We start from the raw sequence: 57671 nt of genomic DNA, 5'->3' as shown, positions 1-57671 counted from the left end.
GTGCAACAATACCAGGCCCTTCCTGCTCTCCTTCGTAGACAAGTTCGACTTTCCCTGTGATCGACGGAATCACACCGACAAAATCCGTGACCCGTACCACACCTTCCTTTTCTTGATTGTGTAGCAAGCGACGCTCAATACTCGACACCAAATTTTCATACGAAGAGATGGTCAATCGCGCAGACACCCCGCTATTGACATCCACATATTCACTGGCACGAGCCTCAGCAGCTATCTGCTCGATGAGAAGCTTGGCAATTTCATTGACGTGTATGTATTCATTGCCCACATGCTTGGCCTCTTGCTGTGTGATCTGCAATCCTGTATGTATGGATTTGGGATAGTGGGTGATGATTTGACTACCGATACGATCCTTGAGTGGAGTCACAATGCTCCCTCTGTTGGTGTAGTCTTCAGGGTTGGCAGTAAACACGAACTGTATATCTAAGGGCAACCTTAGTTTGAACCCACGAATCTGTATATCCCCCTCTTGCAGAATATTAAAAAGAGCAACTTGGATTCGGGGTTGTAAATCTGGTATCTCATTGATCACGAAAATCCCGCGATGGGATCGAGGCACTAGCCCATAGTGGATCACTCGATCATCCGAATAGGGCAGTTTGAGAGCTGCTGCTTTGATCGGGTCCACATCTCCGATCAAGTCTGCTATCGACACATCTGGTGTCGCCAGTTTCTCGGTAAAACGCTCCTCTCTATACAACCACTCTACCGGAGTATTGTCTCCATGCTCAGCAATCAAATCTACCGCATATCTCGACAGAGGCCGCAAAGGATCGTCATTGAGCTCACTACCCGCGACGACTGGCACATATTCATCCAATAGATTGACCATCTGACGTGCCATACGAGTCTTGGCCTGCCCCCTCAATCCAAGAAAATTGATATTGTGACGCGAAAGTATTGCACGCTCTACATCAGGGATCACCGTATCCTCATAACCCAATATCCCTTCAAAAACATTCTTTTCCTCTCGAATCGCAGCAATCAAGTTGGTCCTCAGTTCATCCTTGATAGACTCAGATTGATACCCGCTCTTTTTGAGCTCTCCGAGGGTCTTGATCGCCAATTTAGCGTCGGTGCTTAGTGCTTTATATTTGCTTACCATCTATAGTTTTTTCTTCTGTTCTTTTTGAAATCCTCGAATACTATGTTACCCAACCCCTTCAAATCACTGTAATAGGCATTGCCATTATTGGCAGCTGTAAATTCCTTGACAAACTGCTTCAAATAAGGATCCGAAGCAATCATAAAGGTCGTGATGGGAATATTCAATTTGCGACAACTTGCTGCTAAATTGAGCGTCTGCTTGATGATTTTGGGGTCCAGCCCAAAACTATTCTTGTAATACTTGACCCCTACCTTCATACAAGTAGGCTTACCATCTGTGATCATAAATATCTGCTTGTTGTGGTTTTTTCGCTTACGCAAAATATCCATGGCCAATTCCAATCCCGCCACAGTGTTCGTATGATAGGGGCCTACACTTAAGTAAGGCAAATCCTTGATCTCTATCTGCCATGCATCATTCCCAAATACAATCACATCCAAGGTATCCTTCTTGTACTTTTTCAAAATCAGCTCCGACAAGGCCATGGCGACTTTTTTGGCTGGGGTGATCCGGTCCTCTCCATAGAGTATCATCGAATGGCTGATATCTATCATCAGAACAGTAGAGGTTTGAGTCCTGTATTCGTTATCCACGACCTCTAGATCCCCTTCTGTCAACATAAACTCTCCCGTACCGTGATTGATTTGAGCATTGCGAATGCTGTTGGTCATCGAGATATTGTCAGGGGAATCTCCAAATTGGAAATCTCTCAAATCCACTCCTTTTTCATCTCCTTGCCCATTGACAAAAGTTTTGTGATTGCCGCTCCCTGACTTTCGCAACTTCCCAAAGATCTCTTCCAAGGCACTCTTGCGAAAGTCACTTTCCGTCTTGGCCGTAATCTTGAGTTTCCCATTCTCAGGATTTTCACTGAGGTAGCCTTTCTTTTTGAGATCATCGATGAAATCACCGATTCCATAGTTTTTTGTAGAGATATGATATTGTTTATCCAAGTTAGTCAACCAACTCAATGCCTCATTGGGGTCACCAGCCGTGATCAACAATAACTCCTTGTATATGTTCCACAGACTATCATAGGTACCTTCACGTACGGTGTCTTCGGGAACAAAATCTGTAAATCGATATCCTTGCATGAGCAGTGTGCTTTTGGCTTCCTAACAATAAAACTAATATTAATGTTTAGGGTTTTGTCAACTTAATGACTAATTTGACTAAATAATCTTAGCACATTTAGCTCTCAAAATGGGAAGAAGACGTCCTATATTATTCACATTGGTAAACGACATATATATGTTGATCCGAAATTCTACTTTCCGGATCATCCTCGAACCCAAGGCGGGCAAATCCAAGAAGAAAACGGATCATATAGATGATCTCAAGAACTCCGCCAACCAATAATCATACTGCAGTTTCACACTTACCTTTTGGGCATCGTCCCAAATATTAAATCCCAAATCGGCGAACTCACACCAAAAGCTCTGTCTGGCTGCTTGTAGTGATGAATCCCATGATGTACCCACCAGATTTTAAGTGCATTTTTGGGTGGTTGAAAAGCATGCACCATGTAGTGGACCCAAAGGTACGAGGCATACCCCATCAGAAAACCAGGCAAAAAGGCATATGCTATGTCCCCCATAACAAACCGATAGATCAAGAAAAACACGAAGGACATCGCCACACTCACAGGAACAGGCATCGCCAAGCGGTCTTTGTCTCTAGGGTAATCATGATGTACTCCATGCATTGTGTAGACAATCTTCTCTTTGACAGGCGTATCCTCCTTCATATGAAAAACAAAACGATGCATCATATACTCTATAAGAGTAAAAAATAGCAATCCTCCTAAAAATGCAAACGCAACTGTCAGTGGAGTCAGACCTACAACGGCCAGAGCTCGATAGATCAAATAAGAAGATATCGTTGAAAACACGACCAAAGGAAGAGAAATATGTGTGCGAGTCAATTTCTCCAGGATGGGATTTTTAAACATCCGTGTAGTACCGGTAGTCTTAGGTTGATGCTTTTCCATACAAGATCAAATATATCAGCTATTGTTATTTTATTCCAAATTGTTCTACTAAAAATGCTACGACAAGTTATGAATTTAAATCTGTTTGAAAGGTCTTGATTGTTTCTTCGTAAAAATCCTCATACATCGGCAGGATGTTTTTCAAATCAAACTGCTTGGCACGCGCCAATGCCCGGGACTTGAAACCTGGCAAATTCTCATCAGCCAAAACCTTGAGCCCTGCCTCCGCCATCGCATCCACATCCCCCACTTTGCAGATATACCCCGAATCACCGTCTTTGTTGAGTTCAGGCAACCCTCCTGCATCTGTACTGATCAAGGGGACTTCACAAGCCATCGCTTCAAGAGCTGCTAAACCAAAACTCTCCTTTTCGGAAGTCATCAGAAACAAGTCACTCACACTCAACACCTCTTCTACTGCTTCGAGTTTTCCCAAAAAACGCACATCATCACCTTGACAAATCGTCTGCCGGGACAATGCTTCGATATGTGAGCGCTCTGGCCCATCTCCTACCAAGAGTAATTTTGCAGGGATTTTTTCTCTGATCTTGCAGAACACCTTGACCACATCCTCCACTCGTTTGACTTTTCTAAAATTGGATGTGTGTACAATGAGTTTTTCATTGTTTTGACAAATTGCCTTTTTGAAGTGATCCTTTTTTTGCTTTTTGAATCGACTCAAATCAATGAAGTTTGGAATAACCTTGATATCCTTTTGGATATTGAAGTGCTCCAAAGTATCCCTCCTCAAATCGTCAGACACAGAAGTGATGCCATTGGACTGATTGATAGAGAAAGTCACGACAGGTGCCAAGGAGGCGTCCTTACCTACGATCGTTATATCCGTCCCATGCAGTGTCGTAATAAACGGAATATTGACTCCTTCGGACTTCAATATCTCACGAGCCATATAAGCGGCAGATGCATGTGGCACCGCATAGTGCACATGAAAAATATCCAGCTTTTCGTGCTTCGCTACATCCACCATTTTGCTTGCCAAAGCAATCTCATAAGGAGGGTATTGAAACAACGGGTACGGCTTGATATCTACCTCGTGATAAAACAAATTTTGACTAAAAAAATTCAACCTACTAGGCTGAGAATAGGTAATGAAATGAATTTCATGGCCTTCTTGAGCTAATGCCTTTCCTAACTCCGTTGCTACCACTCCAGATCCACCGTACGTGGGATAACAAACTATTCCTATTTTCATATATTGGTTTTGTGCCCGAATCGCGAAGATGCAGCCAATTGAATACTCTACAAAAATCAAATTTGCGCTTACATCTCATGATTCACAACCTTATCCTGAGATAAAATCGCTTCATACATGAGATCATGAATCTTAGTACGTGTATTGTTCTTGATGAGTTTGTAATTTTGTGGATCTGGATAAATTCTGTTGGATAAAAAGATGTAGATCAGACCATTTTCTGGATCAGCCCACACCACAGTCCCAGTGAATCCAGAATGCCCAAAAGCATACTCAGAGGCGTATTTCGAACAATTCCCTACTGCATGGCGGGGTTTATCCCACCCAAAAGCCCGTAAATTGTCGGGATTGATTTTTTCGGTAAAGGTCTCCACAAGTGTGCTATCAAAAAACTGATGTCCTCCATAAGTTCCTGACTGCATCATCATCTGCATGTATTTGGCTAGATCGTTGCTATTCGAAAACAAACCGGCATGCCCACTCACTCCCCCGAGCAAAGCAGCATTACGATCATGCACCTGCCCACGCAGTAGATTGCCTCGAAATGTGTCGTCTTGCTCGGTCGGAGCAATTTGTGCTTCCGCAAAATATCGCAATGGATTGTAATGCGTATAATTCATTGCCAAAGGCTCATAGATCAAGCTATCTGCCAGCTCGTCCAACGAAAGATGCTCTTTCTCCTCCACTACCTCTTTCATAATCATGAACCCCAAGTCACTGTATAAATACCGATATGTGCTGTCAGGGTTTCGTAGACTATTGAATGTAGACGTACCAATCCAAGTACTGATCGAGTCCGCCCAGTTGACCGACGAATACTCGTACTTACGGCGCCTCACACGCTTCTTATACAAAAAATCGGCGCTATCTTTTACGTACTCGGCATTGGCCCAAAAAGGAATATAGGATCGCAATCCTGACTGATGCATCAGTAAATCACCGACACGCAAATTAGATTTGTCGGTTTCTCTAAACCTGTCCGAATAATCTCCTAAGCGCCCCTCCAAAGCCAAATTCCCTTTGGAAACTTCTTGCATCACCATGGGTACAGTAGCTACGGTTTTGGTCACCGAGGCTATATCATAGATATGGTTCCAACCGACAGCTTCTAGACTATCATATGTCAAATAACCAAAACTCTTGTTGTACACAACTGCTCCGTCTTTGACCATCATGATTTGACAACCCGGGAATTGTTCGTCTCGAATAGCCTCCTCCACTAACCGATCTATTTGAGCCAACTTGGTTTCGTCTACTCTGAGCAATTTTGGGTCCAGGTATTTTAATCGATGCAACGAAGGCTTCTGCACTCCAGCCTGTTGACCAGTTGCCGAAAGAAAGGCAGGCAATGCCCCACTCATATCCATTCCTCCAAAAGCCATCTGCACCATAAAACTCATACCCTCGGAAGACACATCTGGACTCCATAGTAGCACGGGCAATTGCTCCAAATATTTGAGATTGGATGGGACTCCTTGGTAAACCACTCCTACTTGATAGTATCGTGACATGTGGATTAAGCGCTCGACATAAGTCTGTACTTCTTCCCTTCGTACTACACCAGTCAAATCCACCAACAAATGACTGCCCCGAGGCAATATTTGCATCAAACTGTCTGGAGAATACGCTAACCAGCTCATTGGCAAATGCTCATTGTAAGTATAGCGATCCATCGTTTGACGAAACACCTCTTCATGACGACTTGTGGAAAAAGAATAAAATAAATTAGATTTCAAATCCTGGATCGGAAACAAATCCCCTAGATCCTTCACCAAAGTAATAGCCTTGACTTTGTAGCGATAGGTCATTTGAGGATTGAGAGGATCAAACGGCGTAGGGTATGCTTTTCGATCAGACTGCAGTACATGCCATTGCTGATAGTATGCTTTGACTGCTTGCTTGAAGTATGATTTTTTGATTATCCCTGACTCTATGAGCTCATCCAATACACTATGGTGATTCGAATAGTTTCCCATTTTGAGTAGTTGAATCCCATTATCCCATTGATTCTTCTTGTTGTCTGACAGACTATGGGTCGCAATATCCTCCATCACCAACCCCTCAAACCCCGTCACTTTGTCAAACTTCTTTCGCAATTTCTTCTTGACCAATGCATCTTTTTCCAGCATTCCCGACTCAAGCCATACCACTTTGCTCCAATCGATCTCGGACTGATGTTTTGTTACAAATTTTGCAGCACTATTACCAAAGGACAAATGAATCCCCTTCTCTTGCATTAACTTCATGTACAGTAACGCCTTCTCTACCTCCGCAGTCTTATACTCGGAAGGGAAATAATCGTACTGAAGGACAGAAACTCCCATACGGTGCAACAAAGCGGCATTGCTCTCCGCTAGCTGATGAATCATCGTCTGGTCTGTCCAGCACACCACCCAATCATCACTCGGTAGCCCCTCCAATTGCCCAAACGGCAAACCAAACACTCCACGTGCCTTGACCACAAAGATCGGATCGACAACAGAGGTTTGATTGATAGACGCAATCCACTGACTCACCTCTCCATACGCTCCATCCTGCAAAAAAACAGTCCCAACACCATAACTCAAGATCAAATCTTCCAAACGCTGACGTTGATACATATCATCAAAATGCAACAAATCAATCGCTACTACAGGCAGTTGAGATTTACTTTTGCTCCAAGAAACATACAAAGAGTCTCTATCCCCGGAAGACTCTTGATCTCTGGCCATCGTCGCAAAATGCATGGGGGCTAATAGGAAAAAGATTAACCCAACTCGCATTAGGAAAAGACGTAATAAACTATATTCTAAGTAAGTTTGCATACGCTCAATTGAAAAAATAAACTACAGGTGTAATCAGGAGGTGGATGGAAGTAATAAAGTGATTTTTCGTGATCTTCACAATCAATCTACTATAATACTTGCAGAAACAGTGCCAACAAATCATCAACGGTAGAACAAGACAATAATTATGAAAATCCCTTCTTTTATTCGAACCTCAAAACATAGTCGATTCAATTTCGAACCGAGATATTATGATCCGGTCAAAGAAGAAATTGAAGGTAAAATGAAAGCTGCACGTGAGCGACTAAAACGTAACGATGCAGACTCCCCTCTTCCAGAATATACCTCTAGCATCTCCGCAGCGTTCCAAAAGCGTGAGCGCAAATCAGGCCAAACTTCTCTGATTCAGATGCTCCTTGCAGCAGGGATGTTTGGATTGGTGGTAGGATGGTTCTTCTACGGGAATGATGTATTCTATGTTTTTCTATTACTCTCGCCATTATATTTCTATTTTCGCCTTAGAAAAAGAAAAGCGCCAAGAGACTAAGAATGCCCGATATCATCCACTTATTGCCCGATGCGATTGCCAACCAAATAGCGGCCGGTGAGGTTGTCCAACGTCCCGCTTCGGTCGTCAAAGAATTGCTCGAAAACAGTATCGATGCAGGCAGCACCAAAATACACTTGATTGTCAATGATGCCGGCAAAAACCTCATACAAGTTGTGGACAATGGCAAAGGCATGAGCGAAACTGACGCTCGCATGAGTTTCGAGCGGCATGCCACTTCCAAAATCCAGAAATCAGAGGATCTTTTCAAAATCCAAACCATGGGTTTCAGAGGTGAAGCGTTGGCTTCCATCGCTGCAGTAGCCCGCGTCGAACTCAAAACCAAAACCGAGTACAACGAGCTCGGCACCTCCATAGTCATCGAAGCATCAGAGGTAAAAAGCCAGTCCCCAGAGTCCGCCAATCAAGGCACGTCACTTTCGGTCAAAAACCTTTTCTACAATGTACCCGCACGACGCAATTTCTTGAAAAGCAATCCCGTCGAAATGCGCCACATCATGGACGAATTTCACAGAGTAGCTTTGTCCAACCCTCATGTCAATTTTATATTGACACAAAACGAGAAGGAAATATACAATTCGCCTAGTGGCAAACTGAGTCAACGCATCGTACAGCTCTTTGGCAAAAACTACCAATCACAGCTCATCGCATGCCAAGAAGAAACCGAATGGCTCAAAGTCAGTGGCTACATCGGCAAACCCGAACACTCCAAAAAGACACGGGGAGAACAGTTTTTCTTTGTCAACAATCGTTTTATCAAAAGTAGCTATCTCAACCATGCCGTACAAGGAGCCTTTGAAGGATTGATCAAAGATGATCAGCACCCGTTCTACACCTTGTTCATAGAGATGGATCCAGCTCGCATCGACATCAACGTACACCCCACCAAAACAGAAATTAAATTTGATGACGAACGTAGTGTATACGGCATCATCAAATCTGCAGTAAAACAAGCATTGGGCACACACAACGTCACTCCCTCCTTGGATTTTGACATGGATGTCAACTTCACAAATTTCGCAGCGCACAGTACCAAATTTGAATCCCAACAAAGCAGTACCAAGGACCGAGGATATGGCAATTTCAAATCGATAGACCAAAAACAGGGTAAATCTACTCGATGGGAACGTTTGTACGAAAGTGCCATCCATGAATCTTCCTTGTCTCCTGCTGAAATTCGTCAGGAAGAAATGGCAGGATTTGACCAGATCCAACCCGAAGAAAAACAAGAGAAAACACAACTCGAAATTTCATCCCAGATGTCTACGGACAACTACAGTTCGGAACCGATACTGATGCATGAGAAGTACATCATGAAGCAAGTCAAATCAGGTATCATGATCCTAGATGCCGTATTGGCTCACGAACGTATCCTATTCGAAAAATACATCAGTACACTCAACGAGCATACAGGCATGTCGCAAAAGTGCTTGTTCCCTGTACATATCGAACTCGGTCCTGCAGATTTCTCTCTGGTGATGGATTTGCAAGCTGAAATCACTGCTCTAGGATTTGAATTTGAGGTATTTGGAGACCACAGCATCGCCATCAATGGCGTACCAGCCGACGTGCAGAATATCAATGAAAAGGAATTGTTTGAAGGACTGATAGAGCAGTTTAAATTCAACAAATCTGAACTCTCGATCAATACACGGGAAAATATCGCCCGATCCATTGCCAAGCGGTCCTCCAACCGCACCAAAATTTCCAAGCAAACCCTCGAACTCAAAAGCCTGATTGATCGTTTGTTTGCCTGCGACCAACCCAACTATGCGCCCAACGGTACTCCTACATTTGTTATCTTAGGGCTTGATAAAATTGTAGAATTCTTTAAATATCAATAGATGTTCAATCTTACACCCATGGTCAAAAACATCCTGATCATCAACATCGGGATCTTTCTCATCGGCTATCTATTTCATTTTGACCTCTCTCATCTATTTGGGGTACATTATCTCTTTTCGGAGGGGTTCTTCATCTTCCAGTACGTCACCTACATGTGGCTCCACGCGTCGTTCATGCATTTGTTTAGCAACATGTTTGCAGTGCTCATCTTTGGCCCTATGCTCGAGCGCGTCTGGGGATCTAAGAAATTCTTGATATTCTACTTGATCACGGGAATCGGAGCAGGTATCCTTTACGGAGTAGCCGATACGATTGAGAAAAATAGCTTAACGCATGCGACAGAAGAATTCATTGACAACCCAGATCCAGATCAGTTTTATATCTACATCCAAAATCACGGTCGTGGATTTAACATGGCACAATTGGGTGATTTTTCGGATCAATACAATCAGCATCCAAATGACCTCTCCTACACAAGTCAGGCGGTCTCTTATGTCAATCAGATCTATCAAGCGGTGACCAACATCCCCATGGTTGGTGCATCTGGAGCAGTGTTTGGTGTTCTCATGGCATTCGGGATGCTCTTCCCTAATACTCAACTCATGCTGCTATTCCCTCCAATCCCAATAAAAGCCAAATACATTGTTCTATTCTACGGTGCGTATGAGCTATATTCGGAGATCAATCGCAGCGGAACAGACAACGTCGCGCACTTGGCTCATTTGAGTGGAATGCTGATTGCATTTGTTCTCCTCAAGTATTGGGCAAGAAACGGCAAAGACTTTTATTAACCTTAGGACCCTATTGATCTATGGACAATTTGTTTGATGATTTTAAGAATGCGTGGCGCAAACCCAACAATGCTCTGCCACAGATCATCATTATCAACATCGTAATATTCCTCGCACTGGCGATACTCTATGTACTCGGCAATGTATCTGGACTAGGCAACGTCTCGACCTTCATCATTGATCAATTCACAATACCGCCGGTATTTTCGGACTTCTTGATGCGGCCTTGGACGATCTTGACCTATGCCTTTGCACATAGTCTGAGTAGCATATTCCATATCCTATTCAACATGCTCGTACTCTATTGGTTTGGCAAATTGATCGTCGAGTACCTTGGCAATCAAAAACTCATCAACCTCTATGTCATGGGAGCTTTGGCAGGGGGGGTCGTATATTTGTTGGTCTACAACCTAGTCCCCTACTACATCGACCGATCCAACTTCGCTGGAATGGTCGGGGCCTCAGCAGCAGTCTATGCGATCACAGTGGCCGCAGCGACCCTATTACCGGACTACACCTTCTTTTTGATGTTTCTAGGGCCTGTCAAAATCAAATACATTGCAGGGTTTTATCTCGTTATCTCGTTCATTGGTACGGTGGGAGGAAATGCAGGAGGAAATATTGCGCATTTGGGTGGTGCACTCATGGGGTATGTATATATACGCCAATTACAATCTGGCAATGACTGGGGACTTTGGATCTCTGCCATCATGCGTTTTGTCAAAAGTTTGTTTGAGAAACAACCTCCAATCAAAGTATCACACAAACGGAGCAAAAAGACCAGATCGAACGATTCTTCTAAAAGCACTCCTCGCCAAAGCACCGCACACAATATAGCAGACCAAGCCGAAATCGACGCGATCCTAGACAAAATCTCACAATCAGGCTATGAAAGCCTCACCAAAGAAGAAAAACAAAAACTCTTCAACGCAAGCAACAAGAGTTAATCCTGAATTATTCAATTCAGGAGTTAAAAGAAAGTAAATAATCAATGTGCGCACAGCATTTTACCAAACCTATGCCATTGGGTTATGTCTATAATTGACGCTCGGTTCCAAAGAAAAACTCAAACATTACTAACTGCTTCAGCTTTTTCTATTCACTCCGAGGATGCTATTGCATCATTCAAGACAATCTGATCATAGTGTATAAAACAAAGAAGGCCATCCTTGTATAAAGGACGGCCTTCTTTGTTTATAAGCGAGCACCAATTAATCCTCTACTTCTTCCTCTTCGAGTTCAGAGACTGGTGTCAGATTGTCTGGAATCTGCTCCTCAGCCTCTGCATCAAACGGATACACCTCTACAACATTGGTTTTTGCAATGGCCGGGATCTCAAAAGGAACCAACATAGAATTGAGGCTTTCACTCACGCGATCAAATGCCTGCTTGACATCCTCAGCATTGACCAAAAAATAGGTATTGACTTTCACTTCCTTGTCACTATCACCATCCACCGTCGAATACGACACTTTGGCTTTGTACCAATAATCTGCATCTTCGAAATGCACGAGATCGCCAATATTTGTTTTACTAATGTTGGTCACCGAAAACTCACCACTCACATCACGCTCCATGGCTTCATAGATACGTGATTCAGCCTCTGTATAAGACATCGCATCTACTAGAAACACATCTGTGGTTTGCTTCATGATGCCTTCATCATTCACCTTGCCATACTTCACCTTGCACGAATACCAAATCTTCATTTTTATCGTTTTATGTTTTTTGAAATTTCTTAAATCACTGGAGCCCAAAAGTAGAACTTCGACTCACTAAATTCCAACTATACTCCAAGCTTCATCCAAGTATTTTTATAGTTTTACATTATATCAAAAAAGCAAGGCAGCTATGCGAATTATTCTAATTGTACTCCTATTCACCACCTTCCATTCATTTGGTCAAGTAGGCGATGTATTTCCAGACATGACCACCGAATCACTCACTCATGAGATCATCGAGATCCCTGAAGGCACCAATGGCAAATACACACTGCTGTGCCTTGCCTACTCCAAAAAGGCTGAAGAGGACCTCGGCAAATGGTTTTCTCCGATCTACAACAATTTCATTCATGAATCCACTAGTCCATTCGTTTTTCACTACGACATCAACACCTACTTCATACCGATGTTTACAGGTGCCAAACGCCCCGCATACAAAAAGGTCATGGCCAAAGTCCAAGAAAGCGTAGATCCACTGATACAGCCTCATGTTTTATTCTATGAAGGTACAATGGTAGAGTACCGAACGAAGTTAGAGTTTGACAGTCCGAAGATTCCATACTTCTATATCCTAGACACACAAGGGAAAGTGATATTTAGCACCAAAGGGAACTATACCGACGAAAAGATGCAAGAAATCATCAATGCCCTGGCTCCCTCCCTTAAGTAGTCACAAGCCTACATAACAAAAAAATTAAACCGACACTTGTCGGTTTTTTTATGCCCAAACGCAGGTAAAAAAGCCCTTTTCACCCTGATAAATATTTTTTTCATTTTTTTTGAACCGTTATGTGCAAAACAAAATTAAAATGCACATATTTGCGTATTAACTAACTATAAATCAAAGAGATGAAATTAATTAAAGCATTATTCGTAGGATTCGCATTGTTGTCATTTGTATCGGCTTGTAGCCAAGAAGAGGATTTGGTCCAGCCAGATTTGGATCTTCAAAATGAATCTATGACCGTGGGAGAGAGAGACTACGGTACAACCCCTCCTACTGCTCCTTAAGTAAGATGATTCAAACGAGCACCAACAATAAAGATGGAATATGTAGCAACATTGGCTTGCATATTCTATCTTTATTGTCATGAAGAAAAAGATAATCACACTGATTATTTTCACAATAGTGGTCACAGCAGTTGTCCTCTGGCACACAACTAATGAATCAGATTTACCCCCAGAACTAGTCATATCCAGTACTAGCATGAAGGACGGGGAATATGATTCGGCCATTCACTACGCACAAAAAATTCTATCATTCTCCACAAGCCCTAACAACAGAGCTTATGCTCAAAGTATCATTGGGTACAGTTGGTTCATGAAAAAAAATTATGATTCAGCTTATCACTACTATACTGAGTCTTTGAAATCAGAAAGAAATGTACAGACTCCACTCAAAGCGAGCTCTTTGAACATGCTGGGCATCATCTTTGAAATCAAAGAAGCACACCCTACGGCTGTTCACTACTTTCAAAAATCAATCTCAGTGTATGAGCCACTAAATGATCCGCATCTTGCCACTGTATACTACAATCTAGCCTATAATCAAAGTCAAACCAATAACATCGATTGTCTCGATTCATACTATAAAGCGTTATCCTATGCCTCGGATTTCAACAACGAAAGAATCAGAGCATTTTGCTTAAATGACTTAGGAAACTTGATGTTGGAGACCAAAAACTATGAGTCCGCCAAGGAATACTACTCATCTGTTTTGCAAGTTGAATACACTCATACCTCCCCCTTTATACTGGCATGTGCTATCCAGGGTCTTGGAGAGACTGCGTTCCACACACATGATTTGGCAACCGCTCAGAAACACGCAGTTGAATCATTAAACATCAAAATAGAAAACGGCTTAGACGAATCACTATTCACCTCATACTTGCTACTTGGTAGAATAGCTCGAGAAACACAAAACCTTGCTGAAGCGGAAACAAACTTCAAAAGAGCAATTGTCTACTACCCCATGAAGGAGCGTAATAAAAAATTCGTGGACGTATTTAAAGAGCTCAGCCAAGTAGAAGAAGCATTGGGCAATGTAAAACTGAGTGAATACTACAACAGGTTGCATTTCGAAGAACTCGAAAACATATTGGCAGATAAGAAAAAAACCTACGGGCTGAGCAAGATAGAAGTCTAACCCAAGTCTGGACCAGAATCTACCTTGCTCCTCTCCCTTAACTAACTCAATTCGTAATGCAAATAATCTTTTTGCTGATGCGCTAAGCTAGCAGCCCCTAGAATAGCAGCTCCTTGACTCCCCAAAGCAGACGGTAAAACTTGTACCTTTCCTTTGTACATATCGAGTAGATTCTCCTCCAAGGCTCTTCGTGTCGGATTAAAAATCAAATCTCCAGCTTGTGCCAAACCACCAAACAAGAAAATAGCTTCTGGGTTCATGATAGCCACCAGGTTTGCCAAATTCTTACCCAGTACTCTTCCTGTCTTTTGAAATGCCTTCTTGGCCAACACATCTCCACTTCGCGCTGCATGCGCTATATCCTTGGAGGTCAAATCATCAAATGACACACTACGCAAAGCACTTGCACAAGGGTGTTTTGCAAGCAAAGAAGTCAACGTACGTTTGATCCCCGTAGCAGACACATAGGTCTCTAAGCACCCTCTTCGTCCACAGTTACACAAACGGCCACCTTTGTCACGAACCATGACATGCCCAAATTCGGCAGCCATACTTTGACTACCTATGACCAACTGTTGGCTACTCACAATCCCACTGCCCAAACCAGTCCCTAAGGTGATCATCACAAAATCCTTTATGTCTTTTGCAGCGCCAAACACCTTCTCACCCATTGCCGTAGCGTTGGCATCATTGCTCAGTACTACCGGCACATGAAAACGATCATTGAGCAACTGCACAACGTCCAATGTGCCCTTCCAGGGTAGGTTTGGCGCATCAGTTATCGTCCCCGTATAGTAGTTTCCGCTAGGAGCCCCCACGCCAATCCCGGTCAATTCCAAGCCAGGATTCTCTACCAAATGCTGTCGCAGAAATGCAGCAATCTTATCAATAAACTCTTCGAAACTATGCGTACCACGCGTATCTACTTTCCCCTCTGTCAACACTTGTCCGTCGGGATCTACGAGACCAAACTGCGTACCTGTCCCTCCTATATCTATCCCTGCCGTTACCTTGATCATTTTAGTTCAGTTTAAGCTTGCTCATAACTTTGAACAACATCACCGTACCAAGCACAGCTACAACAGATAAGATAGTGCCTTGTGTCCAATTGGAGTACACAAACCCTCCAATGGCAAACAATGAAGAATAGATCACTGTACAGCCAATAAAAATCAACAATACTTGTCTCGGCATTTGCCAAGTAATTCCCTCATTCTCGTCACAAGGTTGTCCATCTTGAGCAGCTTCTTCTACTACCTTTTTCCAACCCGGACCACCTGGCCGTGTCAATTTGTAAAAAGACCTCAGGACCTCTTTGTCTTCAGGTGCTGTAAACAAGGCCGTCCCCAACCAAGCAACTGTGACCACCCCTGTAGTGATCAATATTTTCATCGTCATACCGTCCAGCAAGGCAGTCGCCACTGTAGCATCGTCTACAAAAAGCGTCAGTACAACAGCCAGTACGGTCGCTACCACCATCGCGACAATCTCCGTCAAAGCGTTGATTCTCCACCAAAACCACCTGAACAAATAAATCGCTCCCGAACCTGCTCCCGACAACAAGAGGATATTGAACGCATCCGTCGCATTGTCCAAGATGGTCAATGACAAAGTCCCCGCAAAAAACATCAGTACTACTGTAGTCATTCGTCCCATAGCAACCATTTGTTTTTCCGAAGCATCTGGCTTCACAAATCGCTTGTAAAAATCATTGACAAAATACGATGACCCCCAATTGAGATGAGTACCGATCGTCGACATGTATGCAGCGATGATGGATGCCACCACGAGTCCGAGCCACCCAGACCCAAGCTTGGACAACATGACGGGATAGGCAATGTCATCTTTCAAATAGGTCGGATCGATGTTTGGAAACTCTGCTTGGATGGAAGCCATGTCTGGATAAATAATAATCGAAGCAAGCGCCACGATGATCCATGGCCAAGGCCTCAAGGCATAGTGTGCAAAATTGAAGAGCAAAGTTGCTCCTACTGCATTTTTTTCGTCTTTGGCCGAAAGCATACGTTGCGCAATATATCCTCCTCCTCCAGGCTCAGCACCTGGATACCAAACCGCCCACCACTGTACCGCTATAGGAAACAGTAGCAAGGGCACCCAAACCGATGGATCAGTAAAATCAGGAACAACACTGAGTTTGGATTGGACCGCAGGATGTGTAATGAGATTGGTCAAACCACCAACCTCTGGCTGACTCAAAGCCACGTACGCCGCATACACAGCACCAAACATCGCAATCCCGTATTGGAAAAAATCCGCCCAAACGACCCCTTTGATTCCGCCCAGTGCCGAATAAATAACGACGACTATCGAAGCGCCCACTACGACAACCCAAGGATCCAAACCAAGCATGACACCACCAATCTTGATTGCCGCCAAGGTCACCGATCCCATGATGAGGCAATTGAAAAACACACCCAGATAGATCGCTCTAAACCCTCTAAGAAAAGAAGCACGCTTGCCTCCATATCTCAGCTCATAAAACTCTAGATCAGTACTGACGGCAGATTTTCTCCACAATCGAGCATAAATAAAAACTGTCACCATACCTGTGATCAAAAAGGCCCACCAAGCCCAGTTCTTCACCACGCCATTTTCACGAACGAAACCCGTCACAAGGTTTGGCGTATCAGCCGAAAATGTACAGGCAACCATCGAGATCCCCAGTAGCCACCACGGCATCCCTCTACCTCCCAAGAAAAACTCACTTGAGCTCTGCCCTGCCGAACGAGAAGCTTGCCAGCCAATCCCCAACACAATGACAAAGAACACCCCAATGATCACCCAATCTATAGTTTCTAATAACATATTCTTCTTTTCAAATAATTAACATCGAACAAACTCAAACCTACACCAAACTTACCGAGTCTGTTGCTTATTGGAAATGATATCTCACAAAGCCCTCTATGGCCTCATACTCCGGTAATCCGAGTGCATCGTACTCTGCGGCCGTCGCCCGATTTCGATCCTCTGATCTCTGCCAAAATTCGCGATCATCTTCTCCTTGAAACACCACACCATCCTTTTGAGATTGATGTCTCCAAATGGCCACACGTTTCTTCATCAATTCCTCTGGACTAATCGGTACGGCCATTTCGATCTCGTCGATTGGAAACTCATGCCACGCTCCACGATATAGCCACACCCAGCAGTCCTTCATGAATTTTTCTACTTTGAGTTCTTCGAGTGCCGCAAAAATCCCCTTGAGACATACCTCGTGCGTACCATGTGGGTCCGCCAAGTCCCCAGCGGCGTAAATTTGGTGAGGCTTGACCTCCTCGATCAAGTCTTTGATCATTTTGATGTCAGCCTTGCCCAGCGGGCTCTTCTCTACACGACCTGTTTCGTAAAACGGCAAATCCATGTGATGTACTTGACTATCTGGAATCCCGTAGTAGCGACATGCGCTGATTGCTTCTCCTCTCCGAATCAAGCCTTTGATTTTTCGAATATCTTCTGGCAAGACCTCTTTCTTAGCCTTGGATTTGAGCTGTTTAAACAATCCCTCGAATAGTTGGTGATCTGCCTGCTCTCCTGCCGTGTATTCGTACAATTGTTTGGCAAACTCTGCAAACCGATAAGCCTCATGGTCTGCTACCGCGATATTGCCTGAAGTCTGGTACGCCACATGCACTTCATGCCCTTGCTCTACCAATCGCAAAAAGGTTCCTCCCATCGAAATGACATCATCATCTGGATGTGGTGAGAATATAATGACGCGCTTGCGCTCCGGTGTCGCACGCTCAGGTCTATGACTGTCGTCTGCTTTGGGCTTACCTCCAGGCCAGCCTGTGATCGTATGCTGAAAATGATTAAACATCTTGATATTGACTGCATAGCTCCCTCCTTCTCCCAATATCTCGGACATGCCGTGATCATTGTAATCCCGGTCAGTGAGCTTCAATATAGGTTTTTTCACTTTTTGGCTGAGCCATACGACCGCTTTGCGCTTCAATGCTTCTGTCCAATCACAATCTCCCACTATCCACGGTGTCTGGATCCTAGTCAAATCCAGCGCTGCGGACTCGTCCATGACAAATGACACATCGTTGTGCTCTTGTAAGAATGTCGCAGGTACATCCGAGGAGATCTCCCCTTCGACCGTTTTCTTCACTATTTCAGATTTTTTCATCCCCCAGGCCAGGATCACAACTCTTCGGGCCTTCATGATTGTCCCGACCCCCATGGTTACAGCCTTTGTTGGTACCTCGGACATACTGTTGAAAGCAAAGGCATTGTCTTGAATCGTCAAATGATCCAGCGTGATCATTCGTGTCAGTGAGTTGATTTTCGAACCCGGCTCATTGAACCCGATATGACCTGTACGACCTATTCCCAGCAGCTGAAAATCAAGCCCTCCGTAGCTCTCTATTTTCTCTTCGTACTGCGTACAAGCCTCTGACATGTACTCAAAGGGTACTTTCCCATTGGGGATATTGATGTTTTCGGGAAGAATATCGACATGATCAAAAAGGTGATGATGCATGAAATAGATATAACTCTGCACATCCTCCTTGTCTAAACCGTAATACTCATCTAGGTTAAAAGACACGACGTTTTGGAAACTAAGTCCTTCTTGCTGATGCAAGCGAATCAGCTCTTTGTAGACACGGATCGGGGACGAACCAGTCGCCAAACCGAGTACACATTTCTCATTTTTTTCGGTTTTGTAACGAATCAATGCGGCAATCTCATGCGCTACGATCTTGGAAGCCTCGTCTGCGTCAGAAAATATCTCTGTGTGAATCTTTTCAAATTTGGTAGACTCCAACGTGTTCCACTCTTTTTTGCTTACTCGCTTCATTTTTGGTTTCTCTTGTAGTGTGATCATGACTATTCCATCTATCTAATTTAACCCGTTTTACACATTGAAAAATTGATTCTTTGCTAATTTTTCGATTCGCTCCAAATGAAGAAAAACAAGCCAGAAGCATGGCGACAATTCTGACTAAAACTCGACGGACTAAAAACACCTCCGGCTTATCTTCCCTTTCAACTCTAAAATGTATTAACTACTAAATACAATACTAAAACTAGCTCGGCTCATCGATATCGATAAATTATTTAGCTAAAGCGACCCACTTTGAAGCTAAACCGAATAGAATGCAATATAGACGTTTTAAATAAATGTGTCCGCACACACACAATAAACATACATCCATAAATGTGCTGAATCACGAGATACGAAATTTGAGACAGACCCCCTCTCGATCCTTCGTCAAAGTACAAGTACGCATAGTCGTTTCACTTTCTGTGGTCTCGCATAACAAACCGTAGCGCATCGCCCAGACTCTAACTCTGCCTGTGACCAACAAAAAGAGCCGTGTCTCCACGGCTCTTCTACTCAAACTCTATACACAATTTGCACTGTATATCGAAGGGGTATTAGTCTACATCCCACCAAAGCGAAGTACCACCTGTATCCGGTCCTCCAAGCTCTTGGATACCAGAAGCTACTCCGTCAGGGTTGGTAGTCAACTCGGTCGCTGAAAAATTGATCCTTTTGATCTGCTCATCCGTATCAATTGTCCCGTTGCTATAGTTCACCACATTAGGGAATTTTTTGGGATAACCTGTTCTTCTGAATTCTGACCAAGCCTCTTGACCGTCAGGAAATACAGCTATCCACTTCTGCGTGATGATTTTCTCCAACAGTTCTTCGTCCGTCGCAGCAGCATCCCACGCGATAGTCGCTGTACTCAAGTTAGGGTCACCCGCCAAAACGTCGTTGTCCGAATTGTATGTATCTACAAATGGAGCTGGCATACTCGTCGCATCTGTCATGTAAGTATCCGCTCCTCCTGCTCCATGTTGAGCAAAAGATAATGCAATACCTGCTTCGTAGTTGGCTTGAGCAGTTCCTGCATTCGCCCACCCAAGCAATGCTGCCTCGGCCTTCAAGAAGGCCACCTCTGCAGCAGTCATGAGTTGAACTCCGCCTTGAGTAGCGACAGCAGAGTGACCTACGTAAGTATCCTTGGATTCAATCTCGATTCCACTACGCACTCCTTTGTGCTGTCCTGCAATGGTAGCATCCGTAGCAGCAGCGAAATAAACCGCCATTCTAGGATCATTGTACCCAGTCAATATTGACTCCATCTCAGCACTCATGCGTGTATCTCCCCATGCACCACTGAGGGTGTTGAGTGGATGATCTCCTGCAGTAGGCGATAGAGTAAAATTCTCTGAATTATCTTCGATGAAGCCTGCGGTAGATGCCAAAGCTTCTTCTCCGATTGTTTTCGCGTAAGCGGGATCGACATCAGACATTCTGATTGCCAATCTCAACTTCAGTGAATTGGCAAACTTGATCCAACTGGTCACGTTTCCTCCATATACCAAGTCAAATTTTGTAAACCCTGAAAAGTCCTTGTACTGCTCTAGTACCGTGATCGCATCATCGAGATCCGCGACAAACTGCTTGTACACCTCTTCTTGAGAATCATACATGGCAGGGGACTGACCATACTGTGAATAAATGATCGGCCCGAATACATCCGACACTCTGTGCATCGCTTCTACTCGTACGATCTTGCCCCAAGCTACAAACTGAGGAAATTCATCGCCTGCAGTTTCATCCATAGTTGCCAATGGGTACATCACACTTTCGTAGGCCGAAGACCAGATGAATCCATTCCAACCGTCGACTAGACTGTAGGTATTGTTGTTGATGTTGCCAGCAAAAGGCGTAGGTGGAGCCAAATATCCACTGTAGATGTCGGCGTTCAAGTTCTGCTGCAACTGAGTCACCCATGCAGGAGTAATCACATAGATGTTTTGAGTAGCCTGTACGACGCGACCTCCAATATGATTAAAGTCCTGTGTCAGTGCTTCGTTGGAGATACCGTATGGATTGGTATTGATTTCCTCGAATTTATCGGTACAACCTTGCATCGCAACTGTCAGCATAGAGGCAGTTCCTAAGGCAAGCATTGATTTATATATCTTATTTATTTTCATGATTTGAAATTTTATCGTGAACAGTAATTATAGAGTCAAAGACAGGTTGAAACCGATGCTTCTTGTCGAAGGCAACCCGAATACATGAACCCCCTGCAATCCTGTCCCTGTGGACATAGACACGTCTGGATCGAATGGTGCGTCATTCTTGAAGAAAAACAAGTTTCTACCAATCAGTGACACTTTAGCCGTTTTGATTGGCCCCAATTTTTCCATCACTGACGAAGGCAATGAATACCCAATCGACATCTCTCTCAATCGGATGTTGGTCGCACTGTACACGTACTGTTCGGTGATACCTGCTCTACCTCCTACTGTGGTATAGAACTCCTGCGCTGGCAATAGACCTACATATGGTGTACCGTCGGCATAGACTGCATCCATGTCTACTCCACCCGCATCTCTTGCATCAGCAGTCTCCTTAGATACTCCATATAGGTCGTTCATCGCTTCGGTCATAGACATCACTTGTCCTCCGATACGAGCATCGATCAAGAACCCCAACGAGATCCCTCTATAGTTGAAGTTGTTGTTCCATCCCCACATATAATCTGGGTTTGGATTCCCTACATAGTCCAATCCACCTTCTTGGATTTGTGGACGTCCATCCGCATCTACGATGATCGCTCCATCGGCATTTCTCGCGAACTTCTGTCCATATATATCTCCAAACTGTGAGCCTTCGGTCAACATCATCGCGTAATTGTTGACTCCAGGAGCCGTCAACTGCAACTTGCCATCCTCCAACTCGTCAGGCAATTCCTTCACTTCGTTGTTGTTTTTGGTAAAGTTCAAGGTAGACGTCCAGTTGAATTTCTCTGTAGAAACGGGAACGACAGTCAAAGCAGCCTCAATCCCTTTGTTGATAATTTCTCCTCCATTGATGTAGAAAAATCCTCCACCTTGACTAGCAGGTGCCACAATTGGAATTCGCTGGTTCTCAGTCACCGTATTGTAGTATGCAAGATCCAAACTTACTCTCTGATTCAATACAGACACCTCTGCGCCTACCTCAAACGAATTCTGCATTTCTGGATCCAATGTCTGACCTGGCTCCACTCTACTAGTAGGAGTAGTCACCGTACCGTAAGGGATGATCGAGTTGAACGAACCAGACCCAAGGTCATATGCGTTCACCGCGTTACCCACTTGGGCAAAAGATGCTCTCACTTTCAATAGATCCACAGATGGGATATCGACCATTTCTGAAATCACAGCTGTCAACCCTACCGATGGATAGAAAAAATCCGTATCAGGCAAAGTAGAAGACCAATCGTTTCGTCCTGTCACATCTAAGAACAACATGCCGTTGTATCCCAAATTCAAACTACCGAACACTGACTGCAACTGTGAGTGGTACCCACCTTCGTTGAACAATGCTGTCCCCCCTACTGCGATGTTTTGGATATTGAATGTATTGGCATAAAACAAGCCTTCTACACCTTCATTTCTGATGTCATCTCCTCCCTTAGAGTCAAAGAACTGTGACTTCACTTCGCTATCTGTGATACTGGCACCCACTGTAGCAGACACGCTGAATTTCTCAAAAGTCTTGTTGTACATCAACAAAGCGTCTCCATACATCTGGGTTGCTTCTGCGTTTTGCTGTACGTATCTACCGTTGATATCAGACAAGGTAGCTTGGGTAGAGGCATGTACTCTCTGATCGTATCTATCGATCGACTTGTCGATGTTTCCTCGTACTCTAAACTTCAAGTCCTCGGTGATTTTCACCGTCGCTCCGACGTTTCCAATCACTCTATTTCTTGAATCTTCATTTTTGTTTCTATTGATAATCCAATACGGGTTCTGCTGTACGTCAATGTTGTTGACCCAGTTTTGCGTGTTGAAATTTCGGTCCGCGTTGAATACTTCATAGTGCTCCTTGTATTCATCGAAATCCAATCCTCTTGGGAAGAAGTACAAACCCGTCAATGGGTTGAAATACATCCCTGAGTTTGCTCGATTTTTGGTTGTCTGAGTGATCAAACTCACACTACCATCGAGTTTCAATCTATCTTTCCACACGCTCAAGTTCTCCTTAAACGTCACGTTGTGTTTCTTCAACTCGTTGGAAGGAATAATACCTTTAGAATCTGTATTGGCATAAGAAAAATACGTTTGCGCCATTTCGTTACCACCAGAGATGGATACGGTGTTGATCCATGTTTTTCCATTGTCAAAGAAGTCTGTCACGTGATCCTTGGCGTCCACAGCTCCGCCCCAGCTATCCAACGCACCTGGTGAAGTCTGCCCGTAGCTATACTGCATCTCAGGCATCATCAATACTGACTCTGACGTGAAGTTGGACGAAGCAGCTACTGTCACCTTACCCGACTTACCCTTTTTGGTAGTGATCAAGATCACCCCATTGGCCGCTTGACTACCATATAGTGCAGCAGCTGATGCTCCTTTCAATACGTTGATGCTTTCGATATCTTCAGGGTTGATGTTGGCGATACCATCACCTCCATCTCTACCTGCTCCACCTGTACCTGCGGATCCTGCTACGCCGAAGTTCTGTCCCCATACATCACTAGGTTGTGAAGGAGAGTAGTTGTTCATTGGCACGCCATCGATCACATAGAGTACAGAGTTGTTTCTCGTCGACGAGTTACCTCTCAATACGACTCTTGTCGATCCGCCTACACCTGACCCACTTCTGTTGACAAATACACCAGCGGCCTTACCAGTCAATGAGTTCATGAAGTTGGCATCTTTGACTCGAGTCAATTCATCACCTTCCACCTCTTGCGAAGCATAGGTCAAGGACTTCTTGTCCCTAGAGATACCCAAAGCCGTCACGACTACTTCGTCGAGCTGCTCCACATCAGCAGCCATCGCTACGTCCAAAACAGACTTGGTACCGACCAACTGCTCCGAAGACATGTACCCTATAAATGAAAACACCAACACATCTGCATCCGACACCTCTAGGGTATACGCCCCTCCAATGTCTGTCACTGTACCATTCGAAGTTCCCTTCACAAGTACATTCACTCCAGGTAGTGCATCTCCATTAGCGGAGTCTGTCACACTACCAGATACCGTACGAGTCTGAGCCTGCACGAACAGTGTCGTACACAGGGCTAAACTCAATATTAGTAACCTTTTAGTCATAGATCTAAATTTTAAATATTAGTAATCGTTTTTTGATTTTAACATCCTAATGTTCGTTACTAAATCGTAAAGCGTGTAATATTTTAGCTCAACGACATCAAATCTCCTCCGAACGAACACCTTCTTATCCGAACCACACAAAATGACTGTTATTTCGCTCTTTATCGACAAAATAGCACCAAATAGCGACTTCATAATGGGAACATATTTTAACTGATTATTATGCATAAATAAATATCTGTTTAACCATATTTTCTTATCTTGATTCTTTCAAATACATTCTTACTAGACCAGACTCCTCTGAAAATGCCTGAGAAATTGAAGTTCCTCAAACGCGAATGGGTACAGCACTTCCTGTTTTGGTCGGTCTACTTTTGTATCAATTGGCTGAGATGGGGAAGCTACTTCGACGACTATTTGTATTCTCTACAATCCAACTTGGTCGAATTCCCTCTGCACCTGGCCATCGTCTATTTCAACATCTACTTCTTGATGCCTCGGTTCATTCCCAAGCAGGTGTTTTGGTACATCATCCTGTTGGCCATATCCATCTTGGCTATCGTACTGATCAAGATCGTATTGACGTATTTTTTGGTCACCACGGAGATCTATAAAGAATCCAATCTCGAACATACCAATCTATTTGATTTCAACTACGTACTGGCGGCCTATATCGGTCAGATCTATGTGGTAGCGATTGCTATGGCAGTCAAAATGACTATCGACTGGATCGACTTCAAAAACAAAGCAAGCGAACTCATCAAAACCAATCTTGAAACCGAATTGGCATTTTTGAAGTCTCAAATTCAGCCTCATTTTTTTTTCAACACGCTCAACAACCTCTATTCCCTGACCCTAGACAAATCGGACAAAGCACCTTATACGGTATTGAAGCTATCCGAACTGATGAGCTATGTCATCTATGATGCCAAACAAAAACGCGTACCACTCGTCAACGAAATCAAACATATACAAAACTACCTCGACTTGGAAATGCTCCGGTACGGCGATCGCATCGAGATAGACCTAGCCATCTCGGGCGACATTGAAGGCAAAGTGATTCCCCCAGTCCTATTGCTACCGTTCATAGAAAATAGTTTCAAACACGGCACCAAAGTGGATAGTGATATCATCCCGATTGATATATCCTTGGATGTGACGGATAATATACTGACCTTTTCGACTGAAAACTTAAAACCCAACACTGTCATTCCGGACAACGGTTTAGAAACCTATAAACACGGAGTAGGCATGACCAACACCAAGCGACGACTCAACCTCGTCTATGGTGAATCGCATCAGCTCGATATCGTCGAGACAGATGAGAAATATAAGATAGTATTGAAAATACCCATTGAATAACTATGAGCATACGATGTTTGATAATCGACGATGAGCCCTTGGCAATCAATGTCATCAAAAATTTTTTGGTCAACTTCGAAAAATTCGATCTCAAAGGAACCTGTCCTGACGCTGTAGAGGCATTCAATTTCCTCTCTAAAAACGAAGTAGACGTAATCTTCCTCGACATCAACATGCCCAAGATCAATGGACTAGACTTTCTCAAAAGCCTGTCCAAACCACCAATGGTCGTGATCACTACCGCCTACCGCGAATATGCCGTCGAGAGTTTCGAACTCGACGTAGTGGACTACCTTGTCAAACCTTTTGCGCTACAGCGATTCATGAAAACCATCAATCGTATCGAGCATCGTCTGGAGGAGAAAAAGGTAAATCGATCCGAAGTGAACCTACCGGTAGAAAACGAGAGGGCACATGTATTTTTCAAAGTGGACAAGAAAATGGTCAAAGTCTATCTCGATGAAATCCTCTACATCGAAAGCCTCAAAGACTACATTCGAATCAAGACCTATGACGAGAGCCTCATCAACCACAACAACCTCGTGAGTGTAGCCGAACTGCTACCGCCAGATGAATTTGTACGAATCCACCGCTCCTACATCATTGCTATCAAAAAAGTCAAAGTCATCGATGGCAATCAAGTCGAAATCGGGGACAAGCTCCTTCCTATCGGTCGCAATTACCAAAAAGACATCAAAGACCTGCTGTTGGGTTTGTCCTAAGTCTTGTCTCACTCAGAAGACTCCCCTCTGCTCCAGCATATTCAATACAAAAGTAACTCCAGCGTATAGTTCTCCCTGATGGGGCTATCCCCCCACACGATAGAAGACAAAAAGAAAGGAAAGAGGATGCCCCTTTCCTTGATCTTTAACTCAACTCTAACTTAAAACTAATTATGAAATGCTATCTGCGCTTAGTTGGAATATTCACCTCGGGCCATTTCGACTAATGCCTGAATCGGCTCGATGACTTGAAGTTCCACACGTCCACTTTGATTTTGCTTGGCCTCTTCGAGATGCATGATACACTCCTTATACCACTTTTTGGGAGCCTTCTTGCCTGACTCTATGTATTCCAATGCTTGCATAGCATCTATCGCGATCACCTTGAGGTTAGCAGAGTGAGACACTGCTTGATCAAGAATGGGTGAAGTTTTGACCATGGACTGGATCAACTCATCATTATCAACCCAAGTGCGAAACATATCCTCAAGCAGATGTGATGACATACTACCTTGCTGATAATCCTCCAACAAATACCTCAACCTAACCGCATCTACTGCATCGGCAAGCGTAGCATCAGCCAGTTTAGTATAGGGAGAAAATACGCTATACATATAGCCTCCTGCATTTCTAGTGTACCCTTTCATTGGCTCCAGTACATTGACAATCGTCCTGACTGGCTCTATATTTCTTGAATTGGCGAGGTTTCGCAGGATCATTTCATGATTACGAATGTGCTCGATTCCATAGTGCTCCAATAGCAACGACACCTTGTCCATCCGGCTATACATGCTACGTGTATCCTTCACCTCAGATGGAGACCAATAGCGCTCTGCCAAAGCGGCCATTCTCGGCCAAATACGCGTATCAATCGTCAGTGGAGTCACCAACTCACTCCACATCGTCGCTTCACCTCCCAGGATATTTTCTTTCATAGCCCCCTCTAGCTCATAGCCAAAATATGGATCTACGGCGTAGTAATCCTCTGCATGGTACATCAAATCAATGTAGTAACCATTGGACAATACCGTCTTGTATCCCTCACGTGCTGCGCTAAATAGCGTCGTAGTATCCGTCAACCCCTGTCCTCTACCTCGCCAAGAATGCACTACAGTCTCCTTGGGTAGGTCTTCGGTATGAATCTCATCCCATCCCATCATATACTTGCCATGTCCATCTAGGATTTGATAGACACGATTGCTAAAGTAGGATTGCAATTCGTGATTATTTTTGAGTCCCCTTTCCTTCATGAAAGCTTGAATTTCAACATTTTCGTCCCAGTGTTTCCCCTCATTTTCATCTCCTCCGATATGAAAATATTGATCTGGGAATATCCCTGTCACTTCCGCAAACAACTCGTCTAGAAAAGCGTACGTTTCTTCTTGGATAGGATTCAAGGTGGGGTCAAACACCCCCGCATTTCGTGACAAATGGTAAACGGTATCCTTGCTACCGTATTCGGGATAAGCCTTGAGCAGCGCAGAAGCATGTCCAGGAACATCAATCTCCGGCATCACCCTAATCCCACGGTCTGCAGCATAGGCAATGATATCCTTCAGTTCGGCAACAGTGTAAAACTGACCATCCGAACTCACCTCATTCAATCTCGGAAAAGCTGCTGACTCGATACGGTAGCCGTGATCATCACAGAGATGAAAGTGTAGGACATTGAGTTTGACTGCTTCCATCCCATCCAAATTTCTTTTGATCACATCTACTGGCTGGAAATGCCTCGACGCATCGATCATCAACCCACGCCATTCAAAACGTGGAGCATCCTCTATCATTACGGCAGGTAAATAGTACCCTTCCTCATCGACGGAGATCAACTGAAACAACGTCTGCAGACCTCTCACCGCCCCTATATCTGTATTGGCCGTCAACGAAATCCTCGAAGTATTGATCTTGAGTTCATATGACTCATCCTCTCCCAACGCTACGGCACCACTCCGCTCTACCTGGATTTGCAACTGAGCCACACTACTGGTATCTGCCGCTGTGATCAAATCCTGAGAAATGAACAATCCCGTACGATCGGTCATCCGGTCGATATACCTGGTTGCTGCACGTTGGATACGCTCTGACTGATAACCTACTACCCCTAGATCAAATCCTTCGTCCAATCTAAATTTTTCCTCCCCCACAGTCATTTGCTTTGGCCATGGCATCAGGTTGTCAAGTCCATTGCTATTTTGCCCCCATGCGACAGAGCTATAGATGCACAGTATTGTCAGGTATATATATTTCATCTCCATTACTTTTCTTCTATCAATCAAAATCTGCGCGATACAGATTTTTACTTTCACAACTTAAAAGTATTTACCCACATCAGGGTGGAGAAATATATTAGCTAAGGGGGGTAAATCTAACGCTGAATGGTATTGAAAATAAATACGCACGTTTTGGAGCAGTACTGCTACTCACACACGGCAACCGAGAGCCAACTACTGGCTCTACCAACCTCGGTCACAGCCCCCAAAACATACGATAGCATGGGGTTTTGTATTTTAGGTGAGCTTGAACTTATCAACCATTCCTTTGAGATTGATGGTAATATCTGAAACCAGTTTACTCTTTTGGGTGTAGTTTTCCATGCCAGCAGACAACTCAGTGGCCGAGCTTGCTGTTTGTTCTGTACCCGATGCAGTTTGTTCGGCGATGACCACAATCTCATTGATCAAACCTACGATATTGCGTAAATCCACAGTTTGTTGCCCCGTAGCTGCAACGATTCTATCTGATTTATCCAAGATTTCGCTGTAGCCCTCTGATATCTGTTCAAATGCAGACAACGAAAGCTTGGTCGTTTCTCCTCCTTTTTTGATACTGTCTGACATCCCAGCAATCAAGCCCACCGTCGCAGAGGTATCTTCTTGTACTCCCGAAATCAACATTTCGATATCACCAGCAGATTTTTTGGACCCTTCTGCGAGCTTTCGTATCTCATCAGCCACTACGGCAAATCCACGGCCTGCTTCACCAGCTTGTGCTGCTTCGATCGCAGCGTTCAATGCCAACAAATTGGTTTGTGCTGCGATTTCCTTTATGATACTCAGCACCTCGTTGATATCATCTGACCGGCGAGATAGAGACTGTATGGAAGCGTTGGTTTTGGAGGAATAATCCAAAATCACTTTCATTTCAGCATCTAAATTGCCAATATGTCTCATCCCTCCATCACACATAGAAGCTCCATTTTTAGTAGCTTCGTTGATGGTACTTGCTTGATTTTTCATTTGCCCAGAAAACTCAAGCAAACTCTCGATCAATTGTGACGATTGATCTACTTTGAATACCTGTTGCTGCGCCCCACCACTCATTTCGGAAATAGCACTGGCGATTTCACCTGTACTGCTATTCATTTCTTCTGCGTTGACCAACATCTCGTTGGACGAAGCGCCTATGGATTCTACTTGATTGACAATGTCTCTCAGCAAGTGATCAATAATATCCAAAGCCGTATTGAACTTGTCCGCCATGGTCTTGATATCTCCACGCGCTTCTGCGTCATATCTGCGAGTGAGGTCACCCTGAGACATGTGCCCTACGATGGTGTCGATTTCCTCAAAAGGCCTCACGACAGATTCAAACATGGCATTGATGGATTCCGCAAATTCTTTCCATTCGCCGACCTGTTGGTTGGCATCTATCCGAGCTTTGAGATTGCCAGATTCTACCACCTCCTTCACCACAAATTTCACCTCGGTCATCACTGCCTCCAAACTGTCCTTTTGGTGTTGTAGTTCTTGATTTTGTAGCAGTACCTTTTCTGTGGCTTCTTTTACTTTTTCGTTCAACATAACCCTATCTGCTCGGATCTTTTGTTCTCTCCACTGGTACGCACGCCAGATCAAGACCAACGAGACCATGACTACCAGCGTCCTAAACCACCAAGTGGCCCACCATGGTGGAGATATCACTAGTACCAATGTCGTTTCTGTTTCATTCCATACGCCATCGTTGTTTGAGCCCTTCAAGCGAAAAATAAAAGTCCCGGGATTCAAGTTCGTAAAAGATACCATGTGGCTGTTTCCATGGTTGACCCAATGTTCATTTAACCCTTCGAGCATATATTTGAACTGGTTTTTTTTTGAATCAGTAAACTCCAATGCAGCAAAAGAGATCGATAGATTGCTCTGCTTGTAGTCGAGATATACTGTATCCATTTGATCAATAACCTTCCCAAACTGTACAGGATCATTGTTGACTTTCATCTCCGTGAGCACGACATGAGGCACATAAGCATTGTTTTTCAGATCCGAAGGATCAAATAAAGTCACACCGTCAGCTCCCCCTACCAGCAAGTCTCCTTGCGTACCGACCGCATGTGCACCCATATCCAAAGCATTATTTTGTGGAATATTGAAGTTTCTAATCGCTCTAGTCTCCAGATTGACCCGTGACAGCCCGTTGGGTGTGCTCAACCAGATACTGCCTTCGTGATCTGGCAGTATACCAAAGACAATATCGCTGGGTAAACCTTCGGAGCTAGTAAAGCGTTCGAATTTTCCATTGTCCACGTCAAAGCGAGCCAACCCACTGCGTGTCCCTACCCACAATGTCTGATCATTCTCTTGATACAATGACCTGACCTTCATCCCGACCATCGAAGAATCATTGCCTTGCTCAGGCTGCCAATTTTGTATTTCCAAACTACTGGTATTGATCAAGACCAATCCATCATTGGTCCCTAGCCACAACTCATCTTTTGACTTTTCCTCGATGCAGCTGATCACTGCACTGGACATCAGTTTGTCCGCCTCTCCCGACAGTTCTACTTTGCTGATCCTTTGTTCCTGCTTGTCGTAGGCCAATATCCCCATACCATCGCTACACAACCAAAGTACATCTGGGCTTTTCTCGTATATGCAGTTGATTTTTCTCATGTTGTGGGTCAGAGGACTACTGGCGTAGGTCGGGTCATGAATGAATCGATCCTCATCTGGCAAATACCGGTACAGTGCACCGCTTTGAGAAGAAATCCATAAGTCACCATTCTTTTCGCGATGAATCATACGAATCCTTGGTGCACTGACATCATCCTTGTAATTAAAATCATGGACGTAGTTTCTAAATGTATTGGTCTGCTGATCATGACGACTCAACCCAAAATTGGTCCCTACCCAAGTCGTTCCATCCGCATCTTGATGAATGGCACGCACTTCATTGTTGACCAAAGATTGCTCATTATCAGCCTCATGGACCCAATGCCCAAACATTTGATTTTTGAGATTGTACTTGTTTAACCCACCTCCCTTGGTGGCAATCCACAGGTTTTTCGAATAATCTATCAGCAATCCGGCGATCGAATTGCTACTCATTCCATGGTTGCTATCGAATATTTCAAACTCTTTGGTCTGTGTATCATAGTGGATGATCCCCTTTCCATTGGTGCTCAACCAAAGGCTGTTCTTGTCCCCGGGGGTTATTTGGCGAATGAAGACATCCAGCTCCTTTTGTGTAGCTCCTTCCTTGTACTTCTCGACGAGCTCATGAGTGACTGTATCCCATATAACCAACCCCTGAGCAGTAGCCATGTACAGCAGTTTTCCTTCCAAATGCAACCCATATAGAAAAAAAGAACCCGCATCATAGTCCGTCGAATTAGCAATATCCGGAACCGAAAATTGTTTGGTTGCGGTATTGAAATAAAACAACCCAAAAGATTCATCACCAATCCACAAATTCCCCTTGCTGTCTTCGACCATAGCTGTGATACTGTGAAAACAATCGTCGCATTGGACATATCCCTTCCAGTTGGAAAATGTCTCTTGCTCTGGATCAAACAGACTCAGGCCTTGACGTGACCCCACCCATATCCTCTGTGCACCATCTTCATAAATCGATATGATGTTTTCACTACTTATCGTGGACAAATCGGTAGGCTTGTGTCCATAGCGCTTGAACTTACCCGTAGCACTGTGGTAATAATTAAGCCCTCCTCCTTCTGTCCCAAACCAAAAGTTGCCTTGACTATCTTCGAGCAAACAGGTCACCCAATTGTTGGAAATCGTCGTACTGTCGTTATCATCACGAACGATGTTTTGAAATTGATACCCGTCAAATCGGTTCAGTCCATTGTTGCTCGCGATCCATATGAACCCTCTTCGATCTTGGATGATACCGTTGAGATAATTGGACGACAGTCCATCCTCTACCGTCCACTTTTCAAATGCGTGATTTTGAGCTTGGCTCTCAGAGACTGAGAATACACTAGCCACACTTAGGCATAGCACCAAAAAATTTAGTCGAATCATCTTAGTATCATGTTTAGAATGCATCAAACCCATACAGTCAGGGATGTCCTACACTCCTTCTGATTCAATGCCTAGTCCAAATTTGATATAAATCTACACCTTAATTGGAACACCTAAAACTGGTCAACCAATTTTATTTATTATATTTATATCAGACGCCTTCGTTTCCACGATTCTCTGGAAATATTCTAATATATTAAGAAAGAAACAGTTACGAAATAAAATAAATCCAAAAGGAAGCAACTCAAGGCCTATTTGGAGCATCTTCTATAGAAAAAATAAAGATTTTAGATTTTTTTACCTTTGACTGTAATAAACAGTCCCTAACCGATACTTATTGGCAAATGGTCAATTATATTATTTCATACCAACAACTCTAACCGATGATAGAAGTCAAAGACGTCCACAAGTCTTATCAGATGGGACAAAACTCCCTGAAAGTCTTGAAAGGAATAAACCTCCACATCCAAGAAGGTGAACTAGTAGCCATCATGGGCTCGTCTGGATCAGGCAAATCTACCTTGCTCAACATCCTCGGGATGCTCGACGAAGCAGACGAAGGACAATACATCCTCGATCAAGTCCCCATCAAAAATCTCAACGAGACCAAAGCCGCGCACTACCGCAACAAGTTTTTGGGTTTTGTCTTTCAGTCGTTCAACTTGATCAACTACAAGACAGCCGCCGAAAATGTAGCCCTACCACTCTATTACCAAAAGACCAACCGCAAAGAGCGGCATACAAAAGCCATCGAATACCTCACCAAGGTAGGGCTCGCCGACTGGGCGGGTCACCTGCCTAGCGAAATGTCTGGGGGACAAAAACAACGAGTCGCCATCGCGCGTGCACTGGCAGCAGCCCCTAAGGTCCTACTTGCTGATGAACCTACCGGAGCTCTAGACACCAAGACCTCCTATGAGGTCATGGACCTCATCCAGCAGATCAACGACGAAGGCAAAACGATCCTTATCGTCACCCACGAGGAAGACATCGCCAACATGTGCAAACGCATCGTACGCCTCAAAGATGGTGTGATCATAGAAGATGTCAAAGTAGAACAAGTAAGAGCCGCACAGTATGTTCAATAGAGATCGCTGGCAGGAGATATTCCAGACCATCAGCAAAAACAAACTCCGTACCTTCTTGTCTGGCTTCACCGTAGCGCTTGGGATTTTCATCTTTGTCATCCTATTTGGGCTAGGCAACGGCCTCAAGAACACTTTCGAATCATTTTTCCTCAATGACGCGACCAACCTCATATGGGTCTATCGGGGTAGAACCTCTATGCCTTACAAAGGGTACAAGTCCAACCGTCAGATTGAGTTTAGAAACGACGACTTGGTAGACATCAAACGCAACTTCGGCATGTACATGGACTACATTTCGCCGGGGATCTACCGCAACCAAAAGATCAAGTACGAAAACGAATACAACAACTACAGCATACAAGCCGTCGGATCAGGGTATCAGTTTGCAGAGAAGACATACATCATGGAAGGCCGGTTCATCAATGATGACGACACCAAAAACCAAGAAAAATACACTGTCATTGGGCGACTGGTCCGCGAGGATCTCTTTGACAACATGAGTCCTCTCGGCAAGTATATAGACGTGGGGGGCAGCATGTTCAAAGTCATTGGCGTGTTTCAAGATGACGGTGGAGACAACGAAGAACGTAGGATCTACATCCCTTACACTACTCGTCAACTTATGGAAAAAAACACAGACAAAGTTGATCAGTTTGTGATTGGCTTCAAACCTGAAATAGGCTTTGCAGGGGCCATGATGTTTGAAGAGAAACTCAGACAATTTCTCAAAGACAAGCACCAAATTCATCCAGACGACCGTAGAGGGATTTTCATTCGCAACGTCGCAGACGACTTGCGTCAAAACCAACAATTCGCTAGTGTACTGCAAATCATTGTGACCTTTGTCGGACTAGGTACGCTCATGGCAGGTATCATTGGAATTAGCAACATCATGGTCTTCGTCGTAAAGGAGCGAACCAAAGAGCTTGGAATCCGAAAAGCACTAGGAGCTACCCCTCGCTCAGTGATCGCCATGATTCTCCAAGAGTCAATCTTTATCACTACGATCGCAGGCTATATAGGCCTATTTGCAGGGATACTGATACTCAACTCCCTAGGAGTGACGCTCGAGCATTACTTCATCAAAAACCCCTATATCGATATGCAAACGGGTGTATTTGCGACGGTAGTCTTGATCCTATTTGGAGCGATTGCAGGGTACATCCCAGCACGTAGAGCCGCCCGAATCAAACCGATTGTAGCACTAAGAGACGAATAAGATGAAACTGATATTTAGCAGAGATACCTGGCAAGAGATATTCGGCTCTATCCGAAAAAACAAAGGACGTACCATCATCACCGTCATCGGTGTGCTGTGGGGGATCTTCATATACATCACTCTATCTGGTGCAGCCAAAGGGCTCAACAATGGGTTTGAACTAGAGTTTCAAGACATGGCCACCAACAGCATGTTCGTCTGGTCCAACCAAACGAGCGTCCCCTATGCGGGATTCAAAACAGGACGCAGACCTCAATTCAAGATTTCGGATGTTGCTCAGCTCAAATCCAAAGTCCCTCAAATTGAGTTCATCGCTCCACGCAATGTCAAAGGCATGTGGGGAGGAACTCCAGCACTGGTTGTATTTGGTCAGAAAGATGGGAGTTACAACATCTACGGAGATTACCCTTCGCTTGTCAAGATTGCCGCCAAAAAAATATTTGACGGAGGTCGGTTTCTCAACGAAGAGGACATCAAGTTGGCGCGAAAAGTCTGTGTCATCGGTGAACGTACCCAAACCGACCTATTTGACAAAGATGAGGACCCACTCGGACAATACATCCGAATCGACGGGAGCTACTTCAAAGTGATCGGAGTACACAAGTATGAGCCTGGAGGAGGATTCGAATCAGACAGCGATATCTACATCCCCTTCACCACCTTTCGAAAACTATACAACTCGGGAGAAGATGTAGGTTGGTTTGCTATCGCAGCATACGATGATGCCAATGTCACCCAGGTGGAAATTGATGTCAAAAACACCTTGAAGAAAATACACCAAATCGCACCTGAAGATGACAGAGCCTTGGGGTCATTCAACCTCGGGGAGATGTTCAACCGAATCATGGGATTCTCCAACGGCATGACCTTCCTCTCCTTGGTAGTCGGTATCGCTACCATCCTAGCAGGGGTCATCGGGATTGGCAACATTCTTTTGATCTCCGTCAAAGAGAGAACCAAAGAACTAGGAATCCGACGAGCACTGGGTGCTACACCAGGTGAAGTACGCGGATTGATCCTCTTGGAATCAGTGTTTTTGACACTGGTCGCAGGGATCATGGGCATTATCCTTGGTGCAGTAGTTCTCTTTGGAATCAACGCGGGGACTCAAGGGCTCGATTTCCCCTATGCCAACCCTACTGTCCCGATCTCCTTTATACTAGGAGCACTGGCGATCATGATTATATTGGGCACCTTGATTGGACTCATCCCAGCACAACGGGCCATCAGTATCAAACCCATCGATGCACTCAGAGAAGAATAACATACTAAAACTAGAGATAAAGCTTTAACCTCATAATTATATCAACAATGAAAAAAGTATTGAAATACCTTGCGATCGTAATCGCCCTGGGCGGGCTTGCTTTTGCGACCAATTTCTTCATCCAGTCCAACAGTAAGACTGTTGAAGTTTTTGAAACCGAAAAAGCCTTCATCGCCACGATTCAGAATGAGTCCGTAGCGACAGGAAAGGTAATCCCAGAACAAGAGGTGGAAATCAAACCACAACTATCGGGCATCATCGACAAGCTTTTTGTCAAAGAAGGGCATGTGGTCAGAACAGGCGACTTGATTGCCAAAATCAAAGTAGTACCCAATGAGGCAACGCTAAATAGCGCACAAGGTCGGGTCAAAAACGCTCAGATCGTTTTGAAAAACGCTCAGAATGATTTTGACAGAAACCAAAAACTGTACGAAAAAGGCATCATCGCTGATCAAGCGTACAACAACGCTGAATTGAACTATTCGCAAGCGAAACAAGAATTGGAGAATGCCAAAAATGACCTAAAAATCATCAAAGAAGGAACCGCAGGAGGAGGTGCTACCAACACACTCATCCGAGCCACTGTACCTGGTACAATCCTAGAGATCCCTGTCGAAGAAGGGGATCAAGTCATCGAAAGCAACAACTTCAATGACGGTACATCCATCGCCATGATCGCCGACCTGACCAAAATGATCTTTGAGGGCAAAGTGGATGAAGCTGACGTGAGTAAACTCAAAATGGATATGCCTCTGGTCATCAGTCTAGCTGCTATCAAGGACAAAAAATTCGATGCTAAACTAAAATTCATCGCACCCAAAGGAACAGAAGAGTCAGGTACCGTGCAGTTCACCATCGAAGCGGATGTATTCCTAGACGAAGGCTTCTTCATCCGGGCAGGATACAGTGCCAATGCTACCATGGTATTGGACTCTAGAGAAAATGTCCTCTCTATCCACGAAGTGCTGCTCCAGTTTGACAAAGAAACGGGCGAGCCTTATGTCGAAGTAGAAACGGCAGACCAAATATTCGAGCGCAAAGACGTAGAACTAGGACTTTCTGATGGGATCAATGTCGAGATTCTCTCTGGTATAACAGACGAAGACAAAATCAAGGTCTGGAACAAAACCGAACCAGTCAAAAGAGATAGTCAATATGCCAACGATTAAACAGCGGACTAAAAGCACAGCAATGAAATTAAAAATAACCATAGCAATCATCGGCTTGATCCTCAGTACCTCATCGTATGGACAAGTCAAAAAATGGACGCTCGAAGAATGTGTAAATTACGCATTGGAAAACAACATTTCCATACAGCAAAGTGAACTGGATGTGCAATCCTCGGAATATACCAAAAAGAGTGCAGTTGGTAACTTCCTGCCATCCGTCAATGCCAATGCCACCCACAATTGGAACCATGGTTTGACAACTGACGTCACGACAGGCAACTTGAAGCTGCAAACTACACAAAACACCTCCATAGGACTGACAGCCGGAGTAAACCTCTTCCAAGGGTTGTCCAACCTCAACCAGATGCACCGCGCCAATCTAGAAATATTGGCCAGTCGCTATCAGATCGATGGAATGAAGGATGATATCTCACTGATGGTGGCCAACTCCTATTTGCAAGTCCTATTCAATAAGCAAACCTTGGCAGTACGGCAATCACAGTACAATTTGACACAAGAAGATATCAAGCGTACCCGTGAACTCATCGCCAACGGACAACTGCCAGAAGGAGAAATCTACGAAATAGAAGCGAGTGCTGCAAATCAGTCACAACTCATCGTAGAGGCCGAAAACAACATCCGTATTTCCTTGATTTCCCTTGCACAACTCTTGCTGATTTCGGATTATGAAAACTTCGACATAGCTGGAGACGAGGACTATGATGTGAGTGCTTCGACAATCATCAACACCAACCCAGCGGAAATCTATCAAAAGGCACTGCAAATCCGAAACGAAATAAAAATCTCGGAAACACAGGTAGACATAGCTGAAAAAGACTATGACTTAGCTGTAGGGGGAGTCTCTCCTACCTTGTCCGCCTTCTACTCCTACAACACCCGAGCTGCCTATCAAGGCAGAACTGAAAGCACTTTTGATCAGTTTCGAACCAACAGTGGTAACGTCTTTGGTCTACAACTCAACGTACCCATCTTCAACGGTTTTAGCAATCATGTCAACATGCAAAAAAATCGACTCAATGTCGAGAAGGCAAAACTAAATCTAGAAAACACCAAAATTGATTTGGAAAGCACTGTCTACCAATCCTATTCGGATGCAGCAGCTGCTGCCAAGGCTTTCGAAGCGGCAGAGAAAACATTGGTGGCTAGAGAGCAAGCCTATGCCTACGCCGAAGAGCGGTACAATGTAGGAGTCATCAATTCCTTTGAATTCATTCAGACACAGCAAGCGCTTGAAGCTGCCCAATCAGAGGTGATCCGTTCAAAATTTGACTACATTTTCAAACTCAAAGTCATAGAATTTTACTTCGGCATACCAATCACTCAGTAGACTCACCCTCACGATACCATCAAGTATTCACGATGACAGATCCAGTTTGGACTGTCATCGTTTTTTTTATCCTACAAAAAAACCTAGATTAGAAGATGTAGACCGACACAATAAATGATATCGGTAAATCAATTAAGACTTATATTCGCCCCGACATTACAACCATACGAGATCAGTGAGAGAGTTTTTTTGCATATTCACCTTAGTATTTTTAATCCAATGGACTGGCGTAAGCCAGAACATCAACAAGTCAGAAGCACTACGCATCAACCAACTCTTGGAGCGTGGACGCAACAGTTTTGCAGAAGGCAATCACTCTTATGCCCTGAGTCTGGCCAATCAGGCAGAAAAACGAGCAGACAAAATAGAAAACATACAACTGGAATGGGAAGCACAAAACCTCCAGGGAGAGATATACTTGAGTCAAAAACAATACGACAAAACCGTTGAGCTGTTTTTGGAAATGGCGATACATGCCGAAAAAAGAGAGAACTACTCCTTTGCAGCCAATGCCAATTTTTCGTTGGCCAACACATTTTCGGCAATCAATGCCCACGACAAAGCCACGTCCTACTATCAAAAAGCTTACAATCAATTCGAAAAAATTGATTACGAACTCGGCATGATCGAAATCGAATTGGCTGCTGGCTACAATCACATCCGAGCACACCAGCTCGACAGTGCCGAACGTCAGTTCCAAAACTTGCTCGCCCTAGCTATCAAAGACAGCATCCAATATTTTGAATTCGAAGCATACGACGCATTGATTGAAATATACGACGCCCTCAATGCTCCAAAGAAAGGAGCACAATACGCTAGCACATACTATGAACTGATCAAAGACGAAAGCAACCCAAAAAAAGCAAGCCTACTTGCATACCACATATCGATGTTTTACGACCTCATGGATGAGACAGACAAAGCAAGTCAATACTTGAAAATCGCCATTGAAAAACATCCAAGTCAAAAAACAGCTTACGAAACAAAACAGATACGATTTGGGCTACCGCCAAAAATCACTGACGAAGCATCAAGCCAAGCCAAACGCTATGCAGATCAACTAGAAAATGACGCGCTCCAGCGCATACGAAATCAAGACGCCGATGCGCTATCTCAAGAAAACACTCTTCTAGAAAATGTACACAAACAAGAGAAACAACAACTGTCCGAACTGGCACACGGTCTACTACTGGGAGACAAAGAGATGGGACATTCGGCCTTAGAAACCGAATATACCCACCAAGACTTACTCATCTCTCATCATGAGTATGAAAACCGTGAGCGCCAAGCCGAACTGGCACGATACAAATTGGAGTCAGAGCGCAACCGTCTTGCCAAAGAAAACGCGGAAAACAAACGAAAAATTGCTGAAGAAGAAAACATCATTTTGGAGCAAGAACTGAAGATTCAAAACCAACAAAAGCTCTATTACATTACGATATTGATCGCAGTAGCCGTCCTCATCATCATTCTCAGTTTCGAATATGTCAGAGTCAGACGTCTCAACAAGATGCTCGCCAAGCAACAGGAGACCATTCGTCAGAGTAACCTTCAACTGACTGCTACCAACGAGGACATCAAAAAAGCTAACAATGAATTGCTAAAAGCTCAGGGAGATTTGCAGAAAAGTTTCCAAAAGGAAAAAACGATTAGACAAGCGCTCGAAAAAGCGCACAACGACCTCAAGTCAACGCATGAGAGCCTTATACAGGCTGAGAAAATGTCCGCTCTCGGCATGCTCACTGCTGGGATCGCACACGAACTCAAAAACCCAATCAACTTTATCTCCAATGGTGTTCAGCTAATCGAAGAAAACACAACGGAGGTGTTTGACCACCTGCGTACCCTCGAAGAGGAAAATGACAAGGTAAAAGAACTGAGAGAAGATATCAGTGAACTCATCAAGGATACCATCTTTGGTACGGTACGCATCCAAGAAATCGTAGAAGGTCTTCGCGTCTATTCGCGCAAAGACGACGTGACTTTCCAAAAAGCAGATGTTGTCTCCATCATGAATGCAGCACTACTGATACTCAAACCCAAGTACAAACACAAAGCAGAAATTGTAAAGAAATTCGGGGACAACATCCCTGAAATTGATTGCTTTCAAGGAGAACTCAACCAAGTATTTATCAACATCATCGGCAATGGAGTCGATGCGCTAGAAAAGTATGGAACCATCACTATAAGCATCGAAAACATTGACGACACCTATGTCCGTATCATCATCAAGGACAACGGGACTGGCATCCCAGATGATGTCAAAGCGAAGATGTTTAGCCCTCTGTTTACCACCAAAACACAAAGTGAGGGGACAGGTCTAGGACTATCTATCACAGCAGATCTAATCAAAAAGCATCATGGCAAACTACAACTCCAAACGAAAGTAGGAGTTGGCACTGCATTTGTCATCACCTTGCCGATAAGACAACTTACCTAATCTCCGTTTTACTTCACATCAAAATACATAGATTTACTAATCGAAGCTCCATCGGGAGCTACACCTTCGATTTGAAGCACATACCTACCTTTGACCTCTGAGGTCAGAAAGGACACTTCGAACACCGTACTATCTGTGACCACTAGAGGGGCCCAGTACAATAGGTCGTTCATCATAGGCTTGTGCAAATCCAGCACACCATCCGTCCCTACTACCTGAGCTTCGGGCTGCACTTCGATCAAATCCATCGGAGCACCTAGCGGCGCAGTGTCTCCCCCATCGTTTTCGAAGGTCTTGATGGAGATGATGCCATCAAACATCACACTTCCCATAAAATACCGTTTGTTCATCACATCGATGCGCTCGACCAAGTACGGGGAAAGATTGAGAATATCCTCTGCCGTCGAAAATGCCCCATCCAGCAACACCATCGTCTCGACATCATATTTATCATTGTAATCAATATCGGCAGTCCGCATTTTGAAATAGTACTTGTTTTCATTTTTGCTCACACCGACTTGATACACCAATTCGATAAATGTATCCCTCATCGTCGAAAAACGAGTATACTCATCCAATACATAAGAAACCATCCCATCTACTTCTGGAAACTTACGCTGAGCACTAGGCTCTTTCACAGAAGTGAAATAAGCATTCTCAATTTGATTGGCGATAGACCGTACAGTGATCTGCTCCAACCGTCCTGAGTCAAACTGCAAAGGTGCAGCAAGCCATGCGGGGTACTGTGTATAAAACTCGGGATATACCTCTATCAAATACCGCTGCTCCGGATCATTGAGTATCCGTACCACTCCCTTGTTGTTGGCAAAAGAAGGGTCGTACTTGAGAAAAAAAACTCCTTCACGGTTGGTTGCAGTAGCGTCTATCTCAAAATCAGCTCCTTGAAACGACAGGGCTACATTGACAAATCGCTCCAACTCCCCTACCCTAGCCTCTATTTTGCCTTGTACAATCCCAGAATTAAACTCTGGCAAGTAACGCACCGAATCGATACGTGCAGTATCTAGGTCCCATGTACTCGTCAACATCACGTCATCCATCAATGGAGCAGTCCATTTTTCACTGGCGATCCCTGGCCATGAAACAAGGCTATTTCGTGTGGCACCACTATGCATACTTTGTGGCGATTCACTGCCATATTGCTTCTTTGCAGACACCGTCACCCGCGACCCCTTGGGCAACTCAAACTGCTCCGTCACTTTAGTTCGACTGCTGTATGTCTTCACTCCTCGATCGGCATGAGCAAACTGCCCATTCCAAAACAATCTCTCGTTGACTTTGATCCCATCTACATAAAGCTGAGCAACCAGGGCACCTTGAGGCAACTGATCTTTGACAAGCAAAGTCTCAGTAGTCAAGGTAGTCTGCTGATCCAACAAAATCCCTTGCGAACTCACCACTAGCAACTGTCCAACCTTTTGCGACCACCCTTCCCCAGAAGATATCTTGATTCGAATCTGCTCCCCCATCTCATACACATGGAGCTGAGCACAGTCATCACAACTCGCTGGCAGATCCACAAACCGAAAGGTATCTTTCGTCTCTATGGCCAATTGATAGCGCTCGCCCAATTGGGGTTTAAGTACTACCCGCGCTACCCCGAGAGCATCAAAATTCACATCCTCTACTTTTTCTCCCGCACCATTGAGCAATTTCGCTTTGAGAGGTTGTACCTCTCCATATTGATCTCGTGCACAGATGAGTAGGACATTTTCGCGTTGTGCTAGTAGACGACCTCCCTCTACGAAAAATTGAAGTGCCACTTCAGGCTCCAACATGCTCCTAGAGGTATACACCTTGTAGGGATTCACGATCGTCAACTCTTGACGAGCGTACGATTCGAAATTTTTCATCCAACGTGTGTAAGCCATCAGTTGGTACCGCCCTGTCTCTAGATCTGTTGTCAAGAATATATCACCTGCGGCTCTTCCCTCTTCTTGATACACCTTGGTACGGTAGACGACATCTCCTGCTTCATCCAACAGTTCTATGTACACCAAACTACTCAAACCAGACAGCCTACCCGTGGCGACACTTCTTGTAAATACCGAAAAGTGCAAAGTCTCCCCAGCAATCAGGTCATTGGACGAGAGATGAACATATACCTCTTCTCTAATATTTTGTTGAGCAAACGACCACAAACTCATCTGCACTAAAAGTAGGGTCAATAATGTTGATCTATATTTCATCAATCCCAAAAATCTGGTTTATCCAATGTTCCTTTTAATCGGCAATCGCTACACTCCTTGGGCATCAACAGCGCTGTATCAGGGATTGGGTAAGTCAAACCAATCACTTCTTTGCTGTACCCAAGTTCTCCACCTACCAAACTCCTCAAATCTGTCAAGGCAACAGAATCTACTTCTTGAGCATAAATGCAATCAAAATATGTAGCTGTTGTACTAAACCCTTGCTGACGAAATTCTCCTGCCGTGAAAATTCGATAATTCTCGCTGACTCCCGACACTTCAAAATAACCCAATACTGTATAACCGGGATCATCCACATGTTTGACATTCCCCACGACCGTTCCTTTTTGTTTGTCAAAGAAACTACCTGACGACTCATTATTCTCCTTCAAGCTTTTGTAATACTGATACGCGCCAGAAGTAATGGCAAACTGTCGCACAGTTAGAGAGTATCTGCTTCTCAGCGGTGCTTCATAGTCTTCTACATAAACTATAGGATATTCGGACAGTCTATTTTCAGACAGGCCACTGGTCGTTTCTGTCAAGAGCTGATTAGACACGCGAAAATTGTAGCACGTACCAATCGCTACACTTCGCAATACCAACGTGTCTGCTACCACATCCCATTCATAGATCGAAGGGTAGGGCACCTTGATCTCATAGTCCTCGACATACTCAAAGCGATAACTGGAAAATTGCTCCGAGGCGTTGTGGTTATCTACCATGAACTGAATCCCCTTTTGGTAGCGATCATCCTCGGTGGAATTTTGCTCCATATAGCGACCATATATACTATCTATCGCTACAGGTACGGGCAGAATTTCCGCAGAGGACTGCAATTCATCTCCCTCCGGGGTAATCACCCTGAGTGTGTATTGCTCCCCAGGAACTCCCGCAAACTCCTGCATTGACAAATACTCCCCTGCGACATTTGTCTCATCAAAAGTATACTTCTTAGATTGGCCATCTTCGACCCACACAGTAGCTCCAGAGACGGATTTGGATTCTCCCCCCTCTATACTATAGCTTTTCGAGAGGTGTACTCGATGGTGCGTCTTCGCATTGGTCAGCAACCCTTCTACGACGATGAACTCCTCGGTATCTTGAACTGTGAAATCAAAGGGTTCGACACAAGCCATGGCGCCAGACAAAATCAAGACGATATATAAGGTTCTCTTCATGATTTAGAAGGTGAAATTGTAGGTAATAGTGGGAATTGGATTAGAGAAAACGCTCATTTTATAGCCCTTCACTTCTCCATCTTCTACTTTGAAAAATACCGAGTACACATTGTCCCTACCTAGAACATTGTATACCGAAAATGACCAAAACGAATGGGCTAACTTCTTAATTTTATGATTCCCTTCGATGTTGACTCCTAAATCCATCCTAAAATAATCTGGAATACGATAGGCATTCCGTTTGGAATACAACAGATTTTCAGAAGATTGAAAAGTATACTTACCCGTAGGATATGTCGTAGGCACTCCCGTAGCATAGACAAGGTTGAGGGTCATCGTCAATCTCCTGGTAAACTTATAATTGGTGACCGAGTTGATATAGTGTGGTTTGTCATACCCGGTAGGAAAAAATGACCCACCATTGATGACCTCATCAGGGAAGTTCCCGTCCAATCGAATCATAGACCGTGAATAAGTGTAATTGATCCATCCTGTCAACCATCCCGAACTCTTTTTGAGTGAAAGCTCCACACCGTATGACCTCCCGTCCCCTTGCAGCAGATCCGTCTCTATGTCCTTGTTGAACTGGAGATCAGCCCCCACTTTGAAATCAAGCAAGTTCTGAATATCCTTGTAATACACCTCTGCAGAAGCCTCCAAAGTATGTTTGCCATAAAAATTGCGATAGTACCCTACTGATACCTGATCAGCAATCTGAGGTTTGATGTGGGCATTGGACAAGCGCCACATGTCTGTAGGAGCGATCGACGAAGAGTTGAGAAGCAAATGGATGTTTTGACGTGTACGGTTGTAACTGGCCTTGACCGAACTCGTCTCGTTGAGCATGTACCGTGACGAAAATCGGTATTCAGGCCCCTGGTAGGTCTTGATGAGTTGGTTGTCATCATAGTGATCGACTCTCGTCAAATAATCCGGGTCTTTGGGTTGGCCTTTTTCATAGCGATTGACATCCGCAGGTCCGAGGACATTGAAGACCGAATACCTGATTCCTGCTTCGAGAGATATCTTATCGTTGGGGCTGTAGAGCGCCGAAAAGTAAGGCGCAATTTCAAGGCCTTGCTCTTGTCCCACTTCGTCCTTGGTAATCAGAGACTCTGACCCCGTGGGTGTCTTCACGCCTGGCACGACACTCGTATACTTCACCTCTGTCCCAAACTTGTAATTGAGCTTCTCATTGACATAATAATCCATTTTGGCCGCTACATGACTCTCTTTGACCCCATAGTCTATACGAAATGCCTGCGTCGGCAATACATCATATCCAATATCATAGTCATAGTGACTCACTCCTGCCTGAAAATCCGCTTGCAATCTCTCATCAAACACATGTCTCCAATTGACAGACAGTAGCTTGTTGGTATATGAAAAATCCGTATACGACAACAAGGTGTCCGATGACAACTGAAACCGATCGTGACTAAAGTAGCCAGTGACTGACACCTCATTTTTGTCATTGATATCATAGGCTAGCTTTCCCATAAGGTCATAAAACGCAACCTCGTTATTTCTAAGTGGGGATTTTTTGATTTGCTTCAACACATAATCCGAATAGGTCGCTCGACCACCAAGCATAAACGTCGGACCATTTTTAAACATTGGTCCTTCCAGCATTAGTTTAGAAGTAATCGGTCCTATACCCGCTGATCCCGAAATCTTATCCGGATTGGCCTCCTTGGACTGGATGTCAAAGACCGAAGATAGCCTACCTCCAAACTCTGCAGGCATGGCACTTTTGTACAACTCCATACCTGATAGAGCATCCGAATTGAATACCGAAAAGAATCCAAAAAAATGATTGGTATTGTATACTGGCGTCCCATCAAGCAAAAACAAATTTTGGTCTGCCTTTCCTCCACGTATATTGATACCTGCCGACCCCTCTCCCAAGTACTGTACGCCTGCCGTAGTAGTCGCCACCCGTACCATATCTCTATCTCCCAAGAGAGCCGGTACAATCTTCAATTCTTCAGGATCTATTTTCGTCATACCCATCTGGGGACTCTTGGTATTGGCCTCTCGCTCTGCACTGACGACTACTGCATTGAGAGCGATCACATCTACCTCTAGATTGATATCTAAGCGTCCATCCGAGTACACCATTAGTCTCCGGTATGTATTTTTCATATGGACAGATTGAATGAGAATGCTTCGCTTTCCATTAGGAACACTCAGTGAGTAAAACCCCTCTGCATCAGTAGTCGTACCGACGAAAGGGCTCTCTATATATACATAGGCATCTTCCACGGGCTTACCTGACCCGACTTCTGTCACATACCCCGCGACTGTACTTCGCTCTCCTTTGACATACAGCTTTCGGTTACCCACATTGATGAGGGTTTCTTCTATCCCCAAGTCTTGAGCGCGCTGTTCTTGGGCAAAATACACCTCCTCACCCTCAGTAGACTGCCCTCCCTTCTTTAGGGATCTGACCATCACTGGGTCCGTTATGATTTCGGTATTGTCCAGCAAAATGATCTGTTTTCCATTGACATAAAAGGTCAATTTCGTGTCTGCAAGTACCTCTTCGAGCCTAACGGTCATATCCTCACTGCTCACAGTCGGTACCGATACGTAGACACCTTTGACCCAATCCTCTTGGTAGGCAAAACGATAATCACTGTCAGCTTCCATCCCTGCCAGTACCGCCTCGAGAGCTACCGAATCTGATGGTATCACACCGACACTGAGGTCTTGTGCCTTCCCTCCTATACTGACAAGTAGTATCCCTACAATAACTATAGCTCTTTTCATAAGTCAGTCACAAAACGCTCACAATACTCCAACACCAAGACTGCTCCTTGCTCGTCTTTTCTACTCAGTGTTTTCAATTTGGATTTCACAAATTGTTTGATCTCTTTTTTCCTTTCAGGAAACAATGTGTAAAACGTCTTTTTACCTACATACTTCACATACTCTCCATATGCTCGGACATATCTCACGTTCTCAGGCTCATACTGGATACTCCGACTACCTGTGACGCTCTTTTTGGACCTCTTGGCATAAAAACCAAGTGACTCCCCTTGGTATATCTTGTGATAAAAACCACGCCCACGGCTAGGCACAGATGACTCTTGAATATTGACGAACTCTGCTCCATGGATTACAAATTCAGAAATCTTGCGTTGATTAGGTTCTAAAGTCAAATAACTTGCCCGATACCTCCCCCGGTTCTCCACGAGCAAAAGGTCTTGGTATATATTGTACAACAAACGTATCCCCTCAAAGGATTCCCCTGAGATCGTAATCTCCCCCTCTGTCCATACTGCGCTTTGATAAAACTGATGTTCACGAAACGATTGAGAAGCAATGACATAATACACCCCTTCGCCTAATGGTGAATTGTCTAAGGCATAGGTATCATAATACCAAACGGATAGATCCCCGTCCAAACTGAGATCTGCCACAGCAATTTGAGAAAAACTAAAATGAGAAAAGAGTACCGCTATTGCGACCATCAAGCCACATCTAATTCCATTATTCATAGGTACATAGTCGTCCACGTTAACTAAATTAAATAACAACAATGTAGAGGGCACTGCAATATATAAAAATAACTAACAACCAAAAATGAATCCACAAGCTACCACAAAAAACCAGCCTATCACAGCTAATAAAATGCAATAACGCATCTCTACAAAAACACCCTTAACTTATGCATTATCAACTAGATACGAATAAAAAATCTATATCAACACTTGTTTCTATTCAGAATTGAACTATACTAAGATTATATATTCCTCATTCACAATTATTCAAACGTGGACAAACAATTAGTCTCAAAAGCACTTGATATTACTTAGATAAAAACTAGATTTGTCTCACATGACAAAGATTATTACTGTGTAAGTAGCGATCGAGGAAAGAACTGAATTTGCTAGGGAGTGCTTCCATCCCAACCGGAAGTGTTTCACCAAGTTCACCAATACAGCTTAATACAACCAGCTATTCTAAATACCTGAAAAACGTTCAGTCATTTACAATAGATCAACTTAAACATGTACCTACTTAGAAACCGCCCTAACCAAAAGAAGACCGTCTTGCTTGTTGACGATAACAAGATGATGTGTCAACTGACCACTAAAATTCTTGAGAAGAATTTTAATGTTCAACCGTTCCAAAGTGCCATAGATGCCATCAAATGGCTATCTGAATCCGCGCACAAACCCCATGTAGTCGTAACTGACATCACCATGTCTGACATGAGTGGTCTCGAGTTTGGACAGTACCTTCAGTTCAATGGCCTATACAGCAACATACCTTTGGTATACATGTCTGGTATTCCAGAATCTGAAGTCAGTAGCTATCCGGTCTCTGTCAACTATAGTGCATACGCCCAAAAACCGTTTTGTCCAGAAACCTTGCTCAAAACGATCGAACGTGTTACTAGCCAAGAACTACCTGCAGTACAGGCTTAAGTTATCCGCTATTTATTTTTAGAAACGATTATTCATGGACGCAATAGCTGAACCAGACGTCATAGATGCGCCTGTACAGAATTCAAAGATTCCTCTTTCGATACTGTACTTAGGCTCGGAGATTTTGAGCAACCTCGAAAAAATCTCTTCAGACGACTATACCCTTTCAGGTGTAGAATCCGCACGTGAGTTAATCCGCTCTCTACACAACTGGACAGGAGCTCCTCCTGAAGCCATTTTGATACACGATACGCTTGCTTCACAGCTACTTCCCGAAGATGTATACAACATCAAAAAGAAAAACAGCTTCAGAAACATCACGATCATCGTATTCTCAAATGTAGAAAATCAAAGAGCAAAAAACTACGCAGAAGCCATCAAAGCAGATGAATACATTCATTCAAAAATCAAATTTAGTGCCTTAATCCCTCGAATTAAATTCTGCAAAAGATTAAGGGCTGCAGGATTCTCTAGACAGGATTCTATCCTCAAGAAAAACAAGAAGTACAAGATGTATTTCTTGAAACGCTTCTTTGACATAACCGTGTCTTCGTCTATCCTACTGCTGTCTTCGCCCATCATGGTATTGACAGCCATCATCATAAAGCTCGAATCCAAAGGGCCTGTATTTTATATCTCAAAGCGAGCAGGCACCAACTATCAGGTTTTTGATTTCTACAAATTTCGATCTATGAATCAAGGCGCAGACAAACAGTTGGAATCGCTCAAACAAAGCTCCAACCAGTATCAGGATGGCAACCAGTTTGTCAAGATCAAAGATGACCCCAGAGTCACAAAATTTGGCAACTTCATCCGCAACACGAGTATAGACGAACTCCCTCAATTGATCAATGTACTGAAGGGTGACATGTCGATCGTAGGCAACCGTCCCCTACCCCTCTATGAAGCGCAATTACTCACTACAGATGATCACGCCGAGAGATTCCTAGGGCCTGCAGGTATCACTGGGCTATGGCAAACCATGAAGCGTGGGAAAGACAACATGTCTTCCGAAGAACGGATCATGCTCGATAGAATTTACGTCCGCAAAAATTCACTCTTTTTTGACTTCAAACTCATGCTTCTAACTGTTCCAGCCCTCATCCAATCAGAAAAAGTATAAAACATGATTCTTCTTGAACTCATTCTATTTTCCTATTTCCTTTATTGTGTGAGCTATGCTCTATTTTTTGCTATTGGAGGTTTATTTTACCGCAAAAACAACCTTCGACCTGCTACCGAATTCAACCGTTTTGCGGTACTTATCCCTGGATACAAGGAAGACGCCATCATTCTCAATTCGGTAAAAAGCAATCTAAAAACTGATTACCCTACAGCGCATTTTGACTTGATCATTATAGCCGACTCCTTTGCAAAGGACACCATCGAAAAACTACAATCTCTACCTGTCATTGTAGAACAGGTACATTTTGACAAAAGCACCAAAGTAAAGTCTCTCAAGTACACCATCCAAAAACTTCCAAATCAATATGACTATATAGTCATCCTAGATGCAGACAACTCCATGGAAGTAGATTACTTGACGAAAGTCAATAACTATCTACAAGCTACACATGCCAAAGCCATACAAACACAGCGTTGGCCCAAAAACCACAACACAAAATTAGCGGTCCTCGATGGGATCAGCGAATCCATCAATAACCAAATCTACCGACAAGGAGCTCATGCGACGGGGTTCTCTGTGTCTCTCAGTGGATCAGGGATGGTTTTTGATCGACAGCTGTTCGAACATACCATCACGCAGATGGAAAGCATCGGTGGTTTCGACAGAGAACTAGAGTTTCGATTCATAGAACAAGGCGTCAAAGTGCAGTATTTCAAAGAAGCCAAAGTGCTAGATCAGAAAACTGACAACCCCAGCAACTTTAAAAACCAACGTACGCGATGGATTTCTAGTCAATATGTATATCTATTCAAATACTTCAAAAAAGGGCTTTCTGCTTTATTCAGAGGCAATCTGGTATACTTCCACAGCACCATTTGGAGAAACATACAACTACCTCGGTTGATCAACCTAGGACTATTGACGATCACTACTCTATTGGCGTTGACTTTCAACTCTATCACGCCTTTTCCATCCTACTACTGGATCACACTTTGGACACTCAATATTCTATCCATGTTGATTTCTATCCCTAGAAGTCTGTATAGCAAAGACCTTTTGCTGTCAATATTGATGCTACCCAAACTGTTTTTATCCATGTGTTTGATTCTATTCAAATTGAAAGGAGCCAACAAAAAATTCATTCACACCGAACACAAAGCCGTATCCTAATGCCAGCCAAGCAACCTCTGATATCAATCATATCGGTGAACTACAACGAACCCGAGGAAACCCTTGCATTTTTGGGGTCAGTGTATCAATCGGACTACCCTTCCTTCGAGACCATCCTCGTGGACAATGGGTCCAAACGAAAGATCGACCGATCCTTAGAACAGCAATACCCCAATCTCACCTGCATTATTCACGAAGAGAACTTGGGTTTCGCTGGAGGGAACAATCTCGGTATCAAAGCAGCAAAAGGAAAATACTTGGTTTTCCTCAACAATGACACCTTGATTCCAACCGATTTCCTAACGAAGATGGTAGCCTTCATGGTTGATCACCCAGAAGCAGGTATTGCATCGCCAAAGGTGATTTACCCCAACGGCATGGTACAATACGCAGGGGCCAAAAAGATACATCCTTTGACAGGGCGAGGAAAACGTATAGGGTTGATGGAAACCGACCGTGGGCAATTCAATTGCACTCATCCAACAGATCTACCTCATGGCGCAGCGATGATTATCCCAAAAAAAATCATTGAGCAGGTAGGACATATGCCTGAGGAGTATTTTCTATACTATGAAGAGCACGATTGGTGTATGAAAATACAACATGCAGGGTACAAAATGTTCTATTTTGGTGACACCCACGTCGTACACAAGGAATCCATCAGTGTAGGAGTGAATAGTCCACTCCAAGTATACTACATGAACCGAAATCGGCTACTCTTTCAAAGAAGAAATACCAAAGGGCTACCGCGCGTCTGTGGTATCCTATTTTATGGCATTTTTGCTTTCCCAAAACAGCTCATACAATACGTATCAAAAGGTATGTTTCATCATGCTGAAAATCTCGTACGGGGCACCCTCTGGCATTTAAACAAAAATTATGATTACAAAGGTTAAAACCAGATGGCAACAGCTCAAGCAAGAAAACCCCGACATAAGTGACATTGCTTTGATCCAATTAGCATGGGGGGCTACTTTCAGATTACTCACTGGTCGACTACATCTATCAAAATGTACTCAAATCGGTAGAATGGTTAGTACCAACAAAAAGCCATTGATAGACAATCAAGGAGAAATCATCATCGGAGATGAGGTAAGGGTCTGGTCTAACATCATCCAATCCAAACTCCTATCTGGCAAAAAAGGCAAACTTATCATTGGTAAAAACTCTAGAATAAACGGAGCACATATCGACGCACAGCATCTGATAAAAATAGGAGAAAACTGTAGAATTGCACCGTACACATTGATTATCGACAGTGATTTTCACGATACCAAAGATCATTTTTCCAATGTAGAAGGCCAAGCCATCATTATTGAAGACAATGTCTGGATCACCTCCCGAGCGACCGTATTGAAAGGAGTCACAATAGGCAAAGGGGCTGTGATCGCAACAGGAGCTGTGGTCACGAAAGACGTGCCCCCCTACACATTGGTAGGAGGGGTCCCCGCAAAAAAAATTAAAGATCTAAACTAACAATATATGTGTGGCATTTCTGGATTCATAGATTTTAGACATTCGCTCGAAGAGAAACACCTCATCTCCATGACTGATGTCCTAGAAAAACGAGGCCCAGATGCCTCCGGGTATCATTTCGAAAAAACGAATGATGGACACATCGGACTCGGACACCGTAGACTATCTATCTTGGACCTATCCCCATTGGGCAACCAACCCTATTACTATGAAGACTATGTGGTCGTCTTCAATGGAGAGATTTATAATTTTCAAGAGATAAAAAAAGAACTTGAGCAAAAAGGCATGACGTTTAGTTCTACATCTGATACTGAAGTCATCATCAAAGCATACGCATGTGAAGGACTAGCATGTATAGAGAGGTTCATTGGCATGTTTGCAATTGCGCTCTATGACAAAAAGGAACAAAAAATACACTTGATACGTGACCGTGCAGGTGTCAAACCCATCAATTTCTATTGGAGAGACAACCTTTTTTTATTCAGCTCCGAGCTAAAATCCTTTCATCAAGTCCCTGGTTTTGGTGCTCAACTCGATGAAAAAAGCATAGTTTCCTATTTCAAATACAGCTATGTCACCTCTCCCAATTCCATTTATAAAAACACATACAAGGTTAAACCTGGCCATGTGGTTACTATTGATGTGCCCAAAAAGGAAATAAAGGAAACGCAGTATTGGGACATTATCGAAGTATATAATCGTCCAAAATCAAAGCTATCTTATGAAGAAGCAGTAGAAGAACTAGAAGAACTACTGATATCAAGTTGCAACTACCGCATGGTTTCGGATGTACCTGTAGGTGTTTTCTTGAGTGGTGGATATGACAGTAGCACAGTTACATCCATCTTGGCCAAACATCACAACAATACCATCAAAACTTTCACAATTGGCTTTGAAAACAGTCAGTTTGATGAGGCGCCTTATGCAAAAAAAATATCCGAATATCTCGGTACTGAACATACCGAATATTACTGTACCCAACAAGAAGCCCTAGACTTAGTACCTAAGTTGCCTGAGATATTTGACGAACCCCTTGGAGACAATTCGATCATCCCTACTACACTGGTCAGTCAATTGGCTAGAAAACACGTCACGGTAGCCTTATCATCAGACGCTGGAGATGAGATATTTGCTGGCTATCCACGTTACACCCAGGCGCTACAATACAGTCAAATCATGACTCCCTCCCTACAAAAAATAGCGAGCAAAAGCATGAATTTGCTCGACCCTAAATACATACCTTACTTCAATAAGAAAAACAACTTCAAGACCAGGTATAACAAAATAAGAGAGATATGGAAAACCAATGACCCAGTCAAAGCCATGGAAATCGTCATGCAATTCAATACCAATACCGCTTTGACAGAGATGATTCCAGGTTGCAACCCAAATTCCAAAAATTACTTTGGGATTTCGGAACAACTATCTCAACACAACGATCCGATCAATAAAATGCTTGCCGTAGATTACCTTACTTTCCTTTTGGACAATAACCTTACGAAAGTAGACCGAGCTACCATGTCTGCAAGCCTTGAAGGAAGGGAACCTCTCCTCGATCACCGTCTAGTTGAATTTGCCGCTCAACTGCCTACCTCATACAAATTGAAACAAGGCCATACAAAGCGAATTCTTAAATCCGTCCTTTCTAAATACATCCCCAATGAACTGATGGAACGTCCTAAACAGGGCTTTGTCTCTCCTATCAACGATTGGCTCAAGGGGGATTTAAGAGAGTATTTGCATGAGTTCATGTCACCCCAACTTCTCAAGCAACAAGGGATTTTTGCTCCACAAGTCATTACAAGAATGATCAACGATTTCCTCATGAACAAGGGCGAAAACGCACAAAAAATTTGGCACTTATTGGTGTTTCAAATGTGGTATTATAAATGGATCGAAAAGAGGTAAACTTGTTCTATGTTATTTAATTCTTTTGAGTTCATCTTTCTTTTCCTTCCTATCGTTTTGATAGGGTATTATGCCATTAGCAAAATCACAGTCAACTCCCTGCTGGCAAATCTGTGGCTATTATTGGCCTCTCTTACATTCTATGGATGGAATACATGGTCCAACGTAATCTTAATACTATCTTCTATCCTCATCAATTTTGCCATAGGCATGGCAATGGAAAAACTCAAGCAACGAAAAGCACTCTTAATTTTAGGGATCTTTTTCAATATTTTCCTCCTCTGCTACTACAAGTACACAGATTTTCTCCTCTCCAATATTAACGCTGCTTTTCATACAGATTTCAACTTATTACACATAATTCTCCCTATAGGCATTAGTTTTTTTACCTTTCAGCAAATCGCCTTTTTGGTTGATACTTACAAACGGGAGATATCAGAATACAACCTATTGAGCTACAGCATATTTGTATCCTTCTTTCCTCAATTGATCGCGGGTCCTATCGTGCACCACAAGGAGATGATGCCTCAGTTCAAGTCCAGCAAAAGTGCTCAGGTCAGCTGGTTCAATATCTCAAAAGGAGTTTTTGTATTCAATATGGGCCTAGCAAAAAAAATCATCATCGCAGACACATTTGGTAAAATTGCGTCTAGAGGATATGCACATACAGCTCTTTTGGACACCGGAGAAAGCTGGATAACCTCACTGGCCTATTCTACTCAATTGTATTTTGACTTTAGTGGTTATTCTGACATGGCTATTGGTCTCGGACTCTTGTTCAACATACAACTCCCAAACAACTTTTGGTCACCATACAAATCGACTAGTATCAAAGAATTTTGGAGAAGGTGGCATATGACCCTCAGCCGATTTTTGAAGGACTATATTTACATCCCATTGGGTGGAAATAGAGTCAGTACATCCCGCACCCATATCAACTTGCTCCTTACATTTCTGATCGGTGGTTTTTGGCATGGAGCAGGCTGGACTTTTATCTTTTGGGGTTTTCTGCATGGTGCAGGGCTCGTCCTTCACAGTATGTTTCAAAAGACCGAAATAAAGCTACCAACTAGCCTTTCCATCTTACTAACATTTCTTTTTGTGAATATCACCTGGATCTTTTTTCGGGCAGAAAACTGGAATGACGCACTAAACGTCGTTCAGAGCATGTTTGGTCTTTCTCATGCTCACAATGATTTCTCACTTATCTACCAATTCTATGATGTGCCGATTTGGTGCATAGGTCTTATTTTACTGTTTGTAAATAATTCCACTCAATTTTCAAACAAGTATACTATCAACTGGAGATTCGCCCTTTTTACTATATTCCTAATTCTGATCAACCTCATCTTTCTTAATTCTGATATAAAACAAGAGTTTCTCTACTTTGATTTTTAACCCATGAAACCACAAGCAGAAAGAACATATTTCTTCACGACCTGTATCAGTGCAGTCCTACTCATTGCCCTATTGATATCTATCAATGTATATGTAGACATGTATGGGTTATACCGCGAAACAACAGACAAAACAATTTATCACAACGAAAAGCTATCTAAATACCTCCTAGCTCACCGCTATATCCCTGAAAATTTCAATCGTGTAGTGATCGGCCCGTCACTCTCTGACAACTTGGACCTTTCAACGCTTGGGGACAATAGCAAACGGTATTACAACGCCAGTGTAATGGGGGCCAACATCACAGAATTAAACACCATTCTTAAAGAAATAGTAAAACATGGAGAGATTGACCAAGTAATCATTTGCTTGCACCCCTATCTCACCAAAGATGCACAAAGCAAGGGGCAATCTTTGAATAATAAAACACGCTATTCAGCCTTGGGGTCACTCAACCTCTATCAAACCTACGTATTCTATTTTATTCGAACGCTCAACATTCTCCCTACCAAATACCCCCAAAACCAATTTTCTAGAGACGGCACAAACAACTACTACAATCAATTCCGTGTCGAGAACGTCAAACAACGAATCAAGGAAGAGGCAATCGCACACCACGATGAACCCATTGTGGTAAACCGTGATGCATTGAGAGAATTGAAAAAATTATTGGTGTACTTGGACGCTCAAAACATTCAGGTTTTGGGGTATTTTCACCCTGTACCAAGTATCATACTTGAAGCCAATAAAATGGAGTATCTAAAATATCAACAAATGATCGAGAGTCTCTTTCTACCTAGTCAACACATTCTTGACTTCAATCACCCAAGCTACCGTTTTTTTAGAGACAACGCCACAAACTATATTGATCATGGACATTTGAGTAAAAGAGGGCAACAATTCATTGTCAAAGAACTACAACCATTATGAAATATGTCAATAACAAGGAAATAACAACTACAACGATTCGACTAAAACTATTTTTAACTAAATTTAGTCTAAAGACTTCATACAGTACATGATCACTTTTGAGTCTTTAAATAAAATTCCAAACCTAACTATATTCATCATCATGAAATCCACCCTAATACTCTTTTCAATAATGGCCCTGAGCTTTGCGCTCAAAGCCCAAGATTGTGACTTTTGCGATCACTATATCGACCCTAAAAGCACAGGTCAAGCATTCTGCACCAACCCTGAACTAAAATGCGACATCACGTGGGGGACCAATATCGACGTGAAAGCTGGAGAAACCATATGTCTAAGAGCTGGAACATACCCAGGTTATATGACATTCTATGACCTAACAGGCACAAAGGACAACCCAATAACCATTACCAACTGTGGAGGCCAAGTAATCATCAACACTACCAGTCAAGGAATGGAAACTAGAAACAGTCATAACTTCATCGTCACGGGAACGGGTGATCCCGATCACTTTTATGGTTTTGTCATCGATGGGGGAAGTTCTGGTATCGACGGTATGCGCTTAAACTTCTTTTCTAGCAATTACGAAGTGGACCATGTCTCCATCTCTAATGTTTCCAACCATGGTTTTGATTTGAAAAATGACCCCCTGTGCAACGACCCTAGAACATGGAGAAGCAGCGGCAATGTAATTGATTATATCA

At 43.6% G+C, this 57671-nt stretch carries 41 protein-coding genes (2 of these 41 cut by a window edge); 24 read left to right on the top strand and 17 right to left on the bottom strand.

The genetic code is table 11. The features are described 5' to 3' along the window. The 5 genes from BFP72_RS04265 to BFP72_RS04245 all read right to left on the bottom strand — a co-directional run. Window positions 1-1126, bottom strand: partial view of a sigma 54-interacting transcriptional regulator gene (locus BFP72_RS04265; protein WP_099597963.1) — the 5' portion only. The gene continues 389 nt to the left of window position 1, outside the view; 1126 of the gene's 1515 nt are visible here — the first part of the coding sequence; the start codon lies at window positions 1124-1126; its stop codon lies beyond the left edge, outside the window. Continuing rightward, on the bottom strand, window positions 1120-2223 hold the full coding sequence (locus BFP72_RS04260; protein ID WP_099597962.1) for a VWA domain-containing protein: 1104 nt from the start codon (window positions 2221-2223) through the stop codon (window positions 1120-1122). The genes BFP72_RS04265 and BFP72_RS04260 overlap by 7 nt, the downstream gene beginning before the upstream one ends. A gap of 284 nt (window positions 2224-2507) precedes the next feature. Then, window positions 2508-3119: a sterol desaturase family protein gene (locus BFP72_RS04255; RefSeq protein WP_099597961.1), complete on the bottom strand. Its 612-nt coding sequence runs from the start codon at window positions 3117-3119 to the stop codon at window positions 2508-2510. A gap of 67 nt (window positions 3120-3186) precedes the next feature. Further along, window positions 3187-4332 (bottom strand): N-acetyl-alpha-D-glucosaminyl L-malate synthase BshA, encoded by a 1146-nt coding sequence (gene bshA, locus BFP72_RS04250; RefSeq protein ID WP_099597960.1) that lies wholly within the window; start codon window positions 4330-4332, stop codon window positions 3187-3189. 68 nt (window positions 4333-4400) lie between these two features. Then, on the bottom strand, window positions 4401-7043 hold the full coding sequence (locus BFP72_RS04245) for a serine hydrolase (protein WP_158233280.1): 2643 nt from the start codon (window positions 7041-7043) through the stop codon (window positions 4401-4403). A 241-nt stretch (window positions 7044-7284) separates the two neighbouring features. Between BFP72_RS04245 and BFP72_RS04240 the strand changes: the two genes are divergently transcribed. Genes BFP72_RS04240 through BFP72_RS04225 form a run of 4 tightly spaced genes read left to right on the top strand, consistent with a single transcriptional unit; the run spans window position 7285 to window position 11248 of the window. Beyond that, complete coding sequence (locus tag BFP72_RS04240) at window positions 7285-7644, top strand: sulfite exporter TauE/SafE family protein (protein ID WP_099597958.1); 360 nt, start codon at window positions 7285-7287, stop codon at window positions 7642-7644. Window positions 7645-7646: 2 nt separating this feature from the next. Continuing rightward, entirely contained in the window at window positions 7647-9509 is a 1863-nt protein-coding gene (gene mutL, locus BFP72_RS04235) for a DNA mismatch repair endonuclease MutL (protein ID WP_099597957.1), read from the top strand. Beyond that, complete coding sequence (locus tag BFP72_RS04230) at window positions 9510-10301, top strand: rhomboid family intramembrane serine protease (RefSeq protein WP_099597956.1); 792 nt, start codon at window positions 9510-9512, stop codon at window positions 10299-10301. It begins immediately after the preceding gene. A gap of 20 nt (window positions 10302-10321) precedes the next feature. Continuing rightward, window positions 10322-11248 carry a rhomboid family intramembrane serine protease gene (locus BFP72_RS04225; RefSeq protein ID WP_099597955.1) on the top strand — a complete coding sequence of 309 codons (927 nt, stop codon included), beginning with the start codon at window positions 10322-10324 and terminating at the stop codon, window positions 11246-11248. A 264-nt stretch (window positions 11249-11512) separates the two neighbouring features. On the opposite strand, the gene BFP72_RS04220 is transcribed toward BFP72_RS04225, so the two are convergent. Next, window positions 11513-12010 (bottom strand): DUF4494 domain-containing protein, encoded by a 498-nt coding sequence (locus BFP72_RS04220; protein ID WP_099597954.1) that lies wholly within the window; start codon window positions 12008-12010, stop codon window positions 11513-11515. Window positions 12011-12152: 142 nt separating this feature from the next. On the opposite strand from BFP72_RS04220, the gene BFP72_RS04215 reads away from it, so the two are divergent. The 3 genes from BFP72_RS04215 (at window position 12153) to BFP72_RS04210 (ending at window position 14168) form a co-directional block, all read left to right on the top strand. Next, entirely contained in the window at window positions 12153-12692 is a 540-nt protein-coding gene (locus tag BFP72_RS04215) for a hypothetical protein (protein ID WP_099597953.1), read from the top strand. A gap of 179 nt (window positions 12693-12871) precedes the next feature. Continuing rightward, on the top strand, window positions 12872-13033 hold the full coding sequence (locus BFP72_RS19115; protein WP_158233279.1) for a hypothetical protein: 162 nt from the start codon (window positions 12872-12874) through the stop codon (window positions 13031-13033). A gap of 79 nt (window positions 13034-13112) precedes the next feature. After that, window positions 13113-14168, top strand: a complete 1056-nt coding sequence (locus BFP72_RS04210; RefSeq protein WP_143519932.1) for a tetratricopeptide repeat protein — start codon at window positions 13113-13115, stop codon at window positions 14166-14168. A 41-nt stretch (window positions 14169-14209) separates the two neighbouring features. Here the strand turns inward: BFP72_RS04210 and BFP72_RS04205 are convergent, their stop codons facing one another. The 5 genes from BFP72_RS04205 to BFP72_RS04185 all read right to left on the bottom strand — a co-directional run bounded on the left by BFP72_RS04205 (window position 14210) and on the right by BFP72_RS04185 (window position 24266). Beyond that, a complete protein-coding gene (locus BFP72_RS04205; protein ID WP_099597951.1) occupies window positions 14210-15187 on the bottom strand; it encodes an ROK family protein in 978 nt (325 codons plus the stop codon). 1 nt (window position 15188) lies between these two features. Continuing rightward, a complete protein-coding gene (locus BFP72_RS04200) occupies window positions 15189-16994 on the bottom strand; it encodes a sodium:solute symporter family protein (RefSeq protein WP_099597950.1) in 1806 nt (601 codons plus the stop codon). Window positions 16995-17061: 67 nt separating this feature from the next. After that, window positions 17062-19017 carry a glucosamine-6-phosphate deaminase gene (gene nagB, locus BFP72_RS04195; RefSeq protein WP_099597949.1) on the bottom strand — a complete coding sequence of 652 codons (1956 nt, stop codon included), beginning with the start codon at window positions 19015-19017 and terminating at the stop codon, window positions 17062-17064. 554 nt (window positions 19018-19571) lie between these two features. Continuing rightward, on the bottom strand, window positions 19572-21146 hold the full coding sequence (locus tag BFP72_RS04190; protein ID WP_099597948.1) for a RagB/SusD family nutrient uptake outer membrane protein: 1575 nt from the start codon (window positions 21144-21146) through the stop codon (window positions 19572-19574). Window positions 21147-21173: 27 nt separating this feature from the next. Next, on the bottom strand, window positions 21174-24266 hold the full coding sequence (locus BFP72_RS04185; protein ID WP_099597947.1) for a SusC/RagA family TonB-linked outer membrane protein: 3093 nt from the start codon (window positions 24264-24266) through the stop codon (window positions 21174-21176). A 306-nt stretch (window positions 24267-24572) separates the two neighbouring features. On the opposite strand from BFP72_RS04185, the gene BFP72_RS04175 reads away from it, so the two are divergent. Together BFP72_RS04175 and BFP72_RS04170 are read left to right on the top strand one after the other, a co-directional pair. After that, window positions 24573-25628 (top strand): sensor histidine kinase, encoded by a 1056-nt coding sequence (locus tag BFP72_RS04175; protein ID WP_099597945.1) that lies wholly within the window; start codon window positions 24573-24575, stop codon window positions 25626-25628. A gap of 2 nt (window positions 25629-25630) precedes the next feature. Next, window positions 25631-26350, top strand: a complete 720-nt coding sequence (locus BFP72_RS04170; protein WP_099597944.1) for a LytTR family DNA-binding domain-containing protein — start codon at window positions 25631-25633, stop codon at window positions 26348-26350. A gap of 191 nt (window positions 26351-26541) precedes the next feature. On the opposite strand, the gene BFP72_RS04165 is transcribed toward BFP72_RS04170, so the two are convergent. Next, entirely contained in the window at window positions 26542-28599 is a 2058-nt protein-coding gene (locus BFP72_RS04165; RefSeq protein ID WP_158233278.1) for a beta-N-acetylhexosaminidase, read from the bottom strand. A gap of 258 nt (window positions 28600-28857) precedes the next feature. After that, a complete protein-coding gene (locus tag BFP72_RS04160; RefSeq protein ID WP_158233277.1) occupies window positions 28858-32607 on the bottom strand; it encodes a two-component regulator propeller domain-containing protein in 3750 nt (1249 codons plus the stop codon). Between the two features lie 383 nt (window positions 32608-32990). On the opposite strand from BFP72_RS04160, the gene BFP72_RS04155 reads away from it, so the two are divergent. From BFP72_RS04155 to BFP72_RS04130, 6 genes are all read left to right on the top strand, one after another. Further along, complete coding sequence (locus BFP72_RS04155) at window positions 32991-33695, top strand: ABC transporter ATP-binding protein (RefSeq protein WP_099597941.1); 705 nt, start codon at window positions 32991-32993, stop codon at window positions 33693-33695. Beyond that, window positions 33685-34914: an ABC transporter permease gene (locus tag BFP72_RS04150; RefSeq protein WP_099597940.1), complete on the top strand. Its 1230-nt coding sequence runs from the start codon at window positions 33685-33687 to the stop codon at window positions 34912-34914. The genes BFP72_RS04155 and BFP72_RS04150 overlap by 11 nt, the downstream gene beginning before the upstream one ends. A gap of 1 nt (window position 34915) precedes the next feature. Beyond that, window positions 34916-36178, top strand: a complete 1263-nt coding sequence (locus tag BFP72_RS04145; protein ID WP_099597939.1) for an ABC transporter permease — start codon at window positions 34916-34918, stop codon at window positions 36176-36178. Between the two features lie 47 nt (window positions 36179-36225). Next, complete coding sequence (locus BFP72_RS04140; RefSeq protein WP_099597938.1) at window positions 36226-37347, top strand: efflux RND transporter periplasmic adaptor subunit; 1122 nt, start codon at window positions 36226-36228, stop codon at window positions 37345-37347. Between the two features lie 22 nt (window positions 37348-37369). Beyond that, complete coding sequence (locus BFP72_RS04135; RefSeq protein WP_099597937.1) at window positions 37370-38695, top strand: TolC family protein; 1326 nt, start codon at window positions 37370-37372, stop codon at window positions 38693-38695. Window positions 38696-38870: 175 nt separating this feature from the next. Then, window positions 38871-41135: an ATP-binding protein gene (locus BFP72_RS04130; RefSeq protein WP_099597935.1), complete on the top strand. Its 2265-nt coding sequence runs from the start codon at window positions 38871-38873 to the stop codon at window positions 41133-41135. Window positions 41136-41143: 8 nt separating this feature from the next. Here BFP72_RS04130 and BFP72_RS04125 read toward each other — a convergent pair whose 3' ends face one another. The 4 genes from BFP72_RS04125 to BFP72_RS04110 are packed head-to-tail and all read right to left on the bottom strand — an operon-like array spanning window position 41144 to window position 48029. Further along, window positions 41144-43345 carry a hypothetical protein gene (locus BFP72_RS04125; RefSeq protein ID WP_143519930.1) on the bottom strand — a complete coding sequence of 734 codons (2202 nt, stop codon included), beginning with the start codon at window positions 43343-43345 and terminating at the stop codon, window positions 41144-41146. Continuing rightward, window positions 43345-44526 (bottom strand): DUF4249 domain-containing protein, encoded by a 1182-nt coding sequence (locus BFP72_RS04120; protein ID WP_099597933.1) that lies wholly within the window; start codon window positions 44524-44526, stop codon window positions 43345-43347. The genes BFP72_RS04125 and BFP72_RS04120 overlap by 1 nt, the downstream gene beginning before the upstream one ends. A gap of 3 nt (window positions 44527-44529) precedes the next feature. Then, entirely contained in the window at window positions 44530-47298 is a 2769-nt protein-coding gene (locus BFP72_RS04115; protein WP_099597932.1) for a carboxypeptidase-like regulatory domain-containing protein, read from the bottom strand. After that, complete coding sequence (locus BFP72_RS04110) at window positions 47295-48029, bottom strand: hypothetical protein (protein ID WP_099597930.1); 735 nt, start codon at window positions 48027-48029, stop codon at window positions 47295-47297. The genes BFP72_RS04115 and BFP72_RS04110 overlap by 4 nt, the downstream gene beginning before the upstream one ends. 513 nt (window positions 48030-48542) lie before the next feature. On the opposite strand from BFP72_RS04110, the gene BFP72_RS04105 reads away from it, so the two are divergent. The 9 genes from BFP72_RS04105 to BFP72_RS04065 all read left to right on the top strand — a co-directional run. Next, window positions 48543-48962, top strand: coding sequence for a response regulator (locus tag BFP72_RS04105; protein WP_099597929.1), 420 nt, complete (start codon window positions 48543-48545; stop codon window positions 48960-48962). A 34-nt stretch (window positions 48963-48996) separates the two neighbouring features. Continuing rightward, on the top strand, window positions 48997-50085 hold the full coding sequence (locus BFP72_RS04100) for a sugar transferase (RefSeq protein ID WP_099597927.1): 1089 nt from the start codon (window positions 48997-48999) through the stop codon (window positions 50083-50085). Between the two features lie 3 nt (window positions 50086-50088). Then, a complete protein-coding gene (locus BFP72_RS04095) occupies window positions 50089-51258 on the top strand; it encodes a glycosyltransferase family 2 protein (protein ID WP_099597926.1) in 1170 nt (389 codons plus the stop codon). Next, window positions 51258-52154 carry a glycosyltransferase family 2 protein gene (locus BFP72_RS04090; RefSeq protein ID WP_099597924.1) on the top strand — a complete coding sequence of 299 codons (897 nt, stop codon included), beginning with the start codon at window positions 51258-51260 and terminating at the stop codon, window positions 52152-52154. Before BFP72_RS04095 ends, BFP72_RS04090 begins: the two co-directional genes overlap by 1 nt. Before the next feature lie 133 nt (window positions 52155-52287). Further along, window positions 52288-52734: a DapH/DapD/GlmU-related protein gene (locus BFP72_RS04085; protein WP_158233275.1), complete on the top strand. Its 447-nt coding sequence runs from the start codon at window positions 52288-52290 to the stop codon at window positions 52732-52734. 6 nt (window positions 52735-52740) lie between these two features. Continuing rightward, window positions 52741-54642: an asparagine synthase (glutamine-hydrolyzing) gene (gene asnB / locus BFP72_RS04080; protein ID WP_099597922.1), complete on the top strand. Its 1902-nt coding sequence runs from the start codon at window positions 52741-52743 to the stop codon at window positions 54640-54642. Between the two features lie 9 nt (window positions 54643-54651). Next, window positions 54652-56040: an MBOAT family protein gene (locus BFP72_RS04075; RefSeq protein WP_099597920.1), complete on the top strand. Its 1389-nt coding sequence runs from the start codon at window positions 54652-54654 to the stop codon at window positions 56038-56040. A 3-nt stretch (window positions 56041-56043) separates the two neighbouring features. Continuing rightward, complete coding sequence (locus tag BFP72_RS04070; RefSeq protein WP_099597918.1) at window positions 56044-56970, top strand: hypothetical protein; 927 nt, start codon at window positions 56044-56046, stop codon at window positions 56968-56970. Between the two features lie 142 nt (window positions 56971-57112). Then, on the top strand, window positions 57113-57671 hold the beginning of the coding sequence (locus tag BFP72_RS04065) for a T9SS type A sorting domain-containing protein (RefSeq protein WP_158233274.1). The gene runs 1430 nt beyond the window's last position; 559 of the gene's 1989 nt are visible here — the first part of the coding sequence; its start codon is at window positions 57113-57115; its stop codon lies beyond the right edge, outside the window.

The sequence above is a fragment of the Reichenbachiella sp. 5M10 genome, from assembly GCF_002742335.1.
In the GTDB taxonomy this organism is placed as follows: domain Bacteria; phylum Bacteroidota; class Bacteroidia; order Cytophagales; family Cyclobacteriaceae; genus Reichenbachiella.
This window is presented reverse-complemented; position numbering and strand designations above follow the sequence as displayed.

What these genes read in the sequence shown, in the direction of transcription:
- BFP72_RS04260 (WP_099597962.1), bottom strand. Translation starts at nt 2,223, where the DNA reads ATGCAAGGATATCGATTTACAGATTTTGTTCCCGAAGACACCGTACGT.
- BFP72_RS04255 (WP_099597961.1), bottom strand. Translation starts at nt 3,119, where the DNA reads ATGGAAAAGCATCAACCTAAGACTACCGGTACTACACGGATGTTTAAA.
- bshA (WP_099597960.1), bottom strand. Translation starts at nt 4,332, where the DNA reads ATGAAAATAGGAATAGTTTGTTATCCCACGTACGGTGGATCTGGAGTG.
- BFP72_RS04245 (WP_158233280.1), bottom strand. Translation starts at nt 7,043, where the DNA reads ATGGCCAGAGATCAAGAGTCTTCCGGGGATAGAGACTCTTTGTATGTT.
- BFP72_RS04240 (WP_099597958.1), top strand. Translation starts at nt 7,285, where the DNA reads ATGAAAATCCCTTCTTTTATTCGAACCTCAAAACATAGTCGATTCAAT.
- mutL (WP_099597957.1), top strand. Translation starts at nt 7,647, where the DNA reads ATGCCCGATATCATCCACTTATTGCCCGATGCGATTGCCAACCAAATA.
- BFP72_RS04230 (WP_099597956.1), top strand. Translation starts at nt 9,510, where the DNA reads ATGTTCAATCTTACACCCATGGTCAAAAACATCCTGATCATCAACATC.
- BFP72_RS04225 (WP_099597955.1), top strand. Translation starts at nt 10,322, where the DNA reads ATGGACAATTTGTTTGATGATTTTAAGAATGCGTGGCGCAAACCCAAC.
- BFP72_RS04220 (WP_099597954.1), bottom strand. Translation starts at nt 12,010, where the DNA reads ATGAAGATTTGGTATTCGTGCAAGGTGAAGTATGGCAAGGTGAATGAT.
- BFP72_RS04215 (WP_099597953.1), top strand. Translation starts at nt 12,153, where the DNA reads ATGCGAATTATTCTAATTGTACTCCTATTCACCACCTTCCATTCATTT.
- BFP72_RS19115 (WP_158233279.1), top strand. Translation starts at nt 12,872, where the DNA reads ATGAAATTAATTAAAGCATTATTCGTAGGATTCGCATTGTTGTCATTT.
- BFP72_RS04210 (WP_143519932.1), top strand. Translation starts at nt 13,113, where the DNA reads ATGAAGAAAAAGATAATCACACTGATTATTTTCACAATAGTGGTCACA.
- BFP72_RS04205 (WP_099597951.1), bottom strand. Translation starts at nt 15,187, where the DNA reads ATGATCAAGGTAACGGCAGGGATAGATATAGGAGGGACAGGTACGCAG.
- BFP72_RS04200 (WP_099597950.1), bottom strand. Translation starts at nt 16,994, where the DNA reads ATGTTATTAGAAACTATAGATTGGGTGATCATTGGGGTGTTCTTTGTC.
- nagB (WP_099597949.1), bottom strand. Translation starts at nt 19,017, where the DNA reads ATGATCACACTACAAGAGAAACCAAAAATGAAGCGAGTAAGCAAAAAA.
- BFP72_RS04190 (WP_099597948.1), bottom strand. Translation starts at nt 21,146, where the DNA reads ATGAAAATAAATAAGATATATAAATCAATGCTTGCCTTAGGAACTGCC.
- BFP72_RS04185 (WP_099597947.1), bottom strand. Translation starts at nt 24,266, where the DNA reads ATGACTAAAAGGTTACTAATATTGAGTTTAGCCCTGTGTACGACACTG.
- BFP72_RS04175 (WP_099597945.1), top strand. Translation starts at nt 24,573, where the DNA reads ATGCCTGAGAAATTGAAGTTCCTCAAACGCGAATGGGTACAGCACTTC.
- BFP72_RS04170 (WP_099597944.1), top strand. Translation starts at nt 25,631, where the DNA reads ATGAGCATACGATGTTTGATAATCGACGATGAGCCCTTGGCAATCAAT.
- BFP72_RS04165 (WP_158233278.1), bottom strand. Translation starts at nt 28,599, where the DNA reads ATGAAATATATATACCTGACAATACTGTGCATCTATAGCTCTGTCGCA.
- BFP72_RS04160 (WP_158233277.1), bottom strand. Translation starts at nt 32,607, where the DNA reads ATGATTCGACTAAATTTTTTGGTGCTATGCCTAAGTGTGGCTAGTGTA.
- BFP72_RS04155 (WP_099597941.1), top strand. Translation starts at nt 32,991, where the DNA reads ATGATAGAAGTCAAAGACGTCCACAAGTCTTATCAGATGGGACAAAAC.
- BFP72_RS04150 (WP_099597940.1), top strand. Translation starts at nt 33,685, where the DNA reads ATGTTCAATAGAGATCGCTGGCAGGAGATATTCCAGACCATCAGCAAA.
- BFP72_RS04145 (WP_099597939.1), top strand. Translation starts at nt 34,916, where the DNA reads ATGAAACTGATATTTAGCAGAGATACCTGGCAAGAGATATTCGGCTCT.
- BFP72_RS04140 (WP_099597938.1), top strand. Translation starts at nt 36,226, where the DNA reads ATGAAAAAAGTATTGAAATACCTTGCGATCGTAATCGCCCTGGGCGGG.
- BFP72_RS04135 (WP_099597937.1), top strand. Translation starts at nt 37,370, where the DNA reads ATGAAATTAAAAATAACCATAGCAATCATCGGCTTGATCCTCAGTACC.
- BFP72_RS04125 (WP_143519930.1), bottom strand. Translation starts at nt 43,345, where the DNA reads ATGAAATATAGATCAACATTATTGACCCTACTTTTAGTGCAGATGAGT.
- BFP72_RS04120 (WP_099597933.1), bottom strand. Translation starts at nt 44,526, where the DNA reads ATGAAGAGAACCTTATATATCGTCTTGATTTTGTCTGGCGCCATGGCT.
- BFP72_RS04115 (WP_099597932.1), bottom strand. Translation starts at nt 47,298, where the DNA reads ATGAAAAGAGCTATAGTTATTGTAGGGATACTACTTGTCAGTATAGGA.
- BFP72_RS04110 (WP_099597930.1), bottom strand. Translation starts at nt 48,029, where the DNA reads ATGAATAATGGAATTAGATGTGGCTTGATGGTCGCAATAGCGGTACTC.
- BFP72_RS04105 (WP_099597929.1), top strand. Translation starts at nt 48,543, where the DNA reads ATGTACCTACTTAGAAACCGCCCTAACCAAAAGAAGACCGTCTTGCTT.
- BFP72_RS04100 (WP_099597927.1), top strand. Translation starts at nt 48,997, where the DNA reads ATGGACGCAATAGCTGAACCAGACGTCATAGATGCGCCTGTACAGAAT.
- BFP72_RS04095 (WP_099597926.1), top strand. Translation starts at nt 50,089, where the DNA reads ATGATTCTTCTTGAACTCATTCTATTTTCCTATTTCCTTTATTGTGTG.
- BFP72_RS04090 (WP_099597924.1), top strand. Translation starts at nt 51,258, where the DNA reads ATGCCAGCCAAGCAACCTCTGATATCAATCATATCGGTGAACTACAAC.
- BFP72_RS04085 (WP_158233275.1), top strand. Translation starts at nt 52,288, where the DNA reads ATGGTTAGTACCAACAAAAAGCCATTGATAGACAATCAAGGAGAAATC.
- asnB (WP_099597922.1), top strand. Translation starts at nt 52,741, where the DNA reads ATGTGTGGCATTTCTGGATTCATAGATTTTAGACATTCGCTCGAAGAG.
- BFP72_RS04075 (WP_099597920.1), top strand. Translation starts at nt 54,652, where the DNA reads ATGTTATTTAATTCTTTTGAGTTCATCTTTCTTTTCCTTCCTATCGTT.
- BFP72_RS04070 (WP_099597918.1), top strand. Translation starts at nt 56,044, where the DNA reads ATGAAACCACAAGCAGAAAGAACATATTTCTTCACGACCTGTATCAGT.